We start from the raw sequence: 57,591 nt of genomic DNA, 5'->3' as shown, positions 1-57,591 counted from the left end.
GTATGTAGTTCTATATTCAACTACAGGACGACATCATGCCATCCTGCCGAACACGAGGCGACCGGACCCCAAAACTTGGCAACAGAGGCACTCGGAAAACTAGAAAGTGCCCGTTTTTGTAACGCCGCGGGAATCTGAATATAAAACCAACCCTCTACGCTCAAAATGCATGAATCAACTTACGCGATAACCGCAGCTTCCGCGCCGTCGATTTGTATATCGGCATTGTAGAACGCGGTGAGCGCGTCGATGACCAGCTGAACGTCGTACGCGCCGGCCGTCTCGTAGCTCGAATGCATGGCGAGCTGCGGGCAGCCCACGTCGATCGCGTGCATGCTCACGTGTGCGTTGGAGATGTTGCCGAGCGTGGAGCCACCTGCCATGTCGCTGCGGTTGGCGAACGTCTGGTACGGCAGGCCCGCGTCGTCGAGCACCGCCGAGAACACCGCACGCGAGAAGGCGTCGGTGCAGTAGTGCTGGTTCGCCGCCTCCTTGATCACGATGCCGCGGTTCAGGCGCGGATCGTTGGCCTCGTCGGCCTTCTCGGGATGGTTGGGATGGATCGCATGCGCGTTATCGCAGCTCACGAGCATCGACGAGGCGAGCGCGCGAACCAGGCTCTCGGGCGTGCGGCCGATGCGGCCGTTGATGCGCTCGAGCGTGTCGCGCAACAGCGTCGAGCCGGCGCCCTGCTTGGTGTGCGAGCCGACTTCCTCGTTGTCGAAGCACACATACACCGATATGTCGCGCTCGTTGCCGCTCGCCAAGAAGGCCTCGAGCGCGGTGTAGGCGCACATGAGGTCGTCGAGCTTGGGCGACGAGACGAACTCACCGACCGTGCCCCAGCGCTGCGGCCGCTGCCGATTGACGAGGAACAGGTCGCGGGCAAGGACCTGCTCGGGCGCCACGCCGAGCTCCTCGGCGACCAGCGCGTCCACCGCCCCGCGCGAAAGCTCGCCCGCCGAGAACAGCGGACACAGATCGACCGCGCGGTTGGGCGAGAACCGGTCGTTCACACTGCGATCCATATGGATGGCCAGGCTCGGGATGAGGGCGACGTCGCGGTCGAGGGCGACCAGACGACTCTTCACGCCGTCCTCGTCGCGCACCATGACGCGGCCGGCGAGCGACAGCGGCCGGTCGAACCAGGTGTAGTCGATCATGCTGCCGTACGCCTCGATATCGAGGCGCAGGTACGACGCGGGACCTTCGAGCTCGGAGACGGCCTTGAGCTTGAAGGCGGGCGAATCGGCGTGCGACGCCGTGATCTGGAAATGGAACCCGTCGTCGGGCAGGTCGCGGCCGACATGCCAGGCGATGACGCTCGAGCCGTTGCGCTGCGTGTAATAGCTTCCGCCCGGCTCCATGGACCACGCCGCCCCCTCGGGCAGATAGGTGAAGCCCGCAGCATCGAGACGCGCGCGAATCGTCGCCACGGTGTGGAACATGCTGGGGCTGTGCCCGATGAAATCGATGAGCCCCTGTACCGCCCGATCGGTCTGTTCGGTCATGGTGCGTACCTTTCTGTCCGCGCGGTCGTTGCGCCGCGATCCGGTCGGCACCAGTCTAGCGCGCGGACGGCCCGCGGCAAGCCGTCTGCGCGCCCTGCGGGGTTTCGCCACATCTGCTGAAGAGCTGCTGTGGGACATAAGGGAGAGGCGACTTCGTCCCAGGCGTGTCCCAAAATACTCCCGGCCCCTTTTGGGACACTGGTCCCTTTTGGGACATTCGCGCCGCAGCCCAAGTCGCTGCGGCGAATGCTATGCTTGAGCTGCATGGAGCACACACGCGTGAAGGAGCTGCCATGGCCGAATCTGCACGCACCGCCCACACGATCGCCCTCGCCATCATCGACGCCCTCGACCGCACGCTCTCGTGCAGCCGCACAACCGTCGAGCTCGCCGTCATGACGCTCACGGCGGGCGGCCATCTGCTGCTCGAGGACGTGCCTGGCATCGGTAAGACCACGCTCGCCCGTGCACTTGCCCGCGCGATTCGGGGAACCACCGCGCGCATCCAGTTCACCCCCGACATGCTCCCCTCCGATATCACGGGCGTCTCGGTCTTCGATCCGCAGGCGAAGGGCTTCACGTTCTACCGCGGCCCCCTGTTCGCGCAGATCGTGCTGGCCGACGAGATCAACCGCGCCAACCCCAAGACCCAGTCTGCGCTGCTCGAGGCGATGGAGGAGCGGCGCGTTACCGTAGACGGCGTGACCTACGATCTGCCACGCCCCTTCGCCGTCATCGCCACGCAGAACCCCGTCGAGATGGAGGGGACCTACCCGCTGCCCGAAGCCCAGCTCGACCGCTTTATGTGCCGCATCAGCCTGGGGTACCCCGACGCACGCGCCGAGGCGCGCATGCTCATGGCCCCGAGCGGCACCGAGCCGCTCGCAACGCTTAAGCCCGTCTGCGACGCGGGTGACCTCGCCGCTGTCACGCGCACGGCGGCGCGAGTGCACGTCGACCCCCGCGTGGCGGCATACGCGGTGGCGCTCCTGACCGCCACGCGCACGAGCCGGCTCACGCGCCTGGGGGCATCGCCGCGCGCCGGACTCGCCCTGCTCGCCATGAGCCGCGTCCGCGCGATGCTCGACGGCCGCGACGCGGTCTTTCCGGGAGACATCCGCGCCATGGCGCCCGCCGTGCTCTCCCATCGCATCGTCTTCGCAGACCCCTCGGTGCAGGCGGCGGGCATCAAGGCGCAGCAGCGCGAGCTCGAGCGCATCATCTCCGGCGTGCCCGCCCCCAAGGCGCGATAGTGAGCGACCATGGCAGCCACGCGCGCCCGAAGCGCGCCGAACGGCACAACCCAGCGTGATGCAAGGCCCGTCGCCGCGCGACGCCACGGCAAGGAAGGCGGCGGACCGCGTGCGCACCGGCGCCCCATCCCCCTTCGCCCGACGCCGCGCGCCCTCGCCGTACTCGTCGTGGGTGCAGCGTGCCTGCTGCTGGGCTCCCAAACGGCGTCAGAAGCTCTCGTGGCGGGATCGCTTGCCTGCGCGTTCGCCCTGGTGGCGGCACTTGCCAGCGCGCTTGCCGGCCGATTTGCGGCAAGAAGGGCGCCTGCGACGACCGGCGCCGCCGAGGCGACGGATGCAGGCGCCGCCCGCCGCCTCGCCGCCGTCGCGCTCGACCTCATCGCGGCGCCGGCGGTCCAAAGCACGACCGTCTGGGAGCAGGTCGACCAGCGCGGCAGGATCGTGCGCACGCTCGAGTGCGGCCGGCAGCCCCGCGAGCGCGGCCTGTACCGCTCCCTCGAGACGACGATCACCTGCCGCGACGTCTTCGGCTTGTGGGTAGCGCGCCGAACGCTGGCGGAGCGCCGGGAGCTCTGGGTGCCGCCCAAGGCACGCCCGCGACCGAGCCGCGCCCTGCAAGACCTGCTGGCGAACTGGTCGCCCTTCGCCCTCACGGCGCAGCGCGAACGCTCCTCGACCCTCGTGCGTCCCTACGAGCAGGGCGACCCGCTGCGCGCCGTCTCTTGGAAGGCCACAGCCCACCATGACACGCTCATGTCGTTCGAGCAGGAACGGACCGAGCGCGTCCTTCCCCTGATCGCCCTCGACGTCGCGGCACCCGGCGACATCGACGCGACCGCCGAGGAGGCCGCAGACGCCTTCGCGCGCATCTCGAGCCTGCGCGGCGCCCGCGGCACGGTGCGGGTCTGCGACGGGATCACCTGCGCATCGGGCGAACAGGAGGCCATGCGCTTGCTCGCCTCCCTGCAAGCGGAACCCGCGAGCGATCCCGATGCGGCGCACGCCGCCCGCGCTCGAGCGGCGACCATCGCCCGCCAGGCACGCCTGGGTAGCCGCGCCGACACCGCGCCGATCGTCCTGGTCGCCGGCGCGCAGGACACGCCGCTCGCCCGCGCCCTGCATGAGCTGCCCGAAGGGCGTGCCCTGACAGTGCTCGTCGCGCAAAGCCCACGACACCGCACCGATGCCCCCGGGCGGCGCGAAACCGCGGAGAAGATCGCACCGCGACGCGACGCGATACCGAGAACGCCCCCGCTCCCGAACCCCGACGGCGTGAGCGACGCCCTGTCCTGGATATGCTGCCTGGGCTTGATCGCGCTCACCGTGCGCAGCGCCACCGCGCTCATCGATCCTTCATCCTGGCAGGTGGTGGGCGCCGCCGTGCTCGCCATGGCCGCGACGGCGGCAACCGTCGCGCGCTGGATCCCCGGCCTTCGCCGTGGTATCGGGCGGGCCGCGGCGCTTGTGGGCGTCGGCCTGCTCATCGCCATCACCTGCATCACCGCTGCGGCTTCCCTGCTCCTCACGCAGACCGGCATCGACGTATTCGCCCCGCACGCCAGCCTGACCTCACCCGGCATCGACGCGCACGGGGGCGGCTTGGGCTGGGTCATACCCGTGCTCGTCCGCGGCATCGAGGAACTGTACTTCGGCCAATGGGTGCCCGTGCATGTGAGCGCGGTGTCCGACGCCGCCCTCACGCTCGCCGCCGCGCCGCTCGCCCTGCTCCTCATGGCGCTCATGGCCTCCCGGCGCGCTCGCGCCCTGCTCGCGTGCCTTCCGCTCGCACTGTCCGCTACGCGCTTTTGCTTCCTCGGGACGCCGGGGCGGCCGTTCGAGCTCGCCGTGATCCTGGCGAGCGGTCTGGCGCTGCTCGCGTTAGGCATCGGCACGGCGGAGCCCGGCGGGCACGACGCGCGTGCGGACCGCCCCGCGCTCGCTCGGATCATCGCCCGTGCCCTCGTCCGCCGCGTGCCCGCGCTCATCGCCTGCGCCGTCATCTCGTGGTGCGCCTGCGCGCTCGCACCGCGCGCGACCGTCGCATCCCAAGCGATTCCGATCGATTTCGGCCTGCAGTCCAACGTCCTATCCGCGTCGTCGGTGAGTCCGTGATGGATCTCAAGCGCGACCTGATACGCGCGCAGACGACGACCGCGGTCACGTACTGGACCGATTCGAACGAACCCCTCTACCTTAAGCTCGCCGTGCTCGACAACCTTTCCGACGACACCTGGTTGCTTGCCGCGTCGGATACGGACGCAGGCTCCTGGAGCCTGGACACGCTGTTCGGCGGAGCACCGGCAGCCAGCCCCGCACTCCCCGGCGACAACCCGCGGCCCACGCCCCTTGAGGCGGCGGTGGCAGACGGCGGCCGGAGCGGCGTGGGCACAGCCCACCGCATCGAGGCGACGATCAGCGTGGACGGCCTCACGTCGCGCTTTGCGCCCGTGCCCATCGGTGCGGTCTCGACGCGCACCGACGATGCCGAGCCGGAAGGCGATTGGAGCTGGAACGACGCGGGCACGGTGAGCGGTACGGATTCGTCCACGTACCGCGGCCAGCTGTACACGGTAACGGCGGGGTATGTGGAACCGATCGGCAGCGTCGATGCGCTCGACGAGGCACTGGACATCGACGCGCGCACCTTGACGCAGCACGTCGACGATGGCGGCGACGCGGACCGCACCGCGCGGGAACGCTGCCTCGCGCTTCCGGGCGACCTCCCGGCGGCCGTCCAGGCCGTCGTCGATCGCGCACACGAGGCGGGCGTCGGAGAGACCTGCGAGACCCTTGCGGACGAGCGCGCCGCCCTGGCGTTTTTACTGGCGTATTTCGAGGACGACCGGTTCGTGTACGATCTGGAGGCCCCCGACGGCGACGGACGGGACAACATGCAGGTCGTCGGCGATTTTTTGGAGAGCGGGCGGGGCTACTGCCTGCACTTCGCCTCGGCCGCGGCCGTGCTCGGCCGCTCGCTCGGGGTCCCCTCTCGCCTGGTGCTGGGCTACCGCGCAGGCGACGGTCAGGCTCAGGACGGCTCCTATCTGGCGACCAACCGCGACCTGCACGTCTGGACCGAGGTGTACCTGTTCGATGTGGATTGGCTGCCGATCGACGTGACGCCCGGTCGGGCATCGGGCACGGGACAGACAAACAACTCCGACGACGAGCCCGACGAGGCCACGGATGGTCCGCGACAGACGGCCGACGACGAACGGCAGGCCGAGCGGGAACAGACGGACGATGAAGACGAAGGAGGGGCAAGCGACCCTGCTGGTCAGCCGAGCGCCGCTTCGGACACGCCGAGCGCCGGATGGCTCGCCGCTGCTGCGCGGTTCGCGACGGAGCGCGTACTGCCCGTCGTCGCACCGATCGGAGCCGTGGCGCTCCTCGTCGCCTCGCCGTTCGCGATCCGCCGCGCGCGTCATGCGGCGCGCATGCGCGCGATCACCCGCGCCGAGACGCATCCGCGGCGCGCCGCCGAGGCAGCCTGGACGGAGGTGCGGATCCGGGCGCGGCGACTCGGCGCCACGTGGGGCCCGTCGGCAACCGAGGAGGACATCGCGCGTGCCGCGGCAGCCTGCGCGCCCACGTGTGCCGCGGAAATCGAGTGCGTTATGCGCGCCGTATGCCTCGCGCGCTACGGCGGCGACGGGACGCGCCCTTGCACCGCAGATGAGCTGACCGCGGCACTCGACCCCGCCCGCTGGCCGCGCCGCGCGTAACGGAAGACGCAGGCGCCAGCATGTCCCAAAATTCTCCTGGCCCCTTTTGGGACATTACAAGACGACGGCCACGATGAGCTCGATCAGGCGGTTGATGGACATGGAACCCGGCGCGGACAGCCAGGCGCTGATCGCGCCGAGCAGGCCGGACAGGTAGAACTCGCGTACGACCTCCTGCTCGGGCTCGGAGAGCCCGGCATCGCGGATGATGAAGCGGTCGAGCAGCGGCGCGATGATCTGCTTCAAGCGCTCGCCGAACGACGGGTCGCTGGCGATCAGGCGCGGCATGTAACCGTCGAAGCGCTGCGCCAGCCCCACGATGAATCCCATGTGGCAGGAGAAATCGAGCGTGTCGCCCGCGAGCAGACGGTTGTCGACCAGCACGCGGACCTGCGACAGGATCTCGTCCTCCAACTGCTCGAACAGGTCGTACACATCGCGGAAGTACAGGTAGAACGTCGCGCGGTTGTAGCCGGCGCGCTCGGCGATCTCGCGCACGGTGATCTTCTCGATGGGACGCTCCAGGTACAGCTCCCAAAACGCTTGGGTCAGGTTGGCGCGCGTCTGCTCGGTGACCTGCGGCTGTTTTTTCATCGGCTGCTCCCTTCCGCGGCGAGCCGCCCCACGCCCTCGCCGAGCCCCGCGCCCGCGCGACGTCACTCGACAATTCCGGCGCGAGTGTCGAGCGGACCTCGTCGGCTCTGTCCGCTTTCACTATACTGCGTATTAGACAACACGATGTCGAGTAATGTGGGGAGCGTCGACCCTCATGTCCTATATCGAATTCACCGATGTCCTCAAGGTCTACGGAGAGGGCAACGCCGAGATCCACGCGCTCGACGGCGCGACCTTCGCCGTCGAGCGCGGCGAACTCGCGGTGATCTTAGGCGCGTCGGGCGCCGGCAAGACGACCGCCCTGAACATCTTGGGCGGCATGGATACCGCCACCGCCGGCACGGTGCGCGTGGACGGCCGCGACATCTCGGGCGCGAGCGACGCCGAGCTCGTCGAGTACCGTCGCGCCGACGTCGGCTTCGTCTTCCAGTTCTACAACCTCGTGCCCAACCTCACCGCCCTGGAGAACGTCGAGCTCGCAGCCCAGATCTGCCCCGACTCGCTCGACGCGGCGAGCACCCTGCGCAACGTCGGTCTCGGCGAGCGCATGGATAACTTCCCCGCCCAGCTTTCCGGCGGCGAGCAACAGCGCGTCGCCATCGCCCGCGCGCTCGCCAAGAACCCCAAGCTGCTGCTGTGCGACGAGCCCACGGGCGCCCTCGACTACCAGACAGGCAAGCAGATTCTGCAGCTGCTCCAGGACACCTGCCGCCGCGACGGCATCACGGTCATCATCATCACCCACAACTCGGCGCTCGCGCCCATGGCCGACCGCCTGATCCGCTTCAAGAGCGGCCGCGTAACCGAGATGACCCTGAACCCCTCCCCCACCCCCATCGCGGACATCGAATGGTAAGGGATGGACATGGCCTCGGCGTATCGCTCGGACATAGCGCGCACGGTGCGCAACAACCTCAAGCGCTTCGTGTCGATCGCGGTGATCTGCGCGCTCGGCGTCGCCATGTTCTGCGGCTTGCGCGCCTCCTGCACCGACCTGCGCGACGCCGCCGACCGCTTCTTCGACGACCGGCGGCTCTTCGATATCCAGGTGCTCTCCACGCTCGGACTGGACGATGACGACATCGCTGCCCTCGCCGGCGTCGAGGGCGTCGAGTCGGCCGAGGGAGGCTGGAGCGAGGCGACCTATCTCGATCTGGACGGCGCGCGTGCCACGGTCGAGGTGAAGGCCATCTCGGATAGCGGCATCAACGAGCCGTATGTGATCGAGGGCACGCTGCCCGCGAACGCCGACGAGGTGGCCGTCACGCAGAAGTTCATCGACGCGAGCGGCCTGGGGATCGGCGATGTCGTCGAGATCGACGAGGCCGAGGATGAGGAAGAGGCCGTGTTCGTGCGGCATCCCTACCGCATCAGCGCGATCGTCACCGACGCCGTGGACGTCTCGAATCCCGAGCTCTCGTTCCGTTCGAGCTCGAGCTCGGACTACACGTTCATGGTCACCACGGACGCCGTCGACACCGACACCTACACGGTCGCCTACCTGACGGTCGAGGGCGCCGCGGACCTGGCAACCTATTCCGACGCCTACACCGCGTGCGTCGACGCGGTCGTCGACCGCATCGAGGACGAGATCCGCGCCGACCGCGAGGACGCGCGAACCCTCGCCGTCAAGGGCGAGGCCCAGGCCGAGCTGGACGACGCGCGTGCCGAGTACGAGGCCGAACGCGCCGACGCCGAGGCAGAGCTCGCGGACGGCAAGGCCGAACTCGATGACGCGGCGGCCGAACTCGCCGACGCCGAAACCGAACTCGCCGACGGCCAGGCCGAAATCGATGACGGCTGGGACGAGATCGCCTCGGGCGAGGCGGAGCTCGCTGACGGCTGGGACGACTACGAGCAGGGTGCCATCGACGGCCGTGCCGAGGTGGAGCGGACGCTCGCCGACGCGCTGAGCGAAGGACAGGCGCTGCTCGACAGCCAGATCGCATCGGGCCGCCAGGAGGGTCTCGTCGAACTCGAAAAGCAGTTCGCGCTCGCGCGCACGCAGGCGCAAGCCGAGCTGGACGCCGGCATCGCCGACGGCTACCGACAGGGACTCGCGCAGATCGACGCGCGCTTCGCCGCGGCGCGTGAGGAAGCGCAAGCCGAGCTGGACGAACAGATCGAGGCCGCACGCGACAAGGCAGTCGCCGCGCTCGATGAGCGCTTCGCCGCTGAGCGTGAAGATGCCGAGGCCGAGCTGGGCGAACAGATCGAGGCCGCGCGCGAGAAAGCATACGCCGCGGTGGAGGAAGAGCTCGAGGCGAACGGCGTCATCGCCAAGCGCGATGAGCTCGCCGGAACGCTCGCCCCGATCGACGAGCAGCTCGGGAACCTCCGAGAGACCATCGAGACGTACCGGGGGGCCGAGCAGGAGATCCTCACCATCGACGAGCAACTCGCAGCCCTCGACCCCGACGACCCCGAAAACGCCGCCCTCATCGAGGATCTCGACGCACGGAAGGCGGAGCTGCAGCCCATCATCGACGAGGTCGACGCGCTCGGCGGCGAGGAGGCCCTGACCGCGCAGGTGGAGGCTCTCGAGGAGCAGGCCGCGCCGCTCCGCGAGCCGTTGGCGCAGCTCGAAGCCATGATCGAGGCGGCCTACGCGGAGGCTGACGAGCAGATCGAGGCCGAGCGCGAGAAGGCGCAGGCGACGCTCGACGAGCAGCTCGCAGCCGCCTACGACGAGGCGCTCGACGAGGTCGACGCCCAGATCGAGACGAGCCGCGAGCAGGCGACAGAACAGCTCGAGGAGCACCTCGCCTCCGAATACGCCGCCGCCCTCGATACGCTCGAGGATCAGATCGACGAGCAGCGCGCCGACGCGCAGGCGACGCTCGACGCCCGCCTCGATCACGAGTACGCCGTCGCCCTGAACACACTCGACCAGACGATCGCCGAGCAGCGCGTCTCCGCGCAGGCGACGCTCGACGCCCAGATGGCGTCGGGGCGCAAGACCGCATATGCCCAGCTCAACGAGCAGCTTTCCGCGGCACGCGCCCAGCTCGAGGACGCGGAAGCCCAGCTCGCCGACGCCCGTGCCCAGCTCATCGATGCGCAAGCCGAGCTCGATCAAGGGCGCGCCGAATACGAGGACGGCCTTGCGGAGTACCAAGACGGCCTCGCCGAATGGGAGGAGGGCCGCGCCGAGGCCGACGAACAGTTCGCCGAGGCCGAAGCCGAGCTCGCCGACGCGCAGGCCGAGATCGACGACATCGACGCCGCCACCTGGTACGTGCAGACGCGCTCGTCGCTGTCCAGCTACTCGTCCATCTCGAGCGACGCCGACTCCATCGAGGCCATCGGCACGCTGTTCCCCATCGTGTTCCTCGTGGTCGCGGTGCTCGTGTCGCTCACCACCATCACGCGTCTCGTCGAGGAGGAGCGCGGGCTGATCGGCACGTACAAGGCGCTCGGCTACCGTAACAGCGAGATCTACGCCAAGTACCTCGTCTACGCGCTGTCCGCGTGCGCAGGCGGCGGCGTGGTCGGCCTGTTCTTGGGCTTCATCGCCCTGCCGGCGTTCATCTTCACCATCTTCGACATCATGTACCTGCTGCCGGGCTACGCCTTCGCGTTCGAGCCGCTGCGCGGCTTCGGCGGCATGGCGATCTTCATCGTGGCGATCGGCGGGACGGCCTACCTCGCCTGCCGTTCCGAGGTCCGTCGCACACCCGCCGAGCTCATGCGCCCCAAGGCACCCAAATCCGGTTCGCGCATCCTGCTCGAGCGAATCCCCGCCATCTGGCGCCGGTTGTCCTTCCTCAACAAGGTCACGGCGCGCAACCTGTTCCGTTACAAGCGGCGCTTCTTCATGACGGTCGCGGGCATCCTCGGCTGCACGGCCCTCATCGTCTGCGGATTTGCCATCAAGGACTCCGTCGCCGAGCTCGTGCCCGAGCAGTACGAGCGCATCGCCCACTACGACCTCATGGCGGTGACCGAATCCGACGAGCACGACGCGACCGCCGAGGAGCTCGGTGGCGACGCGCGCGTGGAGGAGCTCGTGCGCATCTACATCGACTCCACGACGCTCAAGTTCGCGGACGGTGAGGAAAGCGTGCAGCTCATCGTCCTGCCCGACGAGTACGCGACGAGCGATAGGCTGTCGCGCTTCATCAGCATCACCGACCGTGAGACGCAGGCGAGCCTCGATCTGCCCGACCACGGCGCCGTGATCACGCAAAACGCCGCCGAGGTGCTCGGGTTCGATGCGGGCGACAGCGTCGAGGTGCAAGACTCCGAGCTCGAGCAGGCGACGGTCGAGGTCGCCTCCGTCGCACGCAACTTCCTGGGCAACTACATCTACATGAGTCGGACCGCCTACCTCGAGGCTTTCGGCGACCGGGCGAGCGCGCTTACCGACGACGGCACCTTCGAGGCCAACGGCATGCTGGTCCGCTGCGCCGCCGACGATGACGAGGCCGCGCTCACCGACGAGCTCTCGAACGACTCGCGCTTCCTGTCCGTGACGAGCACCAGCGAGCTCGCCGACGACTTCTCGCAGTCGTTCATGCTCATCAACGCCGTCGTGGCCATCGTGCTCGGCATGGCGGCCGCCCTCGCCTTCGCGGTGCTGTTCACGCTGTCCACGACGAACATCTCGGAGCGCGAACGCGAGCTCGCGACCATCAAGGTGCTCGGCTTCCGCCCACGCGAGGTGCACCACTACGTGAACAAGGAGACGATCATCCTCACGATGATCGGCATCGCGTGCGGCCTGCCGTTCGGCTACGTGCTGGGCGATGTGCTGCTGCATGCGCTCAAGATGCCCTCGATCAGCTTCCTGACCACCGTGACGCCCGTGAGCTACGTGCTCGCCGCGGTGCTGCCGCTCGTGTTCGCACTGGTCGTGAACCTCATCACCAACCGTACGCTCAACCGCATCGACATGATCGAGGCGCTCAAGAGCGTGGAGTAGCCGCAGCAGCAGGCGAAGCGCGGAACTCGGAGTTCATCCGGGCAGAACGACGGCCTCCGCGGCCGCGCGCCTACGCGAACAGCACGAGAGCCGCGGCGAGGACGAGCGGCATGATCGCGAGCGACAGCAGCGTGGACAGCGAGACCAATCCCGCCCCGAAGCGATAGTCGCCGCCGAACATCTGGGGGAACATCCCCGCCACCGTCCCGCAGGGCGCCGAGGCGGCGATGACCACCACGAGTTTGACGGTCGTATCGAGCGGCACGAACACGAGCAGGGCGATCATGATGACCGGCACGACCACCAGGCGCAGCGCGCTGGCAACATACAAGTTGGCGTCCTTGAGCAGGCTGCGGAAATCCGTCTGGGCAAGATAGGTCCCCAGCACGAGCATCGCCAGGCCGGTGTTGAGGTTGCCCAGGTCCTGCGCGGTAACCTGGATCACGCCGGACAGGTCGATCGAGCAGAGGAACAGCACGATGCCCACCGCCACGGCGAGGATCGAGGGATTGGTCGCGATGCGCTTGGGCGAGATGGTCGACATGTCCTGCGAGGCGAGCCACAGACCATAGGTCCACAGCAGCGGCACCTGCGCCGCGATACAGGCCGAGATGTAGAACACGTACTGCTCGCCCACCACGTTCTGCACGAGCGGGATGCCCATGAAGCCCATATTGGAGATCATGACGCCAAGTTGGGCGATGCGCCGCCGATCGCGGAACACGAGCCACGCCACGAACGCCGACAGGACGGTGAGCAGGGCGGAGAGCACCGCGCAGGCGATGCCCGCCATGAGCTTGTCGGGGCTGAAGGTGCCGGCGAGCGACTGCACGATGACCGCGGGCGTCGCGACGTACAGCGCCACGCTCGCCAGCTGCGCGGAACCCGCGTTGTCGACGATCTTGCACCGGAAGAGCACGCCGCCCACCATCATCATGATGAACATGGCGACCACCTGCGTGATCATGATCGGCATCGTCGTGGCCAAAGACATCGAGCGCAACTCCCCTTCCCGCGTTACCGTGCACCGAAACAGTATAAAAAAGCGCGGCCGCACGGCCGCGCACCATCTTACCTCTCCGCCCGAGGCCAAGGGAGCCTCCGCGCGCAAGCAGCTCGCAAAGCTGCCGACGGAGTCGATTGCAAAGCTGGGCCCCGGCATCTCGATCCGCGCACATTCCGCAGGCCAAGGGCCGAAGACCTGCGCGGGGCGAGATGCCGGGGCTCAGCCGAGGGGAATTACTCCGTCAGCAGCTTCGCGATCTGCACCGCATTCGTGGCGGCACCCTTCCTGATCTGGTCGCCGCAGCACCAGAAGGTGATGCCGCGCGCCGCATGCGGGTTGGAGATGTCGCGGCGCAGGCGGCCGACCCAGATGAGGTCCTGGTCGGAGGTGTCGATCGGCATCGGGAAGCGGTCGTGGGCGCTCGCGGCCGCGCGATCGTCCACGAGCTTGACGCCCGGCGCGGCCTCGAGCGCGGCACGCGCCTCGTCGAGCGTGATGTCCCGCTCGAACTCGAGGGTGATGCTCTCGGAATGCGAGCGCAGCACGGGTACGCGCACGCAGGTGCAGTTCACGCGGAGCTCGGGCAGGTGCATGATCTTGCGGCCCTCGTTTTGCAGCTTCATCTCCTCGGAGGTGTAGCCCTCGGGGTCGAAGCCGCCGATCTGCGGGATGAGGTTGCTCGCGAGCTGTGCGGCGAACGTACGCGGCGCGGGCAGGGGCTCGCCTTTGCCCATGGCGGCGATCTCGGCCTCGAGGTCGGCCATGCCCGGAGCACCGGCGCCGCTCGCGGCCTGATAGGTCGACACGACCATGCGCGTCACGCCGGCGATCTTGTGCAACGGCCACGTGGGCACGAGTCCGATGATCGTCGCGCAGTTGGGATTGGAGATGATGCCGTGGTGCCACGCGACGTCCTCGCCGTTGATCTCGGGGACGACCAGCGGCACATCCGGATCCAAGCGGAAGGCATGGCTGTTGTCGACCACGATCGCACCGGCCTCGACGGCCTTCGGCAGCAGCTCGCGGGCAAGGTCGTCTTCCACCGCGCCCAGCACGATGTCACACCCGGCGAACGCCTCGGGACGGGCCTCCTGGATCGTCACCTCGCCGCCCGCGAAGGCGACCTTCTTTCCGGCCGAACGCGCACTCGCCAGCAGGCGGAGCTCACCGACCGGGAAGTTCTGCTCCTCGAGGCACTGGATCATCTGCGTGCCCACGGCGCCCGTGGCGCCCAGGATGGCGACGGTGTACTGCTTCATTGCGGTCTCCTTCCGTAGGTGACATCGGTCGATGCGACGATGCGTCCGACGTGATCGCGCATCGGGGGTCGGCTAGAACGGCTGCGGGGTCGGCTCGAGCTCGGAGGTCTCCACGATGCCATTCTCGTCCGAGAACGCCTTGTAGATCGTGCGGATCGCGGTCTCGAAGTCTTTCTCCTCCACGCCCACGATGATGTTGATCTCGTCGCAGCCCTGCGTGATCATGCGTACGCTCACGCCGGCCTGACCGAGCATGCCGAACAGGTGGCCGGCCACGCCGGCGCGGCCGTGCAGGTTGCGGCCGACGGTGGCGATGAGCGCCAGGTCCTCGACGACCTCGATCTCGAGCGGCTTGACCTCGTCCTGGATGTCGGCGATGAGCGAGTAGAGCGAGTCGTGCACGTCCTCGGCCTGCACGACGGCCGCGAACTGGTCCACGCCGGTGGGCATGTGCTCGACGCTCACGTTGTAGCGCTCGAACACCGACAGGGCGCGGCGCATGAAGCCGATGCGGCTCGTGGTGCGGTCGCGCGCCACGTTGATGGCCAGAAAGCCGCGCTTGCCGGACACGCCGGTGATGATCGGCTCGCTCTCGCCCTTCTTGGGATGCTCCGAGATGATCGTGCCGGGATCGGCCGGCGCGTTGGTGTTCTTGATGACGAGCGGGATCCCCGCCTCGCGCACCGGGAAGATGGCCTCCTCGTGCAGGACGGAGGCGCCCATGTAGGACAGCTCGCGCAGCTCCTCGTAGGTGATGCGCTCGATGGGCTGGGCGTCGGGCACGATACGCGGGTCGGCGGAGTAGAAGCCCGAGACGTCCGTCCAGTTCTCGTACAGATCGGCGCCCAGGCACTTGGCCAGAATCGAGCCGGAGATGTCGCCGCCGCCGCGATCGAGCAGGCAGATGCGGCCCTCGCGCGTGGCACCGTAGAAGCCCGGCATCACGAAGCCGCCCTGCGGGGCGCGCTCGTCGATGAGCTCGTCGGTGCGCGTCATGGACAGGGTGCCGTCGTGATGGAACGCGACGACGTCGGCCGCATCCAAAAACGGCAGGCCCAGGTACTCGGCCATCAGGCGCGCGGTGAAGTACTCGCCGCGGCTGACGAGCTCCTCGGTGCTGTAGCCGCCCGAGCGCGCACGCTCGGCGAAGGCGGCGAACTCCTCGCGGATGGGATAGGCGAGCCCCAGGTCGTCGGCGATGTCGAAGTAGCGCTGGGCGATGTCGTCGAGCAGGTCGTCACACGAGACGCGGTATTTGACGTGCGCGTTCACCAGATACAGTAGGTCGGTGACCTTCGCGTCGCCGTCGCAGCGCCTACCGCACGCCGACACGACGATAAAGCGGCGCGCCGGATCGGCGTCGACGATCGCCTTGATCTTCCTGAAATGCTCGGCATCGGCGACCGACGAGCCGCCGAACTTGGCTACCTTGATCATAAGTCGTTGTACCTTCCCCCGCCCGCCGACCGCGCCCTCGTCGCGCGCGGCTCGGGCGCGCGACTTCGGGAACAGACAGCAGGATTCACTTTAGTAGGTGCAAGTGTACTAGGCTTTTCGGCCGCGCGGCAAAATCGGGGCGATCGGGGGCCCGTTTGTTTCCAAACGGAAAACGTCCCGTGTGGCGAAGCTGGTATCGGGTGCATAAAACAGCATGCGGACAGCACGATCCGATACGCCTCTGCTACCATATCCCCACGACACACTTTCGTTCGGTAAAGGGGGAACCCGATGGGCCTGTATCACAGCACGCGTTCTCGGGATATAACGTGCACCGCCAAACAGGCGATTCGCCGCGGTATCGCCGACGACGGCGGTCTATTCGTATCGGATGCGCTGGGCGACGTCACCATCGACATCGAGACGCTCGCCGACAAGGGCTACCACGAGCTCGCCCGCGAGGTGCTCGCGGCCCTGTTGCCCGACTACACCGCCGACGAGATCGCCGCCTGCGTCGCGGAGGCCTACACGGGTACGTTCGCGAGTACGGAGGTCACCCCGCTCGTCCCCCTCGCGAAGGCGCCCGGTGCCGACGGCGCGCCCACCTTCGTGCTCGAGCTGTTCGGCGGTCCCACGAGCGCGTTCAAGGACGTCGCCCTGCAGATGCTGCCGCGCCTCATGGCCCGCACGGGTGACGCCGGCACCACCGACGAACGCATCATGATCGTCACGGCGACCTCCGGCGACACGGGCAAGGCGGCGCTGGCCGGCTTTGCCGACGCGCCCGGCTGCGGCATCACCGTGTTCTATCCCGAGGGCAAGGTCAGTCGCGTGCAGAATCTGCAGATGTCCACGCAGGAGGGCGCCAACGTCGCCGTCTGCGGCGTCCGCGGCAACTTCGACGACGCGCAAAGCGCGGTCAAGCGGATCTTCGCCGACCGCGAGCTCGCGGCGCGTCTGGCCGAGCACGGCGTCATGCTCTCGAGCGCCAACTCCATCAACGTGGGGCGCCTCGTGCCCCAGGTCGTCTACTACTTCGCCGCGTATGCGCAGCTGTTGCGCGCCGGCGCGATCCAGGCCGGCGACGCCGTGGAGTTCTGCGTGCCCACCGGCAACTTCGGCGACATCCTGGCCGGCTACTACGCCCGCCGCATGGGCCTGCCCGTCAGCCGCCTCGTCGTGGCGAGCGACAAGAACAACGTCCTGTTCGACTTCCTGACGACCGGCACCTACGACCGTGACCGGCCGTTCTACACCACCACGTCACCCTCCATGGACATCCTCATCTCGTCCAACCTCGAGCGCCTGCTGTACTACGCCGCCGACGGCGACTGCGAGCTGGTGGCCGACCTCATGGCGCGCCTGGCGAACGAGGGCGCCTACGCCGTGCCCGACGACATGCTCGCGCGCATCCGCGAGGTCTTCGGCTGCGGTTGGGCCGACGAGGACGAGGTGGCGGCTGCCATCCGCCGCTGCTGGGACGACAACGCCTACGTGATCGACCCGCACACCGCCTGCGGCTACCATGTGCTCGAGCAGCTGCCCGCCGCCCCCGGCACCGCCGCGCGCGTGCTGCTGTCCACGGCGAGCCCCTACAAGTTCCCGCGTGCCGTCGCCGGCGCGCTCGGCCTGTTCTGCCCGCCGGACGACTTCGCCTGCATGGACGTGCTCGCCAAGGCCACGGGCACCACACCCCCGGCCCAGCTCGCCGAACTGCAGGAAAAGCCCGTCCTGCACACCGACGTGGTGGACATCGACGCCATGTCCGCCTACGTGGAGAACGCCGCGTCTCGTCTGTAGACCCCGTCGGGGACGGCCCCGCCGTCCCCGACCCCTTTTACTGGGCGTTTTCGGCCCTAGCCGAAAACGCGCCATCTTCCCTCCCCGCCCCGTGGTCCCAGAGACGAACACCCTCAGGTTCGCGCTGGTGGCCTGATGAGGCCGACGGATCCCACAGGCTACCGCATGCCTCCGTCCGCCGCGAGTTCCGCACGCAAAGGAGAGCCCAGTGGGCTCTCCGTCTTGCGCAGGACTGTCCGAGCGCCGGACGGAGGCATGCGGTAGCCGCCCGAGAGGAGAATCCCCCATGATCAAGATCACCGTCCCCGCCACCAGCGCCAACCTGGGCATCGGCTATGACACGCTCGGCATGGCGGTGAGCCTCTACTCGCATTTCACCTTCGAGCGCGCCGAGGCGCTCACCATCACCGGCTGCCCCGAGGAGTTCCGCAACGAGGACAACCTCGTCTACGTCTCGTTCGTCGACGCCCTGCGCGAGTGGGGTGAGGAGCCCTTCCCCGTCGCCATCGACATCGCCACCGAGGTGCCGGTCGCGCGCGGCCTGGGTTCGAGTTCCACCTGCGTGGTCGCCGGCATCATGGCGGCAGCCGCGCTCACGGGCCACATGGTCGACCGCGCCGAGCTCGTCCGCATCGCCACCGCGGTCGAGGGACATCCCGACAACGTCGCGCCCGCGATCCTCGGCGGCGCCGTGTGTTCGTTCACGCCCGAAGGTGACCTGCCGCGCTGTCTGCGCTACGAGGTCTCCGACCGGTTGCGCTTCATCACGATCATCCCGCCCTACGAGGTCCACACGAGCGAGGCGCGCAAGGTGGTGCCGCAGGAGGTGCCACTGTCTTCGGCCGTGTGGCAGATGGGCCGCATCGCCGGCATGACGCGGGGACTTGAGACCGGCGACGCCGACCTCATCGCGGCCTCCAACGACGACCGCCTGCAGGAGCCCTACCGTCGCCCGCTCATCCCGGACTACGACGACATCCGTCGCGTGTGCCTCGAGGGCGGCGCCAAGACGCTGTGGATCTCGGGCTCGGGCTCCACGCTCATGGCCGTGACCGACGACACCATCGTGGCCAAGTTTTTGCAGGTGCGCCTGCAGGAGAGCTTCCCCGCCTGCGAGACGCACATCCTCACCTGCGACACGGAGGGCGCCCAGATCGAGTACCTGTAACGCGGGTCGACCAGACCGGCCGCGAAGCGAAGAGCCCCTCCCAGACGTCCTCGCCCTTTGGGCTGCGGAATGTCTGGGAGGGGCTCTCGGTCTTGCCGCATGCGGTGCCTGCGCTTGCAGGAGATCGCTCTGGAGGTCGCCGGGATGAAGGGTTGTGCGCGTGGCCGACCCTGTCGAAAGGGTGACGGATGCCCTGATGTCCCGATTTTCTCCTGGCCCTTTTTGGGACACGGGACGTGCAGGCGGATGTTGCCGTCGAACGGTATCATGGAAAGCAATGGACAATCGCCGACGAGGAGCCGATATGACCGCTTCCGATACCGACAAGCCGTTTCCCCTCCCGCTCACGGTGCTCTGCATCGCCCTCATGCTCGCCCCCGCCATCGCGCTTGCGGCAACGTGGGGTTCGCTGCCCGACACCGTCCCCGCGCACTGGGGTGCCGAGGGCATCGACCGTTGGGGATCCAAATTCGAGATGATCGTCGTACCCGCGCTCGGCGTGCTGCTCGGTGCCGTGCTGCTGTTCGGCGCGCGTCGCGCCGGCGACGCACGCGTCCCCTTCCTCGGAGGCTCGATCGGCGAGCGTACCGTCATGACCGCCGCGTGCATCCTCCAATCGCTCGTCGTCCTCGGCGGCACGATCGGCTGGATCATGGGCGCACAGGGCGCCGGGGCTCCGGTCGAATCACTGACCGGCTCGCTCAACCTCCAGGTGCTCGGCGTACCGGCGATCTTTTTGGTCGCCGGCGTCCTGCTCGCGATCCGCACCATCAACGCGCCGGAGGATGAGCCCGTGCTCGGCGAGCAGTACCACGCCCAGCGCATCGCCGGTGCGATCATGGTCGTTGCCGGCGTCATCATGGGCGTGCTGTCCGCGCTCGTCGTGAGCGCCCAGATGGTGCAGGTCGTCCAGGCCGCCATCGCCGCGGTCGCCTGCGCCATCCTGTTCGTTTTGCTCAAGCGCTGGCTGTAGGTCGGGCGCCTGCTAGAATAGGCGGGCGAACCACGATTCGACAGGAGAGCGTATGGCACGGACCATCGGCATCATCGGCGCGCTCGAAAAAGAGGTGCGCCGGATCTACAGCGTGTTGGAGCACGGATCCAGGACTGCGGAGGCGGGGCTCGACATCGCATGCGGCGAGCTCGAAGGCATCCGCATCGTCGCCACCACCGCAGGGATGGGCACGGTCAACGCCGCTGCCGCCACGCAGCACCTCATCTCGGCCTACGGCGCCGACACGGTCGTGTTCTCCGGCATCGCCGGCGGGCTCAACCCCGCGCTGCACATCGCCGACGTCGTGATCGGCGAGCGTTTGCGCTACATCGACACCGATACCGCCCTCATCGCCGAATCGGCGCCCGAGCTCGAGGAATTCGCGTCGACCCCGCGCCTCGTCGCGATCGCCGAGGACGTCCTGCGCGCCCACGGTTACCGCAGCGCCGCCGGCGACGAGGCGTGCGACGCCGACCAACTGCGCTACCTGCGCGGCACGATCGCCACCGGTGACCGCTTCATCACCGGCGACGCCCTGCGCCAGGCGGTCATCGACGCCACGCAGGCCGACTGCGCCGAGATGGAGGGCGCGGCCGTGGCGCACATCGCCGCCAAGAACGGCATCGACTGCCTCGTGCTCCGCGCGATCTCGGACAACTGCGACGAGGCCTACGACGCCTTTTGCGAGCGCGAGTTCGACCTCGACGAGTACGCCCGCAGCGCCAGCGAGCTCACGCTCGACATCGTGCGCCGCATCGCCGCGGGCGCGTAATGTCCCAAAACACTCCTGGCCCCTTTTGGGACATCGGATAAGGAGGCAGCTATGGCAGACGCCATTAACTACCGTAAAGCCAAGTTCATCGCCAGCTACGGCAAGACGTCGCAGATCCCCGAGTCGACCTGCCCGGAGGTGTGCTTCGTGGGCCGTTCGAACGTCGGCAAGTCATCGATCATGAACAAGCTGTTCGACCGCAAGAACCTCGTCAAGGTGTCGAGCACGCCGGGCAAGACGAGCAACGTGAACTTCTTCGAGGCCGACGGCGTGCACTTCGTGGACCTGCCGGGCTACGGCTTCGCGCAGCGCAGCAAATCCGAGCGCGAGCGCTGGGCCGACCTCATCTTCGACTTCCTCGACATGGAGCGCAGTTTCAACCTGATCGTCGCCCTGGTGGACATCCGCCACGACCCGAGCAAGCTCGACCACCAGATGATCGAGTTTTTGCAGGAGGGCGGCTACCCGTTCGTGGTGGCGCTCACCAAGGCCGACAAGCTCTCGCGCAACCAACAGGGCCGACAGCTCGCCACCATCCGCAAGCAGCTCGACGTGCCGGCCGAGGACATCATCATGACCTCGTCGCAGACGGGTCTGGGCATCGACGAGCTCAAGCGCCGCATCGAGATCGCCTGCCTGGAAGTCGAGGACGAGGACGAAACCGCCGAGGCGTAACGCCCGGCCGCAAATGCACCACAGGCAAGCGGGTCACGTTCGGTCGATCGCCGAACGTGACCCGCTTTCATATTCCCGACAAGTTTGCGACAAGTTTGTACCCGGCACCATCTTGTCGCAACAAGTTTGTACCTGGCACCTTCTTGTCGCAGCAACGGAGACGGCCGGCTGAGGTGCGCCAGATCGCCCTGAAAGAGGAGGGCGCACGCCTAGCGTGCGGCGCCCGACGATTGAAGGGCGAGGTGGCGTGCCTCAGTCCGGCCGTAAGGATCAGTCGAGCTCTTTCAATCCCTGATACAGCTGCCAATACTCGCCACGCTGCGCGAGCAGCTGCTCGTGGGTGCCGCGCTCCACGATCTGACCGTGCTCGAGCACGATGATCGCATCGCAGTTGCGAACCGTCGACAGGCGATGGGCGATCATGAACGTCGTGCGACCCTCCATGATGCGGTCCATGCCGCGCTCGATGAGCTTCTCGGTACGCGTGTCGATCGACGAGGTCGCCTCGTCCAGGATGAGCACCGGCGGATCGGCCACCGCGACGCGCGCGATGGCGAGCAGCTGCCGCTGGCCTTGGGAGAGATTCGCGCCGTCGGAGGTCACTATGGTGTCGTAGCCCTGCGGCAGGCGGCGGATGAACGAGTCGGCGCACGCCGCCTCGGCGGCCGCCCGCACCTCCTCATCGGTCGCGTCGAGCTTGCCGAAGCGGATGTTCTCGGCGATCGTCCCGGTGAACAGGTGCGTGTCCTGCAGCACGATGCCGAGCGAACGGCGCAGGTCGGCCTTGGAGATGCTCTTGACGTTGATGCCGTCGTAGGTGATCTCGCCGGCGTCCACATCGTAGAAGCGGTTGATGAGGTTCGTGATGGTGGTCTTGCCGGCGCCCGTCGACCCGACGAAGGCGATCTTCTGCCCCGGCTTGGCGAATAGGTTGAGCTTCTTGAGCACCAGGCGACCCGGCACGTAGCCGAAGTCGACATCGTGGAAGCGCACGTCGCCGCGCAGCGGCAGCATGCCCGTCGCGAGCACCGTGCCGTCCACGCCGAGCGCCGTCGTCTGCGCCACGGCGCCGGACTCCTCCGCGGCAAGCCCGCCGTCCGCATCGCCGGCCCCATCGACAGCCTGCTGCGCGCCGTCGGCCACGCGGACGAGCGCACCGTAGGCGCCCACACCCATGCCCTCGGGCAGCTTCCAGGCCCACGAGTCGCGCCCGGTCTGCACGAGCTTGACGGTGCCCTCGTCCACCTCGGGCTCCATCTCCATGGCGGCGAACAGGCGCTCCGCGCCGGCCATGGCGTTGAGCAGGAAGTTGCCGAGCTGCGTGAACTGGTTGATGGGCTGCGTCGCCTGACGTACGAACACGAGGTAGCTCGCCAGCGCGCCCACATCGGCCATCCCGTTCACGGCGAGCAGCGCACCCACGACGGCCACGATCGTGTAGTTGACGTACCCGATGCACACGGTGGTCGGCACCATCGTGAAGGCGTAGGCCTGGGCGGAGGCGCCGGCCTGGCGCAGCTCCTCGTTGCGGTCGGTGAACTCGCGGACGTTGGCCGCCTCGTGGTTGAAGACCTTCACGACCTTCTGGCCGGCGACCATCTCCTCGATATAGCCGTCGAGCGCACCGAGCGCGTTTTGCTGCCGCGAGAAGAACATCTTGCTGCGACCGCCCGAGAAGCGCACGTACAGCGCGATGACGAGGTTGCATGCCACCGTGATGAGCGTGAGCTGCCAGTTGAGCACGAACAGCACGATAAGCGTGCCGACCATCTGGATAAAGGCCTGGATGACGTTGGCGAAGCTGTTGTTGAGCGCCTCGGCGACGGTGTCGACATCGTTGGTGAAGTAGCTCATGACGTCGCCGGTACGGGTGCGGTCGAAAAACGACAGCGGCAGCTTCTGGATATGCGCGAACAGGTCGCGTCGGATGTCGAACACGACCTTCTGCGCGGCGCGCACCATCGTCTGCGTGTAGCCGAACGACGCGAACACGCCGATGACGTACACGACGACCGTGAACGCGATGAGCTTCGGCAGGTCGTCCCCGCGCCCCTCGGACAGGGCGTTGACCACCGGGCGCACCATGTAGGTGCCGCACAGGTTGGCGAGCGCCGCGATGGACACGAGCACGGCCACCGCGAGCAGCGAGAGCCTCGCATGCCCCATGTAGGACAGCAGGCGGCGGATCGTATGGCCCAGGTTTTGCGGCCGGGCCTGAGCGGTCGTTCTAGCCACGCTGCTCACCCCCTTCCCCGAGCACGGCATCCGTCGCGGTGCCCTCGGTCGCCGCGGTCGCCAGCGCGCCCGCAGCGGCGGCCTCCTGCGCGTGCTCCATCTGCGACGCATAGATCTCCTGATAGATGCTGTCGGTCGCGAGCAGCTCGTCATGCGTGCCGTGCGCGTGGATACGCCCGTCGTCGAGCACGAAGATCTCATCGGCATCCATGACCGACGTGATGCGCTGGCCGATGATGATCACCGTCGCGTCCGGGATGCTCGCCAGGTTAGCGCGGATCTTGGCCTCGGTCGCCATGTCGACCGCGCTCGTGGAGTCGTCGAAGATCAGGATGCGCGGACGCTTGAGCAGCGTGCGCGCGATGCACAGGCGCTGCTTCTGACCGCCGGATACGCCGGCGCCGCCTTGGCCCAAGTCTCCATCGAGGCCGCCGATGCGGTCCAAAAACTCGTCGGCGCACGCCATCTCGCAGGCGCGCAGCAGCTCCTCGTCGGTGGCGTCCGGGGCACCCCACTGCAGGTTCTCGCGGACGGTACCCGTGAACAGCACGTTGTTCTGCAGCACGACGCCCACCGCCTCGCGCAGCTCGGCGAGGTCGTAGGAGCGCACGTCATGGCCGCCCACGCGGACCGTCCCGGCGGTCGCGTCGTACAGGCGGGCGATTAGCTGCACGAGCGAGCTTTTGCCCGAACCGGTCGAGCCGAGCACGCCCACGGTCGCGCCGGACGGGATGGACAGGCTCACGTCCTCGAGCACGTCCTCCTCGGCGTCGGCGCTGTACTTGAAGCTCACGTGGTCGAACTCCACCGACCCGTCCGGAACCTCGGTGAGCGCCGTCGCGGTGTCGGGACTTGCGATCAGCGGATGCTCGTCGAGCACCTCGCCCACGCGCCGCACGCTCGTAAGCGCGCGCGTGAGCAGCAAAAACACGTTCGAGATCATCATGAGCGAGTTCATGATCTGCAGCACGTAGCTCATGAAGCCGGTGAGGATGCCCACGCCCATGGCGCCGGTCATGACCATGTGGCCGCCCACGGCGAGCACGAGCACGGTGGTGGTGTACATGACGATGTTGAACGCAGGCAGGTTGAGTACCGCGGTCGAGAACGTCTTGGTCGAGATCCTGGCCAGCGCGTCGTTGACGCCGTGGAAGACATCGCGCTCGTAGTCCTCGCGCACGTAGGCCTTGACGGCGCGCACGGCGGTCACGTCCTCCTGGACCACGCGGTTCAGATGGTCCATGGACGTCTGCAGGTCGCGATAGAGCGGTGCGACGCGCCACGTGATGAGGCCGAGGAAGATCGCGAGCACCGGCATCGTGCAGAAGAAGACCACGGCGAGCTCGGCGTTCATGACGTACGCGTAGATGAAGCCCATGACGAGCAGCACCGGACCGCGCACCATGGGGCGAAAGCCGCTCGACACCGCGTTTTGGATCACGGTGATGTCGGTCGTCATGCGGGTGACGAGGCTCGAGGTCTGATAGCGGTCGAGGTTGCCGAAGGCGAAGTCCTGGATCCGCTCGTATTCGGCTTGGCGCAACTGGGCGCCGATACCCGTGGCGAGCCGCGATGCGAAGCGCGCGTATCCCAAGCCGAGGGCGAGCGACAACAGCGCAAGGGCGAGCATGATCGCGCCCTGCTCGAAGATGTAGCGGGTGTCCCCGCTGGCGACGCCCTCATCGATGATGTTGGCCATAAGCAGCGGGATGAGCAGCTCGAGCGAGGTCTCGAGCGCCACGAAGATGATGCCGAGCACCGCGTCGCGGCGATAGGGCCCCACGTAATGCAACAGGCGGCGGATCTCATTCATGGGCGGCCTCCGTCTCGAGCGTGACTGTATCTTCTTCATCGACGACGTTTTTGCCCAAATGGGCGCGCATGTTGGCGCAGATGCGGTCGAGCATGTCGGTCACCGCGGCGCGCTCTTCGTCGGAAAAGCCCTCCAGCATCACCTCGTCCACATCGGCGCACCACCGATCCCATGTGGACAGGGTCGCGCAGCCGAACTCGGTCAACTCGACGACGCGGCAGCGCCGGTCCCGGCCGGGGACGATGCGCACGAACCCATCGCGTACGAGACCGTCGAGCATGCGCGAGACGGCGGCGGCGTCGATGCCGAAGTGACGGGCGATGTCGCGCTGGGTACTCGCACCGTAGACGGCGAGATAGGACAGGACACGCGGGCGGCCGGGGCCCAAGCCGAGCTCCACGACCTTGTCGTGGTTGCACGCGCGCATGAGATGGAACATCGTACTCACCTGCATGTGCAGATCGGTGAGCGAAAAGCCGAACGGCAGGGATGGCTCCATGGCAACTCCTTGACATATCAATGTTTGATACCGTCAAGTATGAATCGGCCACATCGAAAGTCAAGCGCCCCGCATGTAAAAATACCCCAGGGGTTTTGTTGCACGGCGGACGATTTGATCGTCCGCCGTGCAACAAAACCCCTGGGGTATTTTTACATGTGAAGGGGCCGTCGTAACGGCCCCTTCCACAGCGGCTATAGCAGTTTAGTCGTCGTAGCGATCGTCGTCATCGTCGTCGTCGCGGTCGTCGCGATCGTCATCGTCGTCGTCGCGGTCGTCGTAGTCGTCGCGGTCGTCATCGTCATCGTAACGATCATCGTCGTCGTAACGATCATCGTCATCGTAACGATCGTCGTCGCGGTCGTCATCGTCCCACACGTCACGGTCGTCCCAGTCGTCGTTGCGCTCGAAATCCGCCTCGAGCACTTTGCCGGTGCGCGCGTCGACCTCGTAGTCGTACTCGATACCGTCCGCCACGAACTCCAGCTCGTACACGCCATCGTCGAGCTCGTACTCGTGGTCGCGGAACGTCGCGGTCGCCGGGTCGATGCCGAGCTGGCCGAGCACGATCTCCTTAGCAGCCTCGATGCCGATCAGGCCATCATCATCGAGCCTATCGGTGCCGACCGCATAGGCACCCGAGCCAAGTCCGCACTCCCCTGCCGAAACCTTGACGCTCTCGGCGATGCGCTCCATGAAGTCATCGCTCGGATAGGCCGAGCCCTCGGCGACCTTCAGGACGATGTTCTTCTCGCGTCCGCCGACACCGCCGGCAAAGTACCCGTCGTCATCGATCTCGCGGACGAGCTCGCCCATGACCTCGTAAACCGGACGCCCCTGATAGCTGCCGTAATCTGCCAGGACGTTCTTTCCGTCTTCGTTGACCCCCTCGAGCTCGACGACGTCGCCCGCACCGTCGTACGCGATCTCGATCTCGGGGTTCACGCTCATCAGGACATAGCCCGCAACCTCCGCGGCGGACTCCGCGGGCGCCGTTACCGCAGCGGTCGTCTGACCGGTGGTGCCGCATCCGCCAAGGGCCGCTGCGAATGCCATGCTGATACCCAAACCTGCGACCAAAACCTTCCCGTTCATGCGCTTCATCGTGATCCTCCTTTGTTGCCCGGTTATTTTCGAACCGATTTACCTTGCAGTGTTAGGGTGCGGATGAACGAGACCGAAACCGGGGTCGCTCCATCTTTTTTCTGACGGATTTTTCGAACCGGTCGAATCGGCCCTCAAAAACCCAGTGAACGGCCTGCAGTCCCCACGCGAGTAAGATCAGTCGTCATCGTCGTCATCATCGTCGTCATCGCCATCATCATCGTCGTCATCATCGTCATCGCCATCATCATCGTCGTCATCATCGTCATCATAGTCGTCATCATCGTCGTCGGACGGGGGAAGAGGCGCCACTGTGGTCGGCTCCTCGGACGTCGACGGGGCTCGCGCCGACCCGTCATCGGCAACCGAGGCGAAAGGCGACGGGTCATCATCCTCGCCATATTCCGCGGACGCGCCCCCTTCCGTCTGCTCGCTGACGCGACGGTCATCTTCCTCCCGGGCCTCGCGCCGCGCCGCAGCCTGCGCAGCATCGTGCGCGGTGATGACGATCACGTCGCCACCCACGTATTTCTCAAGTCTGTCGACGATCCGTCCTTCGACGTCGGAAGTCCACGCATCATCGTCGGAGTCGACCTCGATCACGATCGTGTCGCCCGGATTGAGATAGCGCTGCTCGCGCGAACGATCCGCAAGCTCGCCCGTCACGGTCTCTATGTCCTTACCGTAGGCTCGGTAACCTTCGATGAGCTCGACGCCATCATCATTGATCCCCGTGATGCCCACCACGCGGTCGAAGCGATTGACGTCCATGATCACCTCGGGGTTGATCTGCATGCGGACGACGCCGATCGGCGTCTGCCAAACCGCGAGACCCCCTATCGCCAACGCGACGAAGCAAGCTGCCGCGGCAAGCCACCGGACGAGCCGGAACTGTCGACGACGGGCGGGCCCGGCGACATCGACCGGATCGGCCGGCGCGTCGAAGAGATACACCTCATCCAGGACATCGCCAACGGCATATCCCAGGTTGGGCACCTTGTGGAAGCACCCTTCCCGATCGAGCACGACGGCGTAGCTCGCCGCGCATTCCATCACCAGATACCTCATCGTGCACCGTCCTCTTGATATGCATCGAGCTTGCGGAGGTGACCACGGATGATCTCGAAACCGTTCGTGTACGCCAGCAACAGCGCCACCAGATATCGCCGATGGCGCTCGAGCGTCTTGCGCTCGACCCCGCTGCCTTCCGCTAGGGCGGCGATCGGCAGCTTACCGGTCTGCTCGAGCCGATCGAGCACCTCGCGATGCTCGCGGGCATACGTCAGGGCGCGCCGACACGCGGCGAGCGTCCGCCCCTGCTTGGGGCAGTTGTCGGCGACGTCCGTCAACTTGACGTCGAACGATGCGAGCAGACGGGTGAACTCCTCGATCTCGCTGCGGGTGGCTTCACGCGCATGACGTTCGCCGATCTCGTCGCGGCCGGTGTCCACCTGATCGAGCAGCGTCCCGCCGTCTTCGTCATCCTGCTCGAAGCGGGGCGCATCGAGTGACACCACCCGCGCGTGACGCGCCTCGCGACGTCGGTAGTCGATCAGCCGATTGCGGATCATGCGGGCCGCCAAGGGCAGAAACGCCCCGCGCTGCCGGTCGTACACCTGCGTCGCCTCATGGAACGCGAACATCGCGATGCCGAGCTCGTCGTCGACACCGGCAACAGGACGCCGCGCCATGAACTTGGCGGTCTCCGACGTTATGAACGGCAGGTAGTCGCGCACGAGCTCGTCGGCTTTACGCGCATCTCCCTTGACGGCGCACACTCGCGCGCCGAGGTCCTCACTCGATCCCATGGCCTTCCTCTCTGCCGACAGGATGCGCAAGAACATCCGGCAGTTTCGGGGTCGCAGATAAAAAAGGTGCAGACTTACAGGCTATAGGGGAACGCTCGGGCTATCTGTAAGCGCACGAGCAGGGTTATGTAAGGTGAACGTAATGTCTGAAAGAGCAGATGACGCACGTGGAATGAACTGCGCCCCCGCGTGAAGGCGCCTCGCATGTAAAATCACCCCAGGGGTTTTGTTGCACGGCGGACGATTTGATCGTCCGCCGTGCAACAAAACCCCTGGGGTGATTTTACATGCGAGGCACGCGTACGTTATTCCTCCACGCTGCCGGTGGTGAGGATGCGCTCGAGGTCGTCCTCATCCAGCACGGGCACGCCGAGAGCCTCGGCCTTGGTGAGCTTGGAGCCCGCCTTGGGACCGGCGACCACGTAGCTCGTCTTTTTAGACACCGACCCGGTCACCTTGGCACCGAGCGCCTTCAGGGCGGCGCCCGCCTCGTCGCGCGTGCGGTTGACGAGCGTGCCGGTAAGCACGAAGGTGAGCCCGGCGAGCGGCTGGGCCTCGACGAGGTCGGCCGCCACGCCCGTCTCGGCGGCTGCACGCCCGGCGGCCCCCGACAGGTCCTCCTCGAGCGTCAGGCCGGCGGTACGCAGACGATCGAGCACGGCGAGGTTCTCGGGCACCGACAGGAACTGCTTGACGCTCTGGGCGATCTTGGGCCCGATGCCGTCGATGGCGGCGATCTCCTCCTCACTCGCCAGCACGATCGCGTCGATGGTGAGGAAGTGCTGCGCGATGAGCTCGCCCACCGACTTGCCCACGTGCCGGATGCCGAGCGCGAACAGCACGCGCCCGAGCGGCTGGGACTTGGAGCGCGTCAGCTCGTCGACCACCTTGGTGGCGATGGTCGCACCCACGGGGATGGGGTCGCCCGCACGCACGCCGCGACGCTTGTCGTCCTTGAGGTAGGTACGGCCGGTGTCGAGCGCGGCGATATCGTCGACCGTCAGATTGTAGAAGTCGGCGACGTCGTGCAGCAGGCCCGCGTCGATCATCTTGTCCACGAGCTCCTCGCCCACGCCGTCGACGTCCATGCAGCCGCGGCTCACCCAATGCAGCAGGCGCTCCTTGAGCTGGGCGGGGCAGTCGATCGACACACAGCGGTAGGCCACCTCGCCGTCCTCGTGCACCACGGGCGCACCGCACGCCGGGCAGGTCGCGGGCATGTGCCACTCGACGGCACCCTCGGGCCGTTTGTCCAGCACCGGGCCCACGACCTCGGGGATCACGTCGCCCGCCTTGTGCACGACGATGGTGTCGCCCTCGCGCACATCCTTGCGGTGCACCTCGTCCTCGTTGTGCAGGGTCGCGCGCGCGATGGTGGAACCCGCCACCGTCACCGGGTCGAACTCTGCCACCGGCGTGAGCACGCCGGTGCGCCCCACCTGGATGCGGATCTCGCGCAGCACGGTGGTCTTCTCCTCGGGCGGGAACTTGAAGGCGATGGCCCAGCGCGGCGCGCGCGCCGTGAAACCCAGCTCATCTTGCTGGGAAAAGCTGTCGACCTTCACGACCACGCCGTCGATGTCGTAGTCGAGGTCGCCGCGATGCGCGAGGGCGTCGGCGCAAAACGCATGGACCTCGGCGGGCGAGGCGCAGCGGGCGACGTTGGGGTTCACCGAAAAGCCCGCGTCGCGCAGCCACGCGAGGAACTCGTGCTGGGAGTCGACGTGCAACGGCGTGGTATCGGCCACAGCGTACAGGAAGGTCGCCAGGTCGCGGCGGGCGGTGACCTTGGGGTCCTTTTGACGCAAGCTGCCGGCGGCGGCGTTGCGCGGGTTGGCGAAGGGGGCGCGACCCTCGGCGTCGGCCTCCTCGTTCAGGCGCATGAAGCTGCCCTTGGGCATGTAGACCTCGCCGCGCACCTCGATGGGCGTCTGCCGGTCGGCACCCATGTGCGCCAGGGCCGCCTCGGACAGGTGCATGGGCACGTCACGGATGGTGCGGACGTTGAGCGACACGTCCTCCCCCGTCGTGCCGTCACCGCGCGTCGCCGCGCGCACGAACGCGCCGCCCTGGTAGGTGAGCGCCACGCCCAGACCGTCGATCTTGAGCTCGCAGGTGTAGGTGGCGTTGCCCGCGCCGAGGGCGTCCTCGGTGCGCTGCAGCCACTCGTCGAGCTCCTCGAGGTTCATGGCGTCATCCATCGAGTACATGCGCGCCATGTGCGTGACAGGAGCGAACTGCTCGGACACGAAACCGCCCACGCGCTGCGTGTAGGAATCGGACGTCACGAGCTCGGGATAGGCGGCCTCGATCTGCTGCAACTCGACGAGCAGCTTGTCGAAGGCGGCGTCGGTGATCTCGGGCGCATCGAGCGCGTAGTAGCGATAGGCGTGATAGTCGAGCAGGTGGCGCAGCTCGGCGGCGCGCTCGGCCGCCTGTGTGCGGGCATCGGCCGTCTTATCGGCAGACGTACCACCTTCGACCTGCGGCATCTCAAGCGTACCGTCTCCAAACAGGCTCTGCTGCTCCATGGAAGTTCCTTTCGCCTCGTTCATCCGCTGTATAGGGTACCACGCCGACGAGACCCCGCCCCGCCCTGATAAAGGAGGCCCATCGCTTCGCCAGCTCCCCAGCCAAGGCTCACATGATGAAGGGCGGAACGGCCCATCGACCGCCCCGCCCTTCATACGAGATCGTTCATGCCACGTGCCGGCTGGACGCCGGCCGCACGGCGCCTTACCAGCCGCCGTAGCCGTAGCCGTCGTACCCGTAGCCCTGGCCCTGGCCGAGCAGTTCCTCGAGCAGCTCGCGCAGCTGCTCGTCGGAGAGCTCGTTGCCGGGCTGGTCGGTCGAGCTGTCCTGCTCCTCCTGCAGCGCCTCGTCGGAGCCGAGCGTGGCCTCCACGTCGAGCTGCTTGTCGCCGCGCACGACCGTGAGCACCACCTTGTCGCCCACCGCGTGCTCGCGCAGCGCGATGATCAGGCCGTCGGCCGAGGTGACCTCCTCGCCGCCGAGCGCGGTGATGATGTCGCCCGCCTCGATGCCGGCCTCGGCCGCCGGGCCACCCTCGGTGACCTCGTTGACGTATGCACCGGACTCGACCGACAGGTTGTTCTGACGGGCGTTCAGGGCGTTCACCGTGGTGAGCGAGATGCCCAGATACGGATGGACGGGGGTCTCGCCGGCGATGATCTGGTTGGCGATGTCGATGGCGTAGTTCACCGGGATGGCGAAGCCCACGCCCGAACTGGAGCCCGAGTAGCTCTCGATGATCGAGTTGATACCCACGAGCTCGCCGCTGGCGTTGACGAGCGCGCCGCCGGAGTTACCGGGGTTGATCGCCGCGTCCGTCTGGATCATGTTGGCGTAGATGGTCGTGCCGCTCGCGGACGCCATGGCCGTCGAGCGATACAGGGCGCTCACGATGCCGGTCGACACGGACTGCTCGTTGCCGAAGGGGCTGCCGATCGCCATGACCCACTCGCCGACGGACAGGTCGTCGGAGTCGCCGACCTCGATGGGGGTCAGCGCGTTGGGGTCGGCATCCTTGAGGCGGATGACCGCAAGGTCGCTCGACTCGTCGGAGCCCACGAGCTCGGCCTCGTAGCTCGAGCCGTCATCGAGCGTGACGACGATTCCCGTCGCGCCCTGGACCACGTGGTAGTTGGTGAGGATGTTGCCGTCTTTGTCCAGAATCACGCCGGAGCCGATGCTGCCCGAGGAGCCCTCAGAGGCACCCATCATGCCCGAGGTGTCTTGGATCTCGGTGGTGATGGAGACGACCGACGGCAGGGCCTTGGCCGACACCGCCTCGGCAAGCGTCGTGTCCTCGGCGTCGATCTCGATGGTCTGCGTGCCTGCGGACGGCGTGACGGCGGTCACGTTGCCGCCCCCGCGATCGATGTCGAGCGCGCCCGTCATCACGAGCGCGATCACCAGCACCGCGCCCACGGCAAGGCCGGCAAGCGAGCTCAAGAAGACCGGGAGCTTTTTGGTCTTGGTCTTGACGACCGTGCGGCTCATGGTCTCGACGGCCGGCGCCGGCGAGGCGGTATGGGACCCCGACGCGGCGTGCTGCGCACCGGCGCTCCCGGGCGCGGCGGACGCGCCGGGCATCTGCTGGGTCGGCATCGGCTGCTGAGGGGCCACCGGCGTGGGTTCGACCTGAACCCGCGGCTGGGCGCCGCTGCCGTCGCTTTGCCCCTCAGGGCGCTGGGGCGTGTTCTCGTTCATATCGTATCGTCCTTTCCAGAACCGTACACAGATCGGTATGGGCTGAAACGGTTGTACCCGAACCGAAGCGCAGGTGATATATCGACGACCCTATGTTAAGCGAAATGCAAGAATCCTCACAGGTCCGACGGTGCAGGTGGGAAAAAAGTGCCTGTCCCCATTTTCCCAAGGGAAAATGGGGACAGGCACTTTTTTCCCAGCGGGGATAGCGTCTCTAGCCCTTGAACAGGTAGCCGACGCCGCGCACGGTGGTGATGTGCGCCGCGATCTGCGGGCCGACCTTGGAGCGGATGCGACGGATGTGCACGTCGACCGTGCGCGTGCCGCCGCAATACTCGAAGCCCCACACGCGATGCAGCAGCACCTCGCGGCTGTAGGCGCGGTTGGGGTGCATGGCCAAAAACGAGAGCAGCGAGTACTCCATGAGCGTCAGGTCGACGGGCTGGTCGTCCAGATAGACCTGGTAGGTGGCGAGGTTGATGGTCATGTTGTCCACGCGCAGCACGTCGTCGACGGAAAACGCGTCCTCCTCGCCCATCAGGCGACGGGCGCGGACCTCGAGCTCGATCTCGCTGGCGCCCGAGCAGATGAAGTCGCTACGGGAACGCGAGGGCATATGGAGACCGGACAGGCCATCGTCGTCCACGATGACGAGCATGGGGATGTTGCCCCGATCGTCCAGCCACTTGGCGATCTGCTCGATGCGGTCGTTGCGGATGCCGTCGGCATCCAGGATGAGCAGGTCGAAATCGCGTGCGGCGGTCGGGGAATCGGGAGTGGCGGCGTTCACCTCGACGCCCATGGTCGACGTCAACGTGCTCGCGAAATCGTAGTACCGCGTCGTGCGCGCCATATACAAAACGTTCTTCTCGGACATGTCACCACCCTCTCGCTGAAACCATCATAGCAGGTACCTCGTGCCTTTCCGCCCGTCGCGACCCGGCTCGGCACCGAATCCGCAACGCGTCGACGCCCGCGCGGAGGTGCGGGCGCCGGGCACGGCGGCGCGATCTTAGGAGCTCGCGAGGTACTGGTTGAGCTCCCACTCGGTGACGGTCGAGATGTACTTCTCCCACTCCTTGCGCTTCTTCTTGAGGAAGAAGCTGTGGATGTGCTCGCCGAGCGCATCCTTCATGAGCAGGGAGTTCTCGAACAGGTCGAGCGCCTCCTCGAGGTTGCGCGGCAGCGGCGAGCAACCGAGCTCGCGCAGCTCCAGATCGGTGAGGCCGGCGTCCTTGAGCTCGGTCTCGGCGGGAAGGCGCAGACCGCGTTTGATTCCGTCGAGGCCCGCGGCGAGCGTCACCGCGCACGCGAGGTACGGGTTGGCCATGGGGTCGGGGCTGCGCAGCTCGACGCGGGTCGAGAGCTGTTTGCCCGGCTTGTAGATGGGGATGCGGATCATCGCGGCGCGATTGCGCAGGCCCCACGTGGCGTGCGTGGGCGTCGGCGAGCTGTTCTTGCCCGTGACGAGGCGCTTGTACGAGTTCACCGTGGGGTTCGTGATGGCTGAGATCTCGCCCGCGTGCATGAGAATGCCCGCCATGTAGCTCTTGGCGATCGGCGAGAGGTGGTAGACCGGGTCGTCCTCGCCGTAGAACACGTTGTTGCCGTCGTAGTCGAACAGCGACTGATGCAAAAACATCGCCGAAGACGCCTCGCCCGCGATGGGCTTGGGCATGAACGACGCGTGGATACCCGCGTCGAAGGCCTCCAGGCGGATGATGTGCTTGGCGGTCATGATCGCGTCGGACATCGTGAGCGCCTCGGCGTGGCGCAGCGAGATGCCGTGCTGCGAGGGACCCGAGGAGTGGAACGTGTACTCCACCGGCACGCTCATCTTCTCGAGCGTGAGCACGGTGTTGCGACGCACGTCGCGCGCCGAATCGGCCGGGAGCAGATCGAAGTACCCCACACGGTCGAGCGGCTCGGGCGTATGCTCGTCCGGGAAGTAGTAGAACTCCAGCTCCGTGCCGACGTTCATGAGGTAGCCGGCCTCCTCGGCCTTGTGGAACATGCGGCGCAGGCAATAGCGCGGATCGCCGTCGAACGGCTTTCGGTCCGGCGTGCACACGTCGCAGAAGATGCGCGCCACGCCGTCACTCGACGGGCGCCACGGCAGGACCTGGAAGGTGGAGGGGTCCGGGAAGGCGAGCATGTCGGCCTCCTCGGGGGCGGCGAAGCCCTCGATGGACGAGCCGTCGAAGCCGATGCCCTCCTCGAAGGCGACCTCGAGATCCTCGGGACTGATGGCGAAGCTCTTGAGGCGACCGAGCACGTCGACGAACCACAGGCGCACGAAGCGGATGTCGCGCTCCTCGACGGTGCGGAGGACGAAATCGATGTTCTGTTGCTTATCCATAGGGCACCTTCCCGAATCGATCGAACGGTCGAGACGAATTCAAGCGCCCATTGTCACACATCTATGTTTCCGCAGGATTTCACGGTGCCGCATCCGACCTCCTGCGTGAAAGGCGTGGAATCACATCGGGCACTTTTGCATGTAAGAGCCTGCGCAAGAGGTGAAATCACGTCCGACGCGATTTCACCTCCGCCCGATTCCATGCCCGAGACTACTTGACGCCGCGTCCCAGCTCCTCGGCGACCTTGTCGATGCCCTTGCAGGCCGGACAGCTCTTTTGTCGACGAGGGCCGCAGTGCCCGGAGCAGGTACCGCCGGCAGCGCAGTCGGCGCAGCTCCCCTTCCGTTTGATACGAACACATACCGCCACGAACGCCACGGCGATCACGACAAGGATGACGATATCGATGAGGGACATGGTTCCTCCCTAGTGTTAGCTTAATAGAACTTTACCCTATTTCCGCATACGTCGCCATGAACAGACGGGCAACACACGATTTGTTCCCATGGGTTTGTCTCAGTTTCGAGCCTGTACATGAAACAACCCCATGGGGGAAACCGTGGAAGCGGCGAGGACGGCAGCTTCCCAACGAAAAACGCGCCGCCTGCGGGCACGGGCTCGCAGGCGGCGCATCAGAGGGGAGACAAGATGAAAGCCGAATCTACTTACGCGGTGACTCCAGCGGGCACATGCTCGTGGTCGTCCTCCCATGCCCACTTGGGCATCGGGCGCACGAGCTGGAACACGATCGCGGCGGCGAATGCGATGGCCACGACGGTCCACACGCTGAAGACGCCGGTCGCCAGCAGATAGAACTGGTTGATCATCAGGCCCACGACCCACGCGAACGCGCACTCGTACCCGATCGCGATCGCCGTCCACTTGCCGGAGTTCATCTGAGCGCGGATGGTGCCCATGGCCGCAAAGCAGGGGGCACACAGCAGGTTGAACGCGCCGAACGCGGCGATGGCGCCCATGCTCGGGAACATGCCGGCAAAGGCGACCCACAGGTTCGGGTCGGTCTCGGTGCCGTCGGCGATGTGCAAAAGCGAGCTCGCGGTCGCGACGACGTTCTCCTTAGCCACGAGGCCGGTGATGGACATGGCCGTCGCCTGCCAGCTGTCAAAGCCGAGCGGCGCGAAGATGAAGGCGATGGCACCGCCGACCATGGCGAGCACGGAGTAGTCGGTGAACTCCTCGGGGATGCCTTCCATGGCGGGCAAAAAGCCGAACGCGCCCTCGTACACGCCGAAGTTCGTGAGGAACCACACCACGACGGTGGAGGCGAAGATGATCGTGAACGCCTTCTTGATATAGGCCGAGACGCGCTCCCAGATATGCAGCCACCACGAGCGGATCGACGGGAAGTGGTAGCTCGGGAGCTCCATCACGAACGGCGTGGGACGGCCGGCGAAGAGCTTCGTCTTCTTGAGCATGATGCCCGAGGCGATGACCGCGATGACGCCCAGGAAGTAGAACAGCGGGGAGATCCAACTCGCCTCGGCGTCGCCCACCATGGCGCCCATGAGCAGCGCGATGATGGGAAGCTTGGCGCCGCAGGGGATGAACGTCGTGGTCATGACCGTCATGCGGCGGTCCTTCTCGTTCTCGATGGTCTTGGTGGCGAGCACACCGGGCACGCCGCAGCCCGTGGACACGAGCATGGGGATGAAGGACTTGCCGGACAGGCCGAAGCGGCGGAACACGCGGTCCATCACGAAGGCGACGCGGGCCATGTAGCCGCAGTCCTCGAGGAACGACAGCAGCACGAACAGGACGAACATCTGCGGGATGAAGCCCAGTACCGCGCCCACGCCGGCAACGATGCCGTTGAGCACGAGACTCTGCACGAGATCGCTCGCGCCGGCGGCGACCAACCAGCCCTCGATGGCACCGGGGATGGACGGGAACGCCATGCCGAACAGCTCGAAGCCCTCGCCGAACAGGTTGTCGTTCACCCAGTCGGTGCCGGCGGTGCCGAAGGCGTCCGCGCCGGTGGCGATCGAGTAGACGGCCCACATGATGGCGATGAAGATCGGCAGGCCGAGGATACGGTTCGTGACGATACGGTCGATCTTCTCGGAGGTGCTCATGCGCGCCGGGGCCTTCTTGAGGCACTCGTCGATCATATGCGCGATCACCGCGTAGCGCTCGCCGGTGATGATGGACTCCGCATCGTCGTCGCAATCGGCCTCGCACTGCGCGATGAGCTGCTCGACCTGGGCGGCGTGGTCCTTCGTGAGGTTGACGGCGTGCGCCGCGGCCTCGTCGCGCTCGAAGAGCTTGACCGCCCAGTAGCGGCGCTTGTTCGCCGGAACCGAAGCGGGCAGCAGGTCCTCGATCTTGGTGAGGACGTCCTCGATCGCCGAGTCGAAGCGATGCTCCGGCACGTTGCCCTTGGTCGCCGCAGCGCGCTTGGCCTGCGCGATGAGCTCGTCGACGCCGGTGTTGCGCAGCGCCGAGATCATCACGACCGGGCAGCCGAGGCTGCGGGAGAGTGCGGCGGTGTCGATCTTGTCACCGTTCTTCTCGACGAGGTCGGCCATGTTGAGCGCGACCACGACGGGCAGGCCGCATTCGACGACCTGCAGCGCCAGGTACAGGTTGCGCTCGAGGTTCGTGGCGTCGATGACCTGGATCACGACGTCGGGCTCGCCGCTCATGAGGTAATCGCGCGAGACCCGCTCCTCGGGGCTGTAGGGGGAAAGCGAGTAGATGCCGGGCAGGTCGGTGATGCGCACGCTCTTGTCGGCGAGCAGCGTCGCCTCCTTCTTTTCCACCGTCACGCCCGGCCAGTTGCCGACGTAGCCGTTTTGCCCGGTGATCAGGTTGAAAAGTGTTGTCTTGCCGCAGTTGGGGTTGCCCGCCAACGCGACGCGGAGCTGTGAAGCCGCCATGTATTCCTTCTTCCTTGAGGCTTTGAAACTTGGGTAAGCTGCTGAGTCGGCCCTACCGCGATGGGTTGGTTGGGGACGTGTTCCGTTCAACCCATTCCGCATGGTGTTAGAAATAGCTAACTCTACCTGCATGATATGCCGTCGGAGGCGTTACTGTACCTCGACGATGGCCGCCTCCTCCTTGCGGATGGAGAGCTCGTAGCCGCGCACGGAAATCTGGACGGGATCGCCCAGCGGCGCGACCTTCACGACCTTGAACTGCGTACCCTTGATGAGCCCGAGGTCCATCAGGTGCCGACGCAGCGCACCGGTGCCGTGCAGCTTGACGACGGTGGAGCTATCCCCCACCGCGACATCTCCCAGTGTCTTCATGACCTTCCCCCTTTCTCGATCCTTACGGCGAATCGCGACGCTATGCGGCATGGATGCCGCACCGTCACGCCGTCATGATACGTTGCGCCACCTTGGCATCCAGGCCGAAGCGGGCGCCCTTGACCATCACGATGATGTTCGAGCCGCTCGCGGAGACCACATGGACCTCCGAACCCTCGACGAACCCGATGTTCGCCAGGTGATGCTTCATGCTGGCATCGCCACGGATCTTGGTCACCGTGGCGGTCTCGCCGGCGCGCCGCAGGGACAGCGGCATAGCGGGCATCGTTACCGAAGACGTCATGTTCCACTCGCCTCCTCTCATCGCTCGGTCCTCACATGGGCATGGATAGCGCGTGCACGTTGCAGAGTTAGCCATGTCTATGTTTCGATAGGTAAACTAACACACGGCTAACTCTTTGTGAAGGGGAATCGGGCAGCTCGTTCAAAAAAGTTACCCGCGGTGTACATTTGTGACCGCCGCGGTGGCATTTTGTGAACAGCGTCTGACGTAAATTCACATGCTTGGACCTGCCTCGGCGGCAAGCCCCATGTGAAAATACGTCAGACGTACCGTCACCGCCGACACGACGCCGGGGCGCCCCCTACCCGAGCAGGGCGAGCACGCGGCGCTTGTGCTCCAAAAACTCCTCGGTCAGCGAGAATCCGGAGCGCTCGGCGCGCGGGCACGAGATGCGCTCCGTGCCGACGATCCGCGTCGGGTCGCCCGCCTGCGGGGCGCCGCGCATGACGAAGATCTCGTCGGCGAGCTCGAGCGCCTCGTCGACGTCGTGGGTCACCACGAGCGCCGTGGTCCCGAAGCGCTCGGCCACGTCCAGAAACCATGCGTGCATATCGGCCTTGGTAAAGGCGTCGAGCGCCGAAAACGGCTCGTCGAGCAGCATGAACTCCTGGCTGAACAGGTAGCTGCGCAACAGCGCGGCGCGCTGGCGCATGCCGCCCGAAAGCTCGGAGGGCCAGCGATCGGCCGTGCCGGCAAGGCCGAAGGTATCGAACAGCTCGAGCGCCCGGGGGCGCGCCTGCTCCCGCGGCACGCCGCGCAGCACGAGCGGCAGCGCGACGTTGTCCGCGATGGTCTTCTCCGGCAGCAGCAGGTCCTTTTGCAGCATGTAGGCGAGCTGTCCGGGCTCGCCGGTGATCTCGCGCCCGTCGAGGACCACGTGCCCCGCGTCGGGCAGCGACAACCCGGCGACCACGTGGAACAGCGTCGTCTTACCGCAGCCGGACGGCCCCAGTAGACAGGCGATGTGCCCCGACGCCACCGTCAGGCTCACGTCGTCGAGCACCTGAACCCCGTCGAACGCCACGCTCACGCGCTCTACCTCAAGCTGTGCCACACTGCCTCCCTCTGCGAAAAAAGTGCCTGTCCCCTTTTTCCCACGTTACCGGATGAACTGGGTGTCGAGGCCCGCGCCCGCCTCGATGGTCGGCGCGAAGCCCTGCTCGCTCACCCACGCGAAGAACGCGTCCCAACGGTCCTGATCGATGACACCCCATTGCGCGGCATCGGCCTGGTACTGATCGGCGAGGTACTCCTGGCTCGCGCGCACAAGCTCGCCGTCGAGCTCGGGCGCGGCATCGAGCAGTGCCTTGGCGGCGGCATCCGGGTCGGCGATGCAGTCCTCGTAGCCGCGACGGGTCGCGTCCACAAACGCCTGCACGGTATCGGGATCGTCGGCGATCAGGTCGTTGTTGGCGATGACGACCGGGGTGTAGAAGTCAAAGACCGGGTCGATGTCGGCAAACGCGAAGTAATTGGTGTCGAGACCCGCGAGCTCGCACTTCACGCCCGCCCACGCCCAGTAGATCCAGATGGTATCGACCTGGTCGGTCTGCAGCGCCGTCACCTCATCGGTCACGGTTGAGGGGATCATCTGCACGCGGGAAAAGTCGCCGCCGTCCGCCTCGACGCAGCGACGGATGACGCCCTGCTCGATGGGACCCTCCCACGTGGCGTAGGTATGGTCCATCATCGCGGCGGGATGCGTGATGCCCTTCTCGGCACGGCTGATGATGCCCGAGGTGTTGTGCTGGATGATGGAGGCAACGGCGCTCACGGGCAGCACGCTGTCACCCGAGACGTAACTCGCCATGGTGTCCTGGAAGCTCACGCCGAACTGCGCGTCACCCGTGGCGACGAGCGCGTCCGCGCCGTTCTCGGGCGCCTGCACGATCTCGGCCTCGAGGCCGGCGTCCTTGTAGTAGCCGTTCGCGGCGGCCACGTACACGCCGGTGTGGTTGGTGTTGGGCGTCCAGTCGAGGGCGAAGGTGATCTTCTTCAGGCCCGAGCCCGAAGCCGATGCGCCGGCGCCGCCCGCGGAACCGGACGGCTGCCCGCCCGAGCAACCGGCGAGCGCGGCGGCGCCGAGAGCGGCGGCACCCGCAAGGCCGGCGCGGACGAATCCGCGGCGCGAGACGGCGCGGCGGGCGATGATCTGGTCGATGGTCTGGATGCGATGCATATCGTTCTCCTTACGTGATGGGAAAATAGGGACTGTCCCTTTTTTCCCACATGAAGTCGTCGGGTCAGTCGCCGCTGCGCTCCCACGGCATCAGGCGGCGCCGCAGCGCGCCCACGGCCCACATGAGCACGAGCGACAGCGCCGAGATGAGGATGATCACGGCGAACATCTTGTCGAAGGCGTAGGCGCTGCACACGCGCGTCATGTAGACGCCCAGGCCCGAGAAGCCGCCCAGCCACTCGGCGATCACGGCGCCCACGATGGCGTAGGCAGCCGAAATCTTGAGGCCCGAGAAGAAGTGCCCGAGCGACGCCGGCAGCTTGGCATGGCGCATGACCTGCGTGCGGCTCGCTCCCATGGAGCGCATGAGGTCGATCACGTCCGGGTCGACGGAGCGGAAGCCGTCAAGCAGGCCGACCGTGATGGGAAAGAACGTCGCCACGACGATGAGCACGACCTTGGGCAGCATGCCGTAGCCGAACCACAGGACGAGCAGCGGCGCGATGGCGACCGTCGGGATGGTCTGCGTGAGCACCACAAGCGGGTAGAACGCGCGGTAGACGAGCTCGAAGCGGTCCATGGCGACCGCGGCGGCAAAGCCGAGCGCGATACCCGCGGCAAGGCCGAGGGCGGCCTCGGCGAGCGAGGTCGCGGCGTGGCCGGCGAGCAGCTGCCAGTCGCCGATGAGCGCTTGGACGACCGCCACCGGGCTCGGCAGCAGAAACGAGGGGACGATCCCCACGGAGCACACGAGCTGCCAAATCGCCACGAGCGCCACGACCGTCACCGGGGCGGCGAGCTTCTGCAGCGCAGGCGCGGAGGTCTCGCTACGCCTCGTGCTCATGGTACTTGCCGACCTTCTGCTCGGTGGTCATAAGGCCGCGCTCGGGCGCGTAGAAGATCTTGGCGTAGGTGGCGACCTTGTCCGCACCCGCGCGGATCACGATGCGGTTCACCTCGGCGAGCACCTCCATGCACAGGTCGTAGTCGCCCTCGATGGCGGTCTCGAACGGCCCCACGTACGCGTCGGGGAACTTGGATCGGATATAGGCGATGACCTCGTCCACGATGCGGCAGGTCTCCTCGTCGCTCGCGGTGTTCTGCGGCAGCACCTGGATCGCTACGCTTGCCTCCATGGCACATCCCTTCCGGGGCACGAAAAAGCCCCTCGTCATCGTAGGGGCTCGATCTGGCGCATGCGCGCGTCCCTACGCCGGCATTACCCGGATCAGGTTCAGGGTCGAAGCGGTGCGAGCGCGGGCCCGCGGGCTTCCTCTCAGCCGGACTCCTCCAGCTCCCCGTATGTCGTGAGCAAGTAATACCAAGGTGCGTCCCGCGCCGGACGGGTTTGCGACAAGACGGTGCCCGACAAGAAGGTGCCAGGTACAAACTTGTCAGGTGCGGGACGCTCGGTCCTATGCAAGCGAAACGAACATGGCACCGTGCCCCAACTGCCCATCTGCTATCATGGACCCGCGGAATGATGTTCTCCGTTGGGCCGGCGCCAAAACAGGCGCCCGAGCACCTAAACCGCCCTTAGGCTGATGACTTCTACCCCCGGCAGCCGCCGGACCTGGGGTAGGAGTCTCTTTTTTTGGAGGTCACCGTGAACGAACGCACCACCCGTGCCGCATCCGAATATCAAGCCATCGCAGTGCTGGCTATCTGCGGTATCCCCATCGGTATCGCCGTGGGCGCCATCTGCGCGCTGTTCGGCCGTGTGCTGCTCGCCATCACCGATTTCCGCGATACGCATCCGTGGCAGCTCATCCCCTTTTTGGCACTGGCGGGCATCGTTATCGCATGGGCGTACCGACGATTTGGCAAGAACACGGGACGCGGCATGGGCCTTGTGTTCGACGTCGGCCATGGCGCGGAGCCTGAGATCCCCTTGCGCCTTGTCCCCCTCATCATGGGCGGCACCTGGCTCACCCACCTGTTCGGCGGCAGTGCGGGACGCGAGGGCGTGGCGGTGCAGATCGGCGCGACGTTGTCGCATTGGGTCGGCCGCAAGCTGTCCATCCGCGACGCGGGCAACGCGTTTTTGGTCTGCGGCATGGCGGCGGGATTCGCCGGACTATTCCGCACGCCGCTTGCCGCCTGCGTCTTCGCGCTCGAAGTGCTTGTCGCCGGGAGGCTCGAATACCGCGCGCTCGCCTGCTCGCTCACCGCATCGTTCGCCGCGAGTATGACCTCGGGCGCCCTCGGACTCGAGAAGTTCGAGGTGCCGATTGCCGACGTGCTCGCCATCACGCCCACTTCACTGGCGCAGCTCGCTGTCGCCGGCGTCATCTTCGGGCTGGTGGGCGGCGCGTTCGCCTGGTGCCTTGCCGCCGCCAAGCGCCAGGCTTCACGTATCGAGAACCCGCTTGTCCGCATCGCCATCATCGGCGTCATGCTCTCGATCGTCCTGCTTGCCCTGTGGCAAGGGCGCTACGCGGGCCTGGGCACCAGCCTCATCTCCGCCGCCCTTGCTGGCGACGGTGGCGCCGGCATCTTCGTCTGGGACTGGGCCTGCAAGTTCGCCCTCACCGTGGTGACGCTCGCCGCCGGATTCCAGGGCGGCGAGGTGACGCCCCTGTTTTCCATCGGCGCGAGCCTGGGCGTCGTGCTCGCCGGGGTGCTCGGCTTGCCGGTCGAGCTCGTCGCCGCACTGGGGTATGCCGCGGTGTTCGGCAGCGCCACCAACACGCTGCTCGCCCCCATCCTCATCGGTGGCGAGGTGTTCGGATTCGCCAACCTGCCGGCGTTTTTCGTCGTGTGCGCCGCAGGCTATCTCGTCAATGGGAATCGGTCCATCTACGCCGGGCAAAAGCTCGTGTAGCGGGAGAGCGCGAACATCCGACAAACGCACTCGCCCCTCAGCCCGGCAAAAAGAAACGCGCGAACAGCGCTGCGCGCCGCGTCCGACATCCCGACGACCGCTGTCCAAACCTTCATAGCTGAACAAATCGCCCGCCCCCGTCCTGCGTGTGGAACCGCGTCTGACGTGATTTCACGCGCCGCACGGAAAAAGCCCCCGGGTCCAGAGGAACCCGGAGGCTGTAAGGCGTGAAATATCGTCTGGCCTTATTTCCCGCGGGAAACGCTGGCCCATGCGGCAACGATCCGCTTACAGCGCCGCGCGACCGCGCTCGCCGGTACGGATGCGCACCACGCTGTCGACGGGAGTGATGAAGATCTTGCCGTCGCCCACCTCTCCGGTGCGCGCGACCGTGCAGATGCAGTCGATGAGCGGATCGACCTCGTCATCATCCACCACGAGCATCACCTCGACCTTGGGCACCATCGTGAGCAGTACCTCGGAGCCGCGCACGTATTCCTTCCATCCGTGCTGGTGGCCGCAACCCTGCACCTCGAAGATCGTCATACCGGATACGCCGGCCTCGGTGAGCGCGTCCTTCAGGGGCTCAAGCACCTCCGGTCGCACGATAGCGGTAACCTGTTTCATTGAAATCCCTCCTGTTCAACTACACCACTCGATAGATCGAACCGGACATCAGATGTCCAGACCGGTGTAGGCGGGGTACGCGCTCTCTCCGTGAGCGGCGACGTCCAAACCGAGCGCCTCCTCGGCGTCCGTGACGCGAAGCCGTCCGCCGAACATCGCTCGGACGATGACGACAAGCACCGCATCCGCCGCAAGGACCAGTACAGCGGTCACGAGGATACCGAGCAGCTGGCTCACCAGCAACGAAGCATCGCCCGTATAAAGCAACCCGCCGTATTCGGTCCACGAAAGCTCGGGCACGCAGAAGACGCCCGTGAGAATGCCGCCCAAGATACCGCCGATGCCATGGCAGCCAAACGCATCGAGCGCGTCATCGTATCCAAACCGGCCCTTCAGGTGCGAAATCGCCAGATAACAGGCGGGCGAGACGACAAGACCCATGACGACGGCGGCCCATGGCTCGACAAAACCCGCCGAGGGCGTCACCACGACGAGGCCTGCCACAAGACCGGTGCATGCTCCCACGAGGGTCGGTTTGCCCGTGGCGATGCGCTCCACGATCATCCAGGACGCAAGCCCCGCCGAACTCGATACGACGGTGTTCAAAATCGCAAGGGCGGCGATGCCGTCCGCGGCGAACGCCGAGCCGCCGTTGAAGCCGAACCAGCCAAGCCACAGCAGTCCTGCACCGAGCGCGACGAACGGAACGTTATGCGGACGATACGCCTTGATTCCAAACCCCTTGCGCGCACCGAGTGCGATACACAAGACAAGACCGGTGAGTCCGGAGCTGATGTGCACCACGTCGCCGCCGGCGAAGTCGAGCGCGCCGATGATACCGCCGATCAGCGATCCGTCGCCGCCCCATACCATATGCGCGAGCGGCGCATAGACCACGAGCGACCAAGCGGCGATGAAGGCGGCCAACGCGCCGAAACGCATGCGCCCCGCGACGGATCCCGTGACGATCGCACAGGTGATGAGAGCGAAGGCCATCTGGAACACGATATCCACCACGGCAGGGTACGCGATTTCATCGGTGGACGCCGCCTCGGCGAGCATGTCCGCCACCGTGCCCGACAGGCCGAGTTGATCGAGTCCGCCGATCACGGGATTGGAGCCGTCGCCACCATAGGCGATCGACCATCCCGCAATCACCCACGTAATGCCGACGATGCCGATCACGGCGAAGCTCATAAGCATGGTGTTGACCACGTTCTTGCGCCGCGACAGACCACCGTAGAAAAACGCGAGGCCCGGCGTCATGAACAGGACGAGCATGGCGCTCACCATCATGAACGCGGTCGAACCGGAATCCAACATATATATCGCCTCCTAAAGCACTTGCATATCGAGATGTCCGTTCCACCTGCGGCGCCGACGACGGAACAGGACATGGCAATGGTAGGAAACGAAAAGCGCGAAAGAGAGCGGGCGGGCGTCGTTTTACGCGGTCGGAACCGGCTTGTAATACCGTAACGCCCTCGTAATCGGACTGAAAGCATTCAGTCGCACGTGGGAAACGCACTCTCAACGTCACAGCATCAGCGCGCGCGTAATGAGGTCTGACGAGATTTCATGCGCACGCAGCGCAAAGAATAAGCCTCCGGACCCGAAGGGGCCCGGAGGCTTCACGGTGCGACAAGTTTGTTCCTGGCACCTTCTTGTCTGAACGGCAAGGTACGGCACCCCAGTCGGCCGTTTGCGGCTTTTCCAGGTGCCCGAGATTCGCCCGAAAGAGGAGGGAGCACGCCTTAAGGGCGGCGACCGACGATTGAGGACGAAGATCGGGTGCCTGGGAAAGCCGATCAGGTCGAGGGGAGTCTACATCAGGCGCAGACCGACCTCTTTGAGCTGGGCCATCGAGACCTCGCTCGGCGCGGCGGACATGAGATCGGAGCCGCTCGAGGTCTTGGGGAACGCCATGACGTCGCGGATGGAGTCCGAACCGGCGAGCAGCATGCACACGCGGTCGAGTCCGAGCGCGAAGCCGCCCATCGGGGGCGCGCCGAACTCGAGGGCGTCCATGAGGAAGCCAAACTGCTCGCGGGCGCGCTCCTCGGAAAAGCCCATGAACTCGAGCATGCGCAGTTGCAGCTCGGAGTTGTGGATACGCATGCCGCCACCGCCGGCCTCGAAGCCGTCCATGACGAAGTCGTAGGTGCAGCTACCCATGGCAAGCGGGTCGGTCTCGAGCAGGTCGAGCTGGTCGACGTGCGGCAGGGTGAACGGCTGGTGCTCGGCCTCGTAGCGCTTGGCCTCGTCGTCCCAGTGGAACAGCGGGAAGTCGACGACCCACAGGAAGTCGTGGCCCGTGCGCTCGATGCCCAGGGCGTCGGCCATGTGAGAGCGCATGCCGCCCAAGATTTCGTCGGAGGCCAGACGCGGGCCGGCGGCGAACATCACGAGGTCGCCGGGCTCCACATCGCAGCGACGACGCAGCTCGTCCATCTCCTCGTCGGCGAAGAACTTGACGATGGGGCTGTTGATGGAGCCGTCCTCGCGGAAGGCGATCCACGCCAGGCCCTTGGCGCCGAAGGTCTCGGCGACCTTGGCGAGCTTGTCGATCTGCGCGCGCGGCCAAGCGCCCGCACCCTTGGCGTTGATGGCCTTGACGACCTGGCCCTCCATGTTGGCAGCGCCGGCGAACACCTTGAACTTGGAGTTCTTAAACACGTCGGTCAGGTCGACGAGCGTCATGCCGTAGCGCGTATCGGGCTTGTCGGAGCCGTAGGTATCCATGGCGTCCCAGTAGGACAGGCGGCGCAGCGGCGTGGGCATGTCCACGCCCACACGGGCGAAGGCGTCGGCGAGCACGTCCTCGAGCGCGCCCATGACGTCGTCCTGCTCCACGAAGCTCATCTCGATGTCCACCTGCGTGAACTCGGGCTGGCGGTCGGCGCGCAGGTCCTCGTCGCGGAAGCACTTGGCGACCTGGTAGTAGCGCTCCACGCCGCCGACCATGAGCAGCTGCTTCAGCAGCTGCGGGGACTGCGGCAGGGCGTAGAAGCTGCCGGGCTGCAGGCGGGAGGGAACGATGAAGTCGCGCGCGCCCTCCGGCGTGGACTTGAACAGCGACGGCGTCTCGACCTCCATGAACGCGCGGTCGTGCAGCGCCGTGCGGATCGCGAACGTGAAGTCGGAGCGCAGCTTCATGTTGGCCATCATCTCGGGACGGCGCAGGTCGAGGTAGCGATAGCGCAGACGGGTGTCCTCGGACGTCTCGATGCCGTCCTCGATCTGGAACGGCGGGGTCTTGGAGCGGTTGAGCACCTCGACGCGGTCGGTCAGAACCTCGATCTCACCGGTCGGGAGCTTGGGGTTGATCGTGTCGTCATCGCGGGCGATAACCGTGCCGTGCACGAGGATCGGCCACTCGGGGCGCATGGTCTCGGCGATGTGGAAGGCCTCGCCGGCGGCGTGCTCGGGATCGAACGTGCACTGGGTGATACCCTCGCGATCGCGCAGGTCGCAGAAGATCAGGCCGCCGTGATCGCGGCGACGCGAGACCCAACCGGTGAGCGTAACCTCCTCGCCGATGTTGGCGGCGCGCAGCTCTCCGCAGGTGCGGGTATGCATGGAATGGATGTCGGCGGGGTTTTGCGTGTGGTCGTGTGCCACGGAAATCCTCCTTTTGATCTGTGCCGCCCCGTGCCGGTACGGGCGACGTCGTACAGATTCCCGAGCGTGCGTAGACAGCGCATCTCGGGCTTGGCCGCAATGCCCCTCCAGGGAACGCGGCTGCATTAGCATACCGGAAATGCCGCGCAGCGCCACCAAAAAGCACGGGTTCTTGCGACTCTTAACAAAGGGGAAGCATTGGCCCGTACCGGCGACGGGACCGTGGCGCAGGCAAGTCTCCCCTCCTCCCAGCCTGTATACAGATATGCACACACGAGGCCCGGCATTATTTCTGGTTACAAAACCACAGATAATCAAAAATGAATCACCCCGCGTACGGGCGCAGGCGCGGGCACCGGCGCGCCAAATCGTGCGCATGCGTAAGCTCTGACCTGCGAGTTTCGGCGCGCATCCCGTCAAAAGAACACCCTGGATGACGCTCTCGCCCAAACAAACGCCTTTCAAAAACTGAATCATATCCGCCCATTACCGTATCAGAATGTATATTTCTATCCTGTTGCGTGCATATTTACGCTTGCACATGCACATCAGCAAGTATTAGGATGTGCCACATTCGCAACGAAGCACCCTGTGGAAGGAGCTCTTTTATGAATATCACCCGTAGGCAGTTCGTCCCCCTGGCGGCCGGTGCCGCCGCTGCCATGTTCGGCCTTGCCGGCTGCGGCAACGAGTCCGCGACCACGGGCAGCGCCCCTGCCGGTAGCGCCGGTTCCGCCTCCGACGAGCCCGCATCCGACGGCGAGCTCACCCTGCTGACCGCCGGCACGCTCACGTTTGCCACTTCGCCCGACTACCCGCCGTTCGAGAACCTCGTCGATGGCGAGTACGTCGGTCTCGACATGGATCTTGGCCGCGCGATCGCCGACTACCTCGGCCTCGAGTGCGAGTACACCAACATCGACTTCGACGGCATCGTCCCCGCCATCGTCGCGGGCGGCCAGGCTGACGCCGGCCTGTCGGGCATCTCCATCACCCCGGAGCGCGAGGACCAGGTCGATTTCTCCGAGCCCTACTATATCGACAACCAGGCCGTCGCCGTCATGAGCGACAACACCGCCATCACCGAGGACAACGCCACCGAGGCCTTGAACTCCGAGAACGTGACCATCGCCGTCCAGAGCGGCTCCACCGGCGCCGACCACGCCGCCGAGTTCTTCCCCAACGCCGAGCAGCTGCCGTTCCCCAACTTCACCGACGCCTTCGCCGCCGTCCAGGCCGGCCAAGCCGACGCGGTGTGCGGCAACAGCGCCGTCGTCGAGCAGATGCTCGCCGGCGCCTACTCGGACGAGCACGTCGTCTACTCCTCCGCCACCGGCGAGGAGTACGCCATCGCGGTCTCCAAGGACAACCCCGACCTGCTCGCCGCCATCAACGAGGCGATCGCGGCACTCCAGGAGGACGGCACCATCGATGAGCTTATCGCTGCCAACATGGGCTAAGCATCTCGCCGAACCCGTCTCATAACCGACTGTATGTATTCGCGACCCCTCCGCTCGCTGGAGGGGCCGCGATTCCCGTTTGAAAAGCGAGGCAAAAACCGTGGACACTCCGCGACTATCCCTCCAGCGCCTGCTCGGCACGCTCACGGCGTGCCTGCTCGTCTGCATCTGCGCGCTGGCCATCGCCACGCCGGCATCCGCTATGGAGGCGGTGCACTGCACCGGCCGACCCAACTCCGAGGACGACCCCACCGTCATCATGGGCGCCACGCAGTCGCGCATCACCTTCGAGGCGTCCATCGCCGAGGGCGAGGGCGTGACGCAGCTCACCCTGCACATCCCGGATGGAACCGAGTTCAACACCGAGGATCTGGCGGTCACGCTGCTCACCGGCGACGACCTCATGACGCGCAACGAGGTCGCCTACACCGAGACGGTCGACGGCCAGAACCTCACGCTCACCTTCGACGAGCCGATCGTGCAGGCTGGACACTTAAATGTCATCGTCTACGACGTGTACTTCCCCACCGCCGGCGGCGACATGCAGGTCGAGGCCACCTACTCCACCGCGGACGGCGCGAAGGACGCCGCCATCGCCGCCATCGCCGACATCCCCGTCATCCCGGTCCAGGGCATCTCGACCACCGAGGCGATCTCGCAATGGCTTGAGGGACAAGCATGGGTCCAAGCGTGGAACTCCAACCGCTTCCTGCGCCTGTTCTTTGACCCTACGCTGCTCGTGACGAGCTTCCCGGTGGTTCTGTCGGGCTTCTTCATGTCCATCGCGATCGTCGCCGTGTCGTTCCCGCTCGCCATCCCCGTCGCGCTCGTCTTGGCGTTCATGCGCCTCTCCAAGTTCCCGGTGTGGCGCGGCATCGCCACGGTCTACGTGAACCTCGTGCGCGGAACGCCGCTGTTCCTGCAGATCTACGTCGCGTTTTTCGGTCTGCCCATGGCGGGTATCAACATCCCCAACTTCCCGCTCGGCGTCATCGTCATGATGCTCAACTCGAGCGCCTACATGTGCGAGATCTTCCGCGCGGGTATCCTGTCCATCAACAAGGGCCAGTCCGAGGCGGCGCGCTCGCTGGGCATGAACCGCCTGCAGACGATGCTCTACGTCGTGCTCCCGCAGATGTTCCGCATCGTGATCCCCAACCTCACCAACGAGTTCATCACGCTGTACAAGGACACGTCGCTGCTCGCCGCTGTGGGCATCATGGAGCTCGTCATGTACGCGCGCACCATCGTGGCATCCACCGGCTCCATCACCCCCTACATCGTGGCGGCCGTGTTCTACCTCGTGATCACCCTGCCGCTCTCCCGCGTCACCCGCTATCTGGAGGAGCGCACGCGCCGCGGCCACGCGCACAAGCGCAAGAGCGCCCCGGAACCCGAGCCGACCAAGGAGGCGCAGCATGCCTGATATGGAAAACGCGGCCGCGGCGGCCGCCGGCGCCAAGCCGTCCGATAACGATTCCATCATTCGCATCGTCGACCTGCACAAGAGCTTTAGCGATGTCGATGTCCTGCGCGGCATCTCGCTCGACATTCGCCGCGGCGAGGTGGTCGTCGTGCTCGGCCCGTCCGGCTCGGGCAAGTCGACCATGCTGCGCTGCCTGAACCGCCTCGAAGAGCCCACGAGCGGCCAGATCATCTTTGAGGGCGAGGACATCACCGCGCCCAAGGTGAATGTCAACAAGGTGCGCGAGCGCATGGGCATGGTGTTCCAGCAGTTCAACCTGTTCCCGCACCTCGACGCCCTGCACAACGTCATGCTTGCCCAGACCAAGGTGCTCAACCGCTCCGACGACGAGGCGAAGCGCATCGCGGCCGAGCAGCTCGCGCGTGTGGGCCTCGCCGAACGTGCCGATTACTATCCCGACGAGCTGTCCGGCGGCCAGCAGCAGCGCGTCGCCATCGCGCGCGCCCTGGCCATGGACCCGCACGTCATGCTGTTCGACGAGGCGACGAGCGCGCTCGACCCCGAGCTGGTGCGCGGTGTCCTCGACGTCATGCGCGAGCTCGCACGCGGCGGCATGACCATGGTCGTGGTCACGCACGAGATGGGTTTCGCGCGCGACGTGGCAGACCGCGTCATCTTTATGGACGGCGGCGTCATCGTGGAGCAGGGCACGCCCGACGAGGTGTTCAACCACCCCAAGAGCGAGCGCACCCGCGCCTTTTTGGGCGAGGTCTCGCTCAAGTAGCCAAGGCCCTGCGATCCTGAACGCACTGAGGGCCGGGCGGCAGGTAAACCGCCCGGCCCTCGTGTTATGCCGGGACGCAAGAGCGGACGGCTGGAAGGCGCAGCGAGATGTGCTCGCTCATGCACGAGGTACCCCCGCTGCCCTCGAGCGCGCGCGTGCCCCTCATTCGATACTCCGCTCATGCGCGAAGCACGCCCTGCACGGCATCTTGGACTGCCGGGCTCCAAACTACATGTATAGCCCTAGGGCGCGATTTTTGGGTGCCCTTCCGTGTATGAGGAAATACCCGCCGATAAAGCCCCAGTTGAATCCTGCGGCTTTATCGACGGGTGTTTCCCTAGCTACGAGATGGCACCGAAAAACTGCACCCCAGAAAATACTATTCGCATTACAGCATTTCCTCGAGCGCGTTTTGATTCATTCGCACCCCGAGTGACCGACGATAATATACACGCCCGCTTCAGACCCCAATCAGCCGGTGTTTTGAAGGCCGGCGGAGACACCCGTGACGGTCGCGAGGATCAGGCTCAGATACTTGGCGCGCGCTTCCTCGGACAGCGTATCGCCCTCGTCGCGCACGATGCGCAGGGCGCGTACCTGCGCCAGCGACAGCACATCCACGTACGGATCGCGCACGCGCACTGCCCGACCGAGCACGCGACGGTGCTCGAGCGGCCATTCGTCGCCAACGATGGCAAGCACCCAGCGGCGCGTGAGCTGCATCTCGTCATACACCGCGTGCGCGAGGTCGGCGCGGTCCCCGAGCGCCAGGTACATCTTGGCGATACGCGTATCGGTCTTGGCGATGGACATCTCCACGTTGTCGATGAACGTCGAGAACAGCGGCCACTCGCGGTAGGCGCGCCGCAGCGTCTCCGCGTCGCCAAACGCCTCGCAGGCGCTGCCCAAGCCGTACCATGCAGCCAGGTTGATGCGCGCCTGGCTCCAACTGAACACCCAGGGAATGGTGCGCAGGTCGTCAAGCGACTGCGCGCCGAGGCCGCGCTTGGCCGGACGCGAACCGATGGGCAGAAGGCCCACTTCGGCTAGGGGCGTCACCACCGAGAACCACGGGGCAAAGTCGGGTGTACCCAGCAGCGCAAGGTAGCGCTCGTGCGACACGCGGTCGAGCTCGCGCGCCATGTCGAGGTAGCGCTCGGTCATCTCGGTGTTGGCCCGCTCCACCGACGGCGCGGAGTTGAGCAGCGTCGCCGCTGCAACGTTCTCCACGTGGCGCTGGGCGAGCACCGGATTGCCGTAGCGCGCGAAGATGACCTCGCCCTGCTCGGTCACCTTAAAGAAGCAGCGCACCGAACCCGCCGGCTGGGCGAGCACCGCGCGGTTGGCCGGTCCGCCGCCGCGCCCCACCGCACCACCGCGACCATGCATCAGCACGAGGTCGATATCGTGCTTCTCCGCCCACGCGGCGATGCGCTTCTGCGCGAAGTGCAAGGCGAGCGTAGCGGTCGTGGGACCGGCGTCCTTGGCCGAATCGGAGTAGCCGAGCATGACCTCCATCCTGCGCCCCGTCTGCGCCAAGCGAGCCTGGACCGCCGGCAGCTCGAGCATGTCATCGAGCACATCGACGCAGTGCTCAAGGTCCTCCAGCTGCTCGAACAGCGGGATGACATCGAGCGCCGGCACGTCCGACGCGTGCGCGAACGCCAGATTCGCAAGCTCGTAGACGTCGGCGACGTTCTGCGCGGACTTGGTAAACGAGATGATGTAGCGGTGCGCCATCTTGGGCGCATAGCGCTTCTGGATGGAGCTGATCGCACGGAACGTGTCGAGCACCTCGCGCGTCATGGGCGCCAGGTCGCCGTGGATGCCGTGCTCGCGGATATCCGCAAGCGCGCGGGTGTGCACGACCGAATGCTGGCGGAACTCCATCTCGACCATATGGAAGCCGAACGACTCGACCTGCCAGATCAGCGTCTGGACCGGCCCGTACGCCGCGCGCTCGGCGCCCGCCGCCGCGAGCGAGCGCTGCACGACGCGCAGGTCGTCCAGCAGCTCGTCGGCCGAGGCGTACAGCACGTCCGCGTCGCGCGCGACCGTTCCATCCAGGCGGTCCGCCATGACGAGCATGACGGCGCGGTGCGGTTCGGACTCCGATATGTCCTTCGCACGGCTCGTGATGATCTCGCTCATCTCGACCTGATGGTTCCAAAGGTTGAGCAGCTCATCGGACGGCTTGGCGTACCCCGCCTCGAGCGTGAGGTTGCGCCCGACGCGCCGGCACTTGTCAGCAAGCTTGGCAACCATGTGCTTGTAGAACTTCGCGGCAACCTGGCGGCTCACCTTGGCGGTAACGTTGGGGTTGCCGTCGCGATCCGATCCGATCCAGCTTCCCGGATGGAAAAACGCCGGACACACCGGCGGCACGACGCCCGCGCCCTCGCCGAGCGCCCAATCGTCGAAGCGCCGGTAGATGCGCGGCACCGTGTCGAACAGCGTGTGGTCGAAGATGTCGATAATCGTGTCGGCTTCCTCGACGGGCGTCGGCTTCTTGATGGCCACCGGCGAGGTGCGCACGAGCGCGTCGATCTCCTGGAGCATATGTCGCTCGTTTTCCACCAGGTCGGATCCGCCCAAATGGGGACGGTCCGCCAGCAGCTTGCCGATCCGGCGGATCTTGCCCTCGACGGCGCGACGGCGCGCCTCAGTGGGATGCGCGGTAAACACGGGATGGAACTCGAGCTTGCCGAGCAGCTCGGTCGCCCGGTCCGCACCGACCTCGTCGACCAGCTGGCGAAACGCAACGGTCAACTCATTGGAAGGGTCGACGTCGGCCTCCATGGACACGAGCCGTTCACGGTCGTGTAGTGTCTCCACGCGGTAGTTCTCCTCGCAGAGGTTCGCCAGATGGAAAAACGAGGTGAACGCACGCACGAGCGCCTCCATCGTCGGCAGCGGCAGCTCGTCGATGAGCTCCACCGCCGCACGGAACGCCGAGCTGGCGGTATCGTCGGCATGCGGCACGCCCTGCGCATCGGTCCGCTCCCGCGCCGCCGCGGTGCCGGGGTTCCCCTCGTTGGCGTGGATCGCGTGGCGCAGCAGCGCGTCGAACAGCTCGCACACGACGGGGTCGTACTCCTTGAGCACCCGACGCTCCAGTCGCGAGAACAGTTCGAGGTTCGCACGCAGGCTCTCGGGAATCTCGATCTCCGCGAGCGGTCCGGCGGCGAGCGCCTCGCCGGTCGTCTGCAACTCCGCCTTAAGGCGTTCGCGCAGCTCCGTGTGATCTTGGGTCTCCATCATCCCCGTGACCTCCCGTTTTCCGGTAGGTAAACGCCATCTGCCAGGTGATTCCTACCGTTCGAATAAAAGAACACTTCAAAAACACTCGGATAGTATACGAGAGACCGCACCCGATGCAACGGAAAACGACGAGTTCACACTTTAGCAAACTGCATCGGAGCCGATCCACGCGCACGAAACGGCAGCGGACGCAGGGCATATGGGACCCGCGATCCGCGCACCGCAGCAGAAGGACCCCGCAACAAAAAAACCGCCCCTTCCGAAACACACGTCCGAAAGGGGCGGAAACACCTCCTTATACCGCCGCCGTGGCGGGAGGGCGTTATGCCAGCAGCTCGCGCACCGCTTCGACGACCGCGGCACGATCGACCAGCTGCTCGTCGTGGCTCACCATGTCGCGGACCTTCACCTTGCCCGCGGCGAGCTCGTCGCCGCCGATGACCAGGATCAGGCGCGCACCGAGCTTGTCGGCCTGCTTGAACTGGCTCTTGAGCGAACGCCCCTGGTAGTCGGCCTCGGTACGGATGCCGGCGGCGCGCAGCTCGTGCGCGAGCGCGAACACCTCGCCGCGCAGCTCGGAGCCCGCGTTGGCAACGTAGATGCACGACGGGGCGTCGGTGGCCATGTCGACACCGAACGCCTCGAGGGCGAGCATGGCGCGCTCGAAGCCCACGGCAAAGCCCACACCCGGCGTCGGCTTGCCGCCCTCGAGCTCCACCAGGCCGTCGTAGCGACCGCCGCCGCCGATGGAGCCCACGCCGGCACCCGGGGCCTCGACCTCGAAGACGGTGCGAGTGTAGTAGTCCAGACCGCGCACGAGCGTGGGATCCTCCACGTACTCGATGCCCGCGGCGTCGAGGTAGCGCTTGACCTGCTCGTAGTGCTCACGGCACTCGTCGCACAGGTTGTCGCGCATAAGGGGCGCACCAGCCATAACCTCGCGGCAATGGTCGTTCTTGCAGTCGAAGGCGCGCAGCGGGTTGACCTCGGCGCGCTCGCGGCACTCGTCGCACATCTCGTCGACATGGTCGAGGATGAACGAGCGCACGGCGTCGCGGTAGGCCGGACGGCACGCGGGGTCGCCCATGGAGTTGATGAGCAGGCGCAGGCGCGACAGGTCGAAGCCCAGGCGCTTGTAGAACTCCATCAGCATGATGATGCACTCGGCGTCGGCCGCCGGGTCGGGCGCGCCCAGCCACTCGATGCCCACCTGGTGGAACTGGCGCAAACGGCCCTTCTGCGGACGCTCGCCGCGGAACATCGCCTCGGCGTAGTAGCCCTTGAACGGCGTGGCGCCCTGCGGGACCAGGTTGTTTTCCACCACGGCGCGCACCACGCCCGCCGTGCCCTCGGGACGTAACGCCAAGCGCTGCTTGGCCTTGAGCTTGGCGTCGGTGCCCTCCTCGAGCACGCGCGCGAAGTTCGCGCCGGAAAAGACGCGGAACATCTCCTTGCGCACCACGTCGGTCGACTGGCCGATGCCGTGCACGAACACGTCGAGCTGCTCGATCGCGGGGGTCTCGACCGCGTCGAAGCCGTACGGCTCGAACACCTCCGCCGCGACGCGCTGCATGCGCTGCCATGCGCGCATGTCGCGCCCGATCAGATCCTTGGTGCCCTCGGCCCTCTGTGCTTGCATGGAGATCCTCCCCGTCGCCTCGATTCGTCGACCACCCATTATATCCATGGTGGCGGCACACGCGGTATCATTCACTGCGAAATCCATGTACCTCCCCGCACGTTGACGCCCTGCCGCCGCGCGCCGCTCGACAAAGGAGCACACCATGTACCAGTTCCGCAACGATTACAGCGAGGGCGCAGCGCCCGAGGTCCTCGACGCGCTCATCCGCACCAACGCCGAGCAGACGCCCGGATACGGCACCGACGCGCACTGCGCCCGCGCCGCCGAGCTCATCCGCGCCGCCGTGGGCCAGCCGGATGCGTTCGTGACGTTCGCCCCCGGCGGCACCGTGGCGAACATCCTCGCCATCTCGGCGCTCACCGACGAGTTCGAGGGGCCGATCTGCGCCGCCGACGCGCACCCCACCATCCACGAGACGGGTGCCATCGAGGGCTGCGGCCGCCGTCTGCTCGCCACGCGGGACAGCCTGGGCGTGCTCACGCCCGAGGGCGCGGAGGGCGTCTACCGCGTGTGCGCGGCCAACGGCTGCCACACCACGCGTCCCGGCATGGTCTACCTCTCCGACACGACCGAGCTCGGCCACGTGTGGACGCGCGCGGAGTTCGACGCGATCTGCGACTGGGCCGATGCACGCGGGCTCGCGATCTACGTCGACGGTGCGCGCATGGCGAGCGCCATGACCGCAGACGGCGCCGACCTGGATATCTCCCACATCGCGGCGCACGCCGACGCCTTCACGCTCGGCGGCACCAAAAACGGCATGCTGTTCGGCGAGGCGCTCGTGGTGAACCCGCGGTCCGAACGCGGGCGACGCGCCATCGAACGTCTCCCCTACCTCACCAAGCGCGCGGGCGCCATGACGGCGAAAGGACGCTTGATGGGCGTGATGTTCGAGGCTGCGTTCACCGCCGCCGAGAACGGCGAGCTCCCCTACTGGACCTACGCCCGCCACGCCAACGCATGCGCGACGCGCCTGGCGCGCGGCATGGTGGAGGCCGGGTAC

The 57,591-nt window shown here is 66.3% G+C and carries 43 protein-coding genes and 1 riboswitch (1 of these 44 only partly in view); of the genes, 15 read left to right on the top strand and 28 right to left on the bottom strand.

Translation table 11 applies throughout. The features are described 5' to 3' along the window. Positions 1-179 precede the first annotated feature (179 nt). Positions 180-1,511 (bottom strand): M18 family aminopeptidase, encoded by a 1,332-nt coding sequence (locus I6E04_RS05650; protein ID WP_235422223.1) that lies wholly within the window; start codon positions 1,509-1,511, stop codon positions 180-182. Positions 1,512-1,804: 293 nt separating this feature from the next. On the opposite strand from I6E04_RS05650, the gene I6E04_RS05645 reads away from it, so the two are divergent. The 3 genes from I6E04_RS05645 to I6E04_RS05635 are packed head-to-tail and all read left to right on the top strand — an operon-like array spanning position 1,805 to position 6,489. Beyond that, positions 1,805-2,764: an AAA family ATPase gene (locus I6E04_RS05645; RefSeq protein ID WP_235422222.1), complete on the top strand. Its 960-nt coding sequence runs from the start codon at positions 1,805-1,807 to the stop codon at positions 2,762-2,764. Between the two features lie 9 nt (positions 2,765-2,773). Then, positions 2,774-4,876: a DUF58 domain-containing protein gene (locus tag I6E04_RS05640; protein WP_235422221.1), complete on the top strand. Its 2,103-nt coding sequence runs from the start codon at positions 2,774-2,776 to the stop codon at positions 4,874-4,876. Then, positions 4,876-6,489, top strand: coding sequence for a DUF3488 and transglutaminase-like domain-containing protein (locus tag I6E04_RS05635; RefSeq protein WP_235422220.1), 1,614 nt, complete (start codon positions 4,876-4,878; stop codon positions 6,487-6,489). Before I6E04_RS05640 ends, I6E04_RS05635 begins: the two co-directional genes overlap by 1 nt. A 54-nt stretch (positions 6,490-6,543) precedes the next feature. On the opposite strand, the gene I6E04_RS05630 is transcribed toward I6E04_RS05635, so the two are convergent. Next, the gene (locus I6E04_RS05630) at positions 6,544-7,083 is read right to left on the bottom strand and encodes a TetR/AcrR family transcriptional regulator (protein ID WP_235422219.1); all 540 of its coding nucleotides are present in this window, start codon (positions 7,081-7,083) and stop codon (positions 6,544-6,546) included. Between the two features lie 175 nt (positions 7,084-7,258). Here I6E04_RS05630 and I6E04_RS05625 point away from each other — a divergent pair, with 175 nt between their 5' ends. Both I6E04_RS05625 and I6E04_RS05620 read left to right on the top strand, forming a co-directional pair. After that, complete coding sequence (locus I6E04_RS05625; protein WP_235422218.1) at positions 7,259-7,960, top strand: ABC transporter ATP-binding protein; 702 nt, start codon at positions 7,259-7,261, stop codon at positions 7,958-7,960. Positions 7,961-7,969: 9 nt separating this feature from the next. Beyond that, complete coding sequence (locus I6E04_RS05620) at positions 7,970-12,028, top strand: FtsX-like permease family protein (protein ID WP_235422217.1); 4,059 nt, start codon at positions 7,970-7,972, stop codon at positions 12,026-12,028. A gap of 70 nt (positions 12,029-12,098) precedes the next feature. Here I6E04_RS05620 and I6E04_RS05615 read toward each other — a convergent pair whose 3' ends face one another. The 3 genes from I6E04_RS05615 to I6E04_RS05605 form a co-directional block, all read right to left on the bottom strand. After that, entirely contained in the window at positions 12,099-13,022 is a 924-nt protein-coding gene (locus I6E04_RS05615; protein ID WP_235422216.1) for an AEC family transporter, read from the bottom strand. A gap of 245 nt (positions 13,023-13,267) precedes the next feature. After that, the gene (locus I6E04_RS05610; protein WP_235422215.1) at positions 13,268-14,293 is read right to left on the bottom strand and encodes an aspartate-semialdehyde dehydrogenase; all 1,026 of its coding nucleotides are present in this window, start codon (positions 14,291-14,293) and stop codon (positions 13,268-13,270) included. Between the two features lie 72 nt (positions 14,294-14,365). Continuing rightward, positions 14,366-15,730, bottom strand: a complete 1,365-nt coding sequence (locus tag I6E04_RS05605; RefSeq protein WP_235422214.1) for an aspartate kinase — start codon at positions 15,728-15,730, stop codon at positions 14,366-14,368. A gap of 291 nt (positions 15,731-16,021) precedes the next feature. On the opposite strand from I6E04_RS05605, the gene thrC reads away from it, so the two are divergent. The 5 genes from thrC to yihA all read left to right on the top strand — a co-directional run bounded on the left by thrC (position 16,022) and on the right by yihA (position 21,139). Beyond that, a complete protein-coding gene (gene thrC / locus I6E04_RS05600; protein WP_235422213.1) occupies positions 16,022-17,530 on the top strand; it encodes a threonine synthase in 1,509 nt (502 codons plus the stop codon). A 286-nt stretch (positions 17,531-17,816) separates the two neighbouring features. Continuing rightward, entirely contained in the window at positions 17,817-18,698 is an 882-nt protein-coding gene (gene thrB, locus I6E04_RS05595) for a homoserine kinase (protein WP_235422212.1), read from the top strand. A 304-nt stretch (positions 18,699-19,002) separates the two neighbouring features. Next, complete coding sequence (locus tag I6E04_RS05590) at positions 19,003-19,671, top strand: DUF1648 domain-containing protein (protein ID WP_235422211.1); 669 nt, start codon at positions 19,003-19,005, stop codon at positions 19,669-19,671. Between the two features lie 52 nt (positions 19,672-19,723). Next, the gene (mtnN, locus tag I6E04_RS05585; protein ID WP_235422210.1) at positions 19,724-20,464 is read left to right on the top strand and encodes a 5'-methylthioadenosine/S-adenosylhomocysteine nucleosidase; all 741 of its coding nucleotides are present in this window, start codon (positions 19,724-19,726) and stop codon (positions 20,462-20,464) included. 51 nt (positions 20,465-20,515) lie between these two features. After that, positions 20,516-21,139 carry a ribosome biogenesis GTP-binding protein YihA/YsxC gene (gene yihA, locus I6E04_RS05580; protein WP_235422209.1) on the top strand — a complete coding sequence of 208 codons (624 nt, stop codon included), beginning with the start codon at positions 20,516-20,518 and terminating at the stop codon, positions 21,137-21,139. A gap of 270 nt (positions 21,140-21,409) precedes the next feature. Here yihA and I6E04_RS05575 read toward each other — a convergent pair whose 3' ends face one another. From I6E04_RS05575 to I6E04_RS05490, 18 genes are all read right to left on the bottom strand, one after another. Next, the gene (locus tag I6E04_RS05575) at positions 21,410-23,374 is read right to left on the bottom strand and encodes an ABC transporter ATP-binding protein (RefSeq protein ID WP_419179992.1); all 1,965 of its coding nucleotides are present in this window, start codon (positions 23,372-23,374) and stop codon (positions 21,410-21,412) included. Further along, positions 23,367-25,187, bottom strand: a complete 1,821-nt coding sequence (locus tag I6E04_RS05570; RefSeq protein ID WP_235422207.1) for an ABC transporter ATP-binding protein — start codon at positions 25,185-25,187, stop codon at positions 23,367-23,369. The genes I6E04_RS05575 and I6E04_RS05570 overlap by 8 nt, the downstream gene beginning before the upstream one ends. Continuing rightward, positions 25,180-25,686 carry a MarR family winged helix-turn-helix transcriptional regulator gene (locus I6E04_RS05565; protein WP_235422206.1) on the bottom strand — a complete coding sequence of 169 codons (507 nt, stop codon included), beginning with the start codon at positions 25,684-25,686 and terminating at the stop codon, positions 25,180-25,182. The genes I6E04_RS05570 and I6E04_RS05565 overlap by 8 nt, the downstream gene beginning before the upstream one ends. A 204-nt stretch (positions 25,687-25,890) precedes the next feature. After that, complete coding sequence (locus I6E04_RS05560; RefSeq protein WP_235422205.1) at positions 25,891-26,790, bottom strand: PepSY domain-containing protein; 900 nt, start codon at positions 26,788-26,790, stop codon at positions 25,891-25,893. Positions 26,791-26,967: 177 nt separating this feature from the next. Beyond that, a complete protein-coding gene (locus tag I6E04_RS05555; RefSeq protein WP_235422204.1) occupies positions 26,968-27,858 on the bottom strand; it encodes an anti-sigma-I factor RsgI family protein in 891 nt (296 codons plus the stop codon). After that, complete coding sequence (locus tag I6E04_RS05550) at positions 27,855-28,598, bottom strand: sigma factor (RefSeq protein ID WP_235422203.1); 744 nt, start codon at positions 28,596-28,598, stop codon at positions 27,855-27,857. Before I6E04_RS05550 ends, I6E04_RS05555 begins: the two co-directional genes overlap by 4 nt. A 305-nt stretch (positions 28,599-28,903) precedes the next feature. Beyond that, entirely contained in the window at positions 28,904-31,129 is a 2,226-nt protein-coding gene (gene ligA / locus I6E04_RS05545) for an NAD-dependent DNA ligase LigA (RefSeq protein ID WP_419179991.1), read from the bottom strand. 205 nt (positions 31,130-31,334) lie between these two features. Continuing rightward, positions 31,335-32,831, bottom strand: a complete 1,497-nt coding sequence (locus I6E04_RS05540) for a S1C family serine protease (RefSeq protein WP_235422202.1) — start codon at positions 32,829-32,831, stop codon at positions 31,335-31,337. A gap of 214 nt (positions 32,832-33,045) precedes the next feature. Beyond that, complete coding sequence (locus I6E04_RS05535) at positions 33,046-33,708, bottom strand: response regulator transcription factor (RefSeq protein WP_235422201.1); 663 nt, start codon at positions 33,706-33,708, stop codon at positions 33,046-33,048. A 135-nt stretch (positions 33,709-33,843) separates the two neighbouring features. Further along, positions 33,844-35,190, bottom strand: a complete 1,347-nt coding sequence (locus I6E04_RS05530) for a glutamine synthetase family protein (protein ID WP_235422200.1) — start codon at positions 35,188-35,190, stop codon at positions 33,844-33,846. A gap of 211 nt (positions 35,191-35,401) precedes the next feature. Continuing rightward, positions 35,402-35,608, bottom strand: a complete 207-nt coding sequence (locus tag I6E04_RS05525; protein ID WP_235422199.1) for a hypothetical protein — start codon at positions 35,606-35,608, stop codon at positions 35,402-35,404. Positions 35,609-35,856: 248 nt separating this feature from the next. Then, positions 35,857-38,088 carry a ferrous iron transport protein B gene (feoB, locus tag I6E04_RS05520; protein ID WP_235422198.1) on the bottom strand — a complete coding sequence of 744 codons (2,232 nt, stop codon included), beginning with the start codon at positions 38,086-38,088 and terminating at the stop codon, positions 35,857-35,859. A 150-nt stretch (positions 38,089-38,238) separates the two neighbouring features. Then, positions 38,239-38,460, bottom strand: coding sequence for a FeoA family protein (locus I6E04_RS05515; protein WP_235422197.1), 222 nt, complete (start codon positions 38,458-38,460; stop codon positions 38,239-38,241). A 64-nt stretch (positions 38,461-38,524) separates the two neighbouring features. Then, positions 38,525-38,764 carry a FeoA family protein gene (locus tag I6E04_RS05510; RefSeq protein WP_235422196.1) on the bottom strand — a complete coding sequence of 80 codons (240 nt, stop codon included), beginning with the start codon at positions 38,762-38,764 and terminating at the stop codon, positions 38,525-38,527. 301 nt (positions 38,765-39,065) lie between these two features. Continuing rightward, positions 39,066-39,818: an ABC transporter ATP-binding protein gene (locus I6E04_RS05505; RefSeq protein ID WP_235422195.1), complete on the bottom strand. Its 753-nt coding sequence runs from the start codon at positions 39,816-39,818 to the stop codon at positions 39,066-39,068. 45 nt (positions 39,819-39,863) lie between these two features. Continuing rightward, positions 39,864-40,943, bottom strand: coding sequence for an ABC transporter substrate-binding protein (locus tag I6E04_RS05500; RefSeq protein ID WP_235422194.1), 1,080 nt, complete (start codon positions 40,941-40,943; stop codon positions 39,864-39,866). Positions 40,944-41,007: 64 nt separating this feature from the next. Next, entirely contained in the window at positions 41,008-41,787 is a 780-nt protein-coding gene (locus I6E04_RS05495) for an ABC transporter permease (RefSeq protein ID WP_235422193.1), read from the bottom strand. Further along, positions 41,771-42,079, bottom strand: coding sequence for a thiamine-binding protein (locus I6E04_RS05490; RefSeq protein WP_235422192.1), 309 nt, complete (start codon positions 42,077-42,079; stop codon positions 41,771-41,773). Before I6E04_RS05490 ends, I6E04_RS05495 begins: the two co-directional genes overlap by 17 nt. Before the next feature lie 331 nt (positions 42,080-42,410). Further along, positions 42,411-42,504: riboswitch (Fluoride riboswitch) on the top strand. A gap of 45 nt (positions 42,505-42,549) precedes the next feature. On the opposite strand from I6E04_RS05490, the gene I6E04_RS05485 reads away from it, so the two are divergent. Further along, complete coding sequence (locus tag I6E04_RS05485) at positions 42,550-43,767, top strand: chloride channel protein (protein ID WP_235422191.1); 1,218 nt, start codon at positions 42,550-42,552, stop codon at positions 43,765-43,767. A 288-nt stretch (positions 43,768-44,055) separates the two neighbouring features. Here I6E04_RS05485 and I6E04_RS05480 read toward each other — a convergent pair whose 3' ends face one another. From I6E04_RS05480 to aspS, 3 genes are all read right to left on the bottom strand, one after another. Beyond that, on the bottom strand, positions 44,056-44,394 hold the full coding sequence (locus I6E04_RS05480; protein ID WP_235422190.1) for a P-II family nitrogen regulator: 339 nt from the start codon (positions 44,392-44,394) through the stop codon (positions 44,056-44,058). Between the two features lie 48 nt (positions 44,395-44,442). Beyond that, a complete protein-coding gene (locus tag I6E04_RS05475) occupies positions 44,443-45,717 on the bottom strand; it encodes an ammonium transporter (RefSeq protein ID WP_235422188.1) in 1,275 nt (424 codons plus the stop codon). Between the two features lie 501 nt (positions 45,718-46,218). Further along, positions 46,219-47,973, bottom strand: a complete 1,755-nt coding sequence (gene aspS / locus I6E04_RS05470) for an aspartate--tRNA ligase (RefSeq protein WP_235422228.1) — start codon at positions 47,971-47,973, stop codon at positions 46,219-46,221. Between the two features lie 650 nt (positions 47,974-48,623). Here aspS and I6E04_RS05465 point away from each other — a divergent pair. The 3 genes from I6E04_RS05465 (at position 48,624) to I6E04_RS05455 (ending at position 51,685) form a co-directional block, all read left to right on the top strand. Then, positions 48,624-49,475 (top strand): ABC transporter substrate-binding protein, encoded by an 852-nt coding sequence (locus tag I6E04_RS05465; protein ID WP_235422186.1) that lies wholly within the window; start codon positions 48,624-48,626, stop codon positions 49,473-49,475. Positions 49,476-49,575: 100 nt separating this feature from the next. Further along, complete coding sequence (locus I6E04_RS05460; RefSeq protein ID WP_235422179.1) at positions 49,576-50,901, top strand: amino acid ABC transporter permease; 1,326 nt, start codon at positions 49,576-49,578, stop codon at positions 50,899-50,901. A gap of 1 nt (position 50,902) precedes the next feature. Next, positions 50,903-51,685, top strand: a complete 783-nt coding sequence (locus tag I6E04_RS05455) for an amino acid ABC transporter ATP-binding protein (RefSeq protein ID WP_268830348.1) — start codon at positions 50,903-50,905, stop codon at positions 51,683-51,685. Between the two features lie 471 nt (positions 51,686-52,156). Here the strand turns inward: I6E04_RS05455 and I6E04_RS05450 are convergent, their stop codons facing one another. Both I6E04_RS05450 and hisS read right to left on the bottom strand, forming a co-directional pair. After that, positions 52,157-54,946 (bottom strand): phosphoenolpyruvate carboxylase, encoded by a 2,790-nt coding sequence (locus I6E04_RS05450; RefSeq protein ID WP_235422178.1) that lies wholly within the window; start codon positions 54,944-54,946, stop codon positions 52,157-52,159. A gap of 322 nt (positions 54,947-55,268) precedes the next feature. After that, the gene (gene hisS, locus I6E04_RS05445) at positions 55,269-56,585 is read right to left on the bottom strand and encodes a histidine--tRNA ligase (protein WP_235422177.1); all 1,317 of its coding nucleotides are present in this window, start codon (positions 56,583-56,585) and stop codon (positions 55,269-55,271) included. A 145-nt stretch (positions 56,586-56,730) separates the two neighbouring features. Between hisS and I6E04_RS05440 the strand changes: the two genes are divergently transcribed. After that, a protein-coding gene (locus I6E04_RS05440; RefSeq protein ID WP_235422176.1) for a threonine aldolase family protein crosses the window boundary here: on the top strand, positions 56,731-57,591 show its 5' portion. Its footprint extends 213 nt past the window's final position; 861 of the gene's 1,074 nt are visible here — the first part of the coding sequence; the start codon lies at positions 56,731-56,733; its stop codon lies beyond the right edge, outside the window.

The sequence above is a fragment of the Collinsella tanakaei genome, assembly GCF_021531055.1.
Taxonomy (GTDB): domain Bacteria; phylum Actinomycetota; class Coriobacteriia; order Coriobacteriales; family Coriobacteriaceae; genus Collinsella; species Collinsella tanakaei_B.
This window is presented reverse-complemented; position numbering and strand designations above follow the sequence as displayed.

Bases quoted from the DNA above. Each gene is read 5' to 3' on its own strand.
- I6E04_RS05570 (WP_235422207.1), bottom strand. From the start codon at position 25,187: ATGAATGAGATCCGCCGCCTGTTGCATTACGTGGGGCCCTATCGCCGC.
- I6E04_RS05605 (WP_235422214.1), bottom strand. From the start codon at position 15,730: ATGATCAAGGTAGCCAAGTTCGGCGGCTCGTCGGTCGCCGATGCCGAG.
- I6E04_RS05615 (WP_235422216.1), bottom strand. From the start codon at position 13,022: ATGTCTTTGGCCACGACGATGCCGATCATGATCACGCAGGTGGTCGCC.
- I6E04_RS05640 (WP_235422221.1), top strand. From the start codon at position 2,774: ATGGCAGCCACGCGCGCCCGAAGCGCGCCGAACGGCACAACCCAGCGT.
- I6E04_RS05610 (WP_235422215.1), bottom strand. From the start codon at position 14,293: ATGAAGCAGTACACCGTCGCCATCCTGGGCGCCACGGGCGCCGTGGGC.
- feoB (WP_235422198.1), bottom strand. From the start codon at position 38,088: ATGGCGGCTTCACAGCTCCGCGTCGCGTTGGCGGGCAACCCCAACTGC.
- I6E04_RS05565 (WP_235422206.1), bottom strand. From the start codon at position 25,686: ATGGAGCCATCCCTGCCGTTCGGCTTTTCGCTCACCGATCTGCACATG.
- I6E04_RS05555 (WP_235422204.1), bottom strand. From the start codon at position 27,858: ATGAGGTATCTGGTGATGGAATGCGCGGCGAGCTACGCCGTCGTGCTC.
- I6E04_RS05550 (WP_235422203.1), bottom strand. From the start codon at position 28,598: ATGGGATCGAGTGAGGACCTCGGCGCGCGAGTGTGCGCCGTCAAGGGA.
- I6E04_RS05465 (WP_235422186.1), top strand. From the start codon at position 48,624: ATGAATATCACCCGTAGGCAGTTCGTCCCCCTGGCGGCCGGTGCCGCC.
- I6E04_RS05455 (WP_268830348.1), top strand. From the start codon at position 50,903: ATGGAAAACGCGGCCGCGGCGGCCGCCGGCGCCAAGCCGTCCGATAAC.
- I6E04_RS05515 (WP_235422197.1), bottom strand. From the start codon at position 38,460: ATGAAGACACTGGGAGATGTCGCGGTGGGGGATAGCTCCACCGTCGTC.
- yihA (WP_235422209.1), top strand. From the start codon at position 20,516: ATGGCAGACGCCATTAACTACCGTAAAGCCAAGTTCATCGCCAGCTAC.
- I6E04_RS05630 (WP_235422219.1), bottom strand. From the start codon at position 7,083: ATGAAAAAACAGCCGCAGGTCACCGAGCAGACGCGCGCCAACCTGACC.
- thrB (WP_235422212.1), top strand. From the start codon at position 17,817: ATGATCAAGATCACCGTCCCCGCCACCAGCGCCAACCTGGGCATCGGC.
- I6E04_RS05510 (WP_235422196.1), bottom strand. From the start codon at position 38,764: ATGACGTCTTCGGTAACGATGCCCGCTATGCCGCTGTCCCTGCGGCGC.
- I6E04_RS05650 (WP_235422223.1), bottom strand. From the start codon at position 1,511: ATGACCGAACAGACCGATCGGGCGGTACAGGGGCTCATCGATTTCATC.
- I6E04_RS05490 (WP_235422192.1), bottom strand. From the start codon at position 42,079: ATGGAGGCAAGCGTAGCGATCCAGGTGCTGCCGCAGAACACCGCGAGC.
- I6E04_RS05530 (WP_235422200.1), bottom strand. From the start codon at position 35,190: ATGGATAAGCAACAGAACATCGATTTCGTCCTCCGCACCGTCGAGGAG.
- I6E04_RS05480 (WP_235422190.1), bottom strand. From the start codon at position 44,394: ATGAAACAGGTTACCGCTATCGTGCGACCGGAGGTGCTTGAGCCCCTG.
- I6E04_RS05635 (WP_235422220.1), top strand. From the start codon at position 4,876: ATGGATCTCAAGCGCGACCTGATACGCGCGCAGACGACGACCGCGGTC.
- I6E04_RS05535 (WP_235422201.1), bottom strand. From the start codon at position 33,708: ATGTCCGAGAAGAACGTTTTGTATATGGCGCGCACGACGCGGTACTAC.
- I6E04_RS05540 (WP_235422202.1), bottom strand. From the start codon at position 32,831: ATGAACGAGAACACGCCCCAGCGCCCTGAGGGGCAAAGCGACGGCAGC.
- I6E04_RS05525 (WP_235422199.1), bottom strand. From the start codon at position 35,608: ATGTCCCTCATCGATATCGTCATCCTTGTCGTGATCGCCGTGGCGTTC.
- I6E04_RS05590 (WP_235422211.1), top strand. From the start codon at position 19,003: ATGACCGCTTCCGATACCGACAAGCCGTTTCCCCTCCCGCTCACGGTG.
- I6E04_RS05560 (WP_235422205.1), bottom strand. From the start codon at position 26,790: ATGAAGCGCATGAACGGGAAGGTTTTGGTCGCAGGTTTGGGTATCAGC.
- hisS (WP_235422177.1), bottom strand. From the start codon at position 56,585: ATGCAAGCACAGAGGGCCGAGGGCACCAAGGATCTGATCGGGCGCGAC.
- I6E04_RS05645 (WP_235422222.1), top strand. From the start codon at position 1,805: ATGGCCGAATCTGCACGCACCGCCCACACGATCGCCCTCGCCATCATC.
- I6E04_RS05475 (WP_235422188.1), bottom strand. From the start codon at position 45,717: ATGTTGGATTCCGGTTCGACCGCGTTCATGATGGTGAGCGCCATGCTC.
- I6E04_RS05500 (WP_235422194.1), bottom strand. From the start codon at position 40,943: ATGCATCGCATCCAGACCATCGACCAGATCATCGCCCGCCGCGCCGTC.
- I6E04_RS05620 (WP_235422217.1), top strand. From the start codon at position 7,970: ATGGCCTCGGCGTATCGCTCGGACATAGCGCGCACGGTGCGCAACAAC.
- I6E04_RS05495 (WP_235422193.1), bottom strand. From the start codon at position 41,787: ATGAGCACGAGGCGTAGCGAGACCTCCGCGCCTGCGCTGCAGAAGCTC.
- aspS (WP_235422228.1), bottom strand. From the start codon at position 47,973: ATGCATACCCGCACCTGCGGAGAGCTGCGCGCCGCCAACATCGGCGAG.
- thrC (WP_235422213.1), top strand. From the start codon at position 16,022: ATGGGCCTGTATCACAGCACGCGTTCTCGGGATATAACGTGCACCGCC.
- I6E04_RS05625 (WP_235422218.1), top strand. From the start codon at position 7,259: ATGTCCTATATCGAATTCACCGATGTCCTCAAGGTCTACGGAGAGGGC.
- ligA (WP_419179991.1), bottom strand. From the start codon at position 31,129: ATGGAGCAGCAGAGCCTGTTTGGAGACGGTACGCTTGAGATGCCGCAG.
- mtnN (WP_235422210.1), top strand. From the start codon at position 19,724: ATGGCACGGACCATCGGCATCATCGGCGCGCTCGAAAAAGAGGTGCGC.
- I6E04_RS05450 (WP_235422178.1), bottom strand. From the start codon at position 54,946: ATGATGGAGACCCAAGATCACACGGAGCTGCGCGAACGCCTTAAGGCG.